General features: G+C 69.0%; 62 protein-coding genes (2 of these 62 running past the window's edge). 38 read left to right on the forward strand and 24 right to left on the reverse strand.

Going from position 1 to position 55,172, the window contains the following annotated elements:
• The 8 genes from RH864_RS13720 to RH864_RS13755 all read left to right on the forward strand — a co-directional run.
• Positions 1-246 carry the final stretch of an extracellular solute-binding protein gene (locus tag RH864_RS13720; protein WP_310518123.1) on the forward strand. Its footprint begins 1,035 nt before the window's first position, so only the last 246 of its 1,281 coding nucleotides appear in the window; its start codon lies off the left edge, out of view; its stop codon occupies positions 244-246.
• A 93-nt stretch (positions 247-339) separates the two neighbouring features.
• Positions 340-1,293, forward strand: coding sequence for a carbohydrate ABC transporter permease (locus tag RH864_RS13725; RefSeq protein ID WP_310518124.1), 954 nt, complete (start codon positions 340-342; stop codon positions 1,291-1,293).
• A complete protein-coding gene (locus RH864_RS13730; RefSeq protein ID WP_310518125.1) occupies positions 1,293-2,237 on the forward strand; it encodes a carbohydrate ABC transporter permease in 945 nt (314 codons plus the stop codon). The genes RH864_RS13725 and RH864_RS13730 overlap by 1 nt, the downstream gene beginning before the upstream one ends.
• A 4-nt stretch (positions 2,238-2,241) precedes the next feature.
• On the forward strand, positions 2,242-3,021 hold the full coding sequence (locus tag RH864_RS13735; protein ID WP_310518126.1) for an alpha/beta fold hydrolase: 780 nt from the start codon (positions 2,242-2,244) through the stop codon (positions 3,019-3,021).
• Positions 3,018-3,836 (forward strand): sugar phosphate isomerase/epimerase family protein, encoded by an 819-nt coding sequence (locus RH864_RS13740; RefSeq protein WP_310518127.1) that lies wholly within the window; start codon positions 3,018-3,020, stop codon positions 3,834-3,836. Before RH864_RS13735 ends, RH864_RS13740 begins: the two co-directional genes overlap by 4 nt.
• Before the next feature lie 37 nt (positions 3,837-3,873).
• Positions 3,874-5,019: a Gfo/Idh/MocA family protein gene (locus RH864_RS13745; protein ID WP_310518128.1), complete on the forward strand. Its 1,146-nt coding sequence runs from the start codon at positions 3,874-3,876 to the stop codon at positions 5,017-5,019.
• Positions 5,020-5,255: 236 nt separating this feature from the next.
• Entirely contained in the window at positions 5,256-5,795 is a 540-nt protein-coding gene (locus tag RH864_RS13750; protein WP_310518129.1) for an NADPH-dependent FMN reductase, read from the forward strand.
• Positions 5,796-5,814: 19 nt separating this feature from the next.
• Complete coding sequence (locus RH864_RS13755; RefSeq protein ID WP_310518130.1) at positions 5,815-6,663, forward strand: GNAT family N-acetyltransferase; 849 nt, start codon at positions 5,815-5,817, stop codon at positions 6,661-6,663.
• A 24-nt stretch (positions 6,664-6,687) separates the two neighbouring features.
• Here RH864_RS13755 and RH864_RS13760 read toward each other — a convergent pair whose 3' ends face one another.
• The gene (locus tag RH864_RS13760) at positions 6,688-8,721 is read right to left on the reverse strand and encodes an amidase (protein WP_310518131.1); all 2,034 of its coding nucleotides are present in this window, start codon (positions 8,719-8,721) and stop codon (positions 6,688-6,690) included.
• A 40-nt stretch (positions 8,722-8,761) separates the two neighbouring features.
• On the reverse strand, positions 8,762-9,562 hold the full coding sequence (locus RH864_RS13765; protein ID WP_310518132.1) for a GntR family transcriptional regulator: 801 nt from the start codon (positions 9,560-9,562) through the stop codon (positions 8,762-8,764).
• A gap of 137 nt (positions 9,563-9,699) precedes the next feature.
• Here RH864_RS13765 and RH864_RS13770 point away from each other — a divergent pair, with 137 nt between their 5' ends.
• Genes RH864_RS13770 through betC form a run of 5 tightly spaced genes read left to right on the forward strand, consistent with a single transcriptional unit; the run spans position 9,700 to position 14,758 of the window.
• On the forward strand, positions 9,700-10,560 hold the full coding sequence (locus RH864_RS13770) for an ABC transporter permease (protein WP_310518133.1): 861 nt from the start codon (positions 9,700-9,702) through the stop codon (positions 10,558-10,560).
• Positions 10,557-11,363: an ABC transporter ATP-binding protein gene (locus RH864_RS13775; RefSeq protein WP_310518134.1), complete on the forward strand. Its 807-nt coding sequence runs from the start codon at positions 10,557-10,559 to the stop codon at positions 11,361-11,363. The genes RH864_RS13770 and RH864_RS13775 overlap by 4 nt, the downstream gene beginning before the upstream one ends.
• Positions 11,360-12,376, forward strand: coding sequence for an aliphatic sulfonate ABC transporter substrate-binding protein (locus RH864_RS13780; RefSeq protein WP_310518135.1), 1,017 nt, complete (start codon positions 11,360-11,362; stop codon positions 12,374-12,376). Before RH864_RS13775 ends, RH864_RS13780 begins: the two co-directional genes overlap by 4 nt.
• Before the next feature lie 47 nt (positions 12,377-12,423).
• Positions 12,424-13,248 carry a sugar phosphate isomerase/epimerase family protein gene (locus RH864_RS13785; RefSeq protein WP_310518136.1) on the forward strand — a complete coding sequence of 275 codons (825 nt, stop codon included), beginning with the start codon at positions 12,424-12,426 and terminating at the stop codon, positions 13,246-13,248.
• Complete coding sequence (betC, locus tag RH864_RS13790; protein ID WP_310518137.1) at positions 13,241-14,758, forward strand: choline-sulfatase; 1,518 nt, start codon at positions 13,241-13,243, stop codon at positions 14,756-14,758. Before RH864_RS13785 ends, betC begins: the two co-directional genes overlap by 8 nt.
• A gap of 28 nt (positions 14,759-14,786) precedes the next feature.
• Here betC and RH864_RS13795 read toward each other — a convergent pair whose 3' ends face one another.
• The 8 genes from RH864_RS13795 to RH864_RS13830 all read right to left on the reverse strand — a co-directional run bounded on the left by RH864_RS13795 (position 14,787) and on the right by RH864_RS13830 (position 21,134).
• The gene (locus tag RH864_RS13795) at positions 14,787-15,125 is read right to left on the reverse strand and encodes a DUF202 domain-containing protein (protein WP_310518138.1); all 339 of its coding nucleotides are present in this window, start codon (positions 15,123-15,125) and stop codon (positions 14,787-14,789) included.
• Positions 15,122-15,487: a YidH family protein gene (locus tag RH864_RS13800; RefSeq protein WP_310518139.1), complete on the reverse strand. Its 366-nt coding sequence runs from the start codon at positions 15,485-15,487 to the stop codon at positions 15,122-15,124. The genes RH864_RS13795 and RH864_RS13800 overlap by 4 nt, the downstream gene beginning before the upstream one ends.
• On the reverse strand, positions 15,484-16,446 hold the full coding sequence (locus tag RH864_RS13805) for a formylglycine-generating enzyme family protein (RefSeq protein ID WP_310518140.1): 963 nt from the start codon (positions 16,444-16,446) through the stop codon (positions 15,484-15,486). Before RH864_RS13805 ends, RH864_RS13800 begins: the two co-directional genes overlap by 4 nt.
• 57 nt (positions 16,447-16,503) lie before the next feature.
• Positions 16,504-17,490: a D-2-hydroxyacid dehydrogenase family protein gene (locus RH864_RS13810; RefSeq protein WP_310518141.1), complete on the reverse strand. Its 987-nt coding sequence runs from the start codon at positions 17,488-17,490 to the stop codon at positions 16,504-16,506.
• Positions 17,491-17,534: 44 nt separating this feature from the next.
• On the reverse strand, positions 17,535-18,242 hold the full coding sequence (locus RH864_RS13815) for a GntR family transcriptional regulator (RefSeq protein WP_310518142.1): 708 nt from the start codon (positions 18,240-18,242) through the stop codon (positions 17,535-17,537).
• Between the two features lie 127 nt (positions 18,243-18,369).
• Complete coding sequence (locus tag RH864_RS13820; protein WP_310518143.1) at positions 18,370-19,455, reverse strand: zinc-dependent alcohol dehydrogenase family protein; 1,086 nt, start codon at positions 19,453-19,455, stop codon at positions 18,370-18,372.
• Between the two features lie 189 nt (positions 19,456-19,644).
• Positions 19,645-20,406 (reverse strand): ABC transporter permease, encoded by a 762-nt coding sequence (locus RH864_RS13825; RefSeq protein ID WP_310518144.1) that lies wholly within the window; start codon positions 20,404-20,406, stop codon positions 19,645-19,647.
• Positions 20,403-21,134, reverse strand: coding sequence for an ABC transporter ATP-binding protein (locus RH864_RS13830; protein WP_310518145.1), 732 nt, complete (start codon positions 21,132-21,134; stop codon positions 20,403-20,405). The genes RH864_RS13825 and RH864_RS13830 overlap by 4 nt, the downstream gene beginning before the upstream one ends.
• Positions 21,135-21,254: 120 nt before the next feature.
• Here RH864_RS13830 and RH864_RS13835 point away from each other — a divergent pair, with 120 nt between their 5' ends.
• Positions 21,255-21,506 (forward strand): hypothetical protein, encoded by a 252-nt coding sequence (locus tag RH864_RS13835; RefSeq protein WP_310518146.1) that lies wholly within the window; start codon positions 21,255-21,257, stop codon positions 21,504-21,506.
• Between the two features lie 46 nt (positions 21,507-21,552).
• Here RH864_RS13835 and RH864_RS13840 read toward each other — a convergent pair whose 3' ends face one another.
• The 4 genes from RH864_RS13840 to RH864_RS13855 all read right to left on the reverse strand — a co-directional run bounded on the left by RH864_RS13840 (position 21,553) and on the right by RH864_RS13855 (position 24,699).
• The gene (locus RH864_RS13840) at positions 21,553-22,740 is read right to left on the reverse strand and encodes a glycosyltransferase (RefSeq protein WP_310518147.1); all 1,188 of its coding nucleotides are present in this window, start codon (positions 22,738-22,740) and stop codon (positions 21,553-21,555) included.
• 2 nt (positions 22,741-22,742) lie between these two features.
• Positions 22,743-23,348, reverse strand: coding sequence for a TetR/AcrR family transcriptional regulator (locus tag RH864_RS13845; protein ID WP_310518148.1), 606 nt, complete (start codon positions 23,346-23,348; stop codon positions 22,743-22,745).
• A gap of 118 nt (positions 23,349-23,466) precedes the next feature.
• Positions 23,467-23,940 (reverse strand): nitroreductase family deazaflavin-dependent oxidoreductase, encoded by a 474-nt coding sequence (locus RH864_RS13850; protein WP_310518149.1) that lies wholly within the window; start codon positions 23,938-23,940, stop codon positions 23,467-23,469.
• Between the two features lie 96 nt (positions 23,941-24,036).
• Positions 24,037-24,699, reverse strand: coding sequence for a TMEM175 family protein (locus tag RH864_RS13855; protein ID WP_310518150.1), 663 nt, complete (start codon positions 24,697-24,699; stop codon positions 24,037-24,039).
• A gap of 136 nt (positions 24,700-24,835) precedes the next feature.
• On the opposite strand from RH864_RS13855, the gene RH864_RS13860 reads away from it, so the two are divergent.
• Genes RH864_RS13860 through RH864_RS13875 form a run of 4 tightly spaced genes read left to right on the forward strand, consistent with a single transcriptional unit; the run spans position 24,836 to position 28,264 of the window.
• Positions 24,836-25,315: a hypothetical protein gene (locus RH864_RS13860; protein ID WP_310518151.1), complete on the forward strand. Its 480-nt coding sequence runs from the start codon at positions 24,836-24,838 to the stop codon at positions 25,313-25,315.
• A 2-nt stretch (positions 25,316-25,317) separates the two neighbouring features.
• Positions 25,318-25,743: a hypothetical protein gene (locus RH864_RS13865; RefSeq protein ID WP_310518152.1), complete on the forward strand. Its 426-nt coding sequence runs from the start codon at positions 25,318-25,320 to the stop codon at positions 25,741-25,743.
• Positions 25,740-27,026, forward strand: coding sequence for a Zn-dependent hydrolase (locus RH864_RS13870; RefSeq protein ID WP_310518153.1), 1,287 nt, complete (start codon positions 25,740-25,742; stop codon positions 27,024-27,026). Before RH864_RS13865 ends, RH864_RS13870 begins: the two co-directional genes overlap by 4 nt.
• Positions 27,023-28,264, forward strand: a complete 1,242-nt coding sequence (locus tag RH864_RS13875) for a dihydroorotase (RefSeq protein WP_310518154.1) — start codon at positions 27,023-27,025, stop codon at positions 28,262-28,264. Before RH864_RS13870 ends, RH864_RS13875 begins: the two co-directional genes overlap by 4 nt.
• On the opposite strand, the gene RH864_RS13880 is transcribed toward RH864_RS13875, so the two are convergent.
• Positions 28,248-28,907, reverse strand: coding sequence for a UbiX family flavin prenyltransferase (locus RH864_RS13880; protein ID WP_310518155.1), 660 nt, complete (start codon positions 28,905-28,907; stop codon positions 28,248-28,250). The genes RH864_RS13875 and RH864_RS13880 overlap by 17 nt on opposite strands.
• On the reverse strand, positions 28,904-29,683 hold the full coding sequence (locus RH864_RS13885) for an IclR family transcriptional regulator (RefSeq protein WP_310518156.1): 780 nt from the start codon (positions 29,681-29,683) through the stop codon (positions 28,904-28,906). Before RH864_RS13885 ends, RH864_RS13880 begins: the two co-directional genes overlap by 4 nt.
• A 151-nt stretch (positions 29,684-29,834) precedes the next feature.
• Here RH864_RS13885 and RH864_RS13890 point away from each other — a divergent pair, with 151 nt between their 5' ends.
• The 10 genes from RH864_RS13890 (at position 29,835) to RH864_RS13935 (ending at position 39,756) form a co-directional block, all read left to right on the forward strand.
• Positions 29,835-31,262, forward strand: coding sequence for a UbiD family decarboxylase (locus RH864_RS13890; RefSeq protein WP_310518157.1), 1,428 nt, complete (start codon positions 29,835-29,837; stop codon positions 31,260-31,262).
• On the forward strand, positions 31,259-32,044 hold the full coding sequence (locus RH864_RS13895; RefSeq protein WP_310518158.1) for a maleate cis-trans isomerase family protein: 786 nt from the start codon (positions 31,259-31,261) through the stop codon (positions 32,042-32,044). The genes RH864_RS13890 and RH864_RS13895 overlap by 4 nt, the downstream gene beginning before the upstream one ends.
• Entirely contained in the window at positions 32,041-32,793 is a 753-nt protein-coding gene (locus RH864_RS13900; RefSeq protein WP_310518159.1) for an SDR family NAD(P)-dependent oxidoreductase, read from the forward strand. The genes RH864_RS13895 and RH864_RS13900 overlap by 4 nt, the downstream gene beginning before the upstream one ends.
• Complete coding sequence (locus RH864_RS13905) at positions 32,790-33,788, forward strand: ornithine cyclodeaminase family protein (protein WP_310518160.1); 999 nt, start codon at positions 32,790-32,792, stop codon at positions 33,786-33,788. Before RH864_RS13900 ends, RH864_RS13905 begins: the two co-directional genes overlap by 4 nt.
• A 176-nt stretch (positions 33,789-33,964) precedes the next feature.
• Complete coding sequence (locus RH864_RS13910; protein WP_310518161.1) at positions 33,965-34,960, forward strand: ABC transporter substrate-binding protein; 996 nt, start codon at positions 33,965-33,967, stop codon at positions 34,958-34,960.
• Positions 34,960-35,793, forward strand: coding sequence for an ABC transporter permease (locus tag RH864_RS13915; protein WP_310518162.1), 834 nt, complete (start codon positions 34,960-34,962; stop codon positions 35,791-35,793). Before RH864_RS13910 ends, RH864_RS13915 begins: the two co-directional genes overlap by 1 nt.
• A 42-nt stretch (positions 35,794-35,835) precedes the next feature.
• On the forward strand, positions 35,836-36,633 hold the full coding sequence (locus tag RH864_RS13920) for an ABC transporter ATP-binding protein (protein WP_310518163.1): 798 nt from the start codon (positions 35,836-35,838) through the stop codon (positions 36,631-36,633).
• 35 nt (positions 36,634-36,668) lie between these two features.
• On the forward strand, positions 36,669-37,418 hold the full coding sequence (locus RH864_RS13925; protein WP_310518164.1) for an ABC transporter permease: 750 nt from the start codon (positions 36,669-36,671) through the stop codon (positions 37,416-37,418).
• A gap of 77 nt (positions 37,419-37,495) precedes the next feature.
• Positions 37,496-39,004 carry an amidohydrolase family protein gene (locus RH864_RS13930; protein ID WP_310518165.1) on the forward strand — a complete coding sequence of 503 codons (1,509 nt, stop codon included), beginning with the start codon at positions 37,496-37,498 and terminating at the stop codon, positions 39,002-39,004.
• Entirely contained in the window at positions 39,001-39,756 is a 756-nt protein-coding gene (locus tag RH864_RS13935; protein ID WP_310518166.1) for a sulfite exporter TauE/SafE family protein, read from the forward strand. Before RH864_RS13930 ends, RH864_RS13935 begins: the two co-directional genes overlap by 4 nt.
• A gap of 162 nt (positions 39,757-39,918) precedes the next feature.
• Here the strand turns inward: RH864_RS13935 and RH864_RS13940 are convergent, their stop codons facing one another.
• Positions 39,919-41,328 (reverse strand): aminotransferase-like domain-containing protein, encoded by a 1,410-nt coding sequence (locus RH864_RS13940; protein WP_310518167.1) that lies wholly within the window; start codon positions 41,326-41,328, stop codon positions 39,919-39,921.
• Here RH864_RS13940 and RH864_RS13945 point away from each other — a divergent pair.
• Together RH864_RS13945 and RH864_RS13950 are read left to right on the forward strand one after the other, a co-directional pair.
• Positions 41,327-42,262 (forward strand): DMT family transporter, encoded by a 936-nt coding sequence (locus RH864_RS13945; protein WP_310518168.1) that lies wholly within the window; start codon positions 41,327-41,329, stop codon positions 42,260-42,262. The genes RH864_RS13940 and RH864_RS13945 overlap by 2 nt on opposite strands.
• Positions 42,263-42,271: 9 nt before the next feature.
• On the forward strand, positions 42,272-42,763 hold the full coding sequence (locus RH864_RS13950) for a hypothetical protein (protein ID WP_310518169.1): 492 nt from the start codon (positions 42,272-42,274) through the stop codon (positions 42,761-42,763).
• Positions 42,764-42,778: 15 nt separating this feature from the next.
• On the opposite strand, the gene RH864_RS13955 is transcribed toward RH864_RS13950, so the two are convergent.
• Positions 42,779-43,411 (reverse strand): MerR family transcriptional regulator, encoded by a 633-nt coding sequence (locus RH864_RS13955; RefSeq protein WP_310518170.1) that lies wholly within the window; start codon positions 43,409-43,411, stop codon positions 42,779-42,781.
• A gap of 93 nt (positions 43,412-43,504) precedes the next feature.
• Between RH864_RS13955 and RH864_RS13960 the strand changes: the two genes are divergently transcribed.
• Positions 43,505-43,921, forward strand: a complete 417-nt coding sequence (locus RH864_RS13960; RefSeq protein WP_310518171.1) for a hypothetical protein — start codon at positions 43,505-43,507, stop codon at positions 43,919-43,921.
• Positions 43,922-44,199: 278 nt separating this feature from the next.
• On the opposite strand, the gene RH864_RS13965 is transcribed toward RH864_RS13960, so the two are convergent.
• Genes RH864_RS13965 through RH864_RS13975 form a run of 3 tightly spaced genes read right to left on the reverse strand, consistent with a single transcriptional unit; the run spans position 44,200 to position 46,081 of the window.
• Entirely contained in the window at positions 44,200-44,994 is a 795-nt protein-coding gene (locus tag RH864_RS13965) for an ABC transporter permease (protein WP_310518172.1), read from the reverse strand.
• Complete coding sequence (locus tag RH864_RS13970; protein WP_310518173.1) at positions 44,991-45,710, reverse strand: ABC transporter ATP-binding protein; 720 nt, start codon at positions 45,708-45,710, stop codon at positions 44,991-44,993. Before RH864_RS13970 ends, RH864_RS13965 begins: the two co-directional genes overlap by 4 nt.
• An 11-nt stretch (positions 45,711-45,721) precedes the next feature.
• Positions 45,722-46,081, reverse strand: a complete 360-nt coding sequence (locus RH864_RS13975) for a hypothetical protein (protein ID WP_310518174.1) — start codon at positions 46,079-46,081, stop codon at positions 45,722-45,724.
• Between the two features lie 116 nt (positions 46,082-46,197).
• On the opposite strand from RH864_RS13975, the gene RH864_RS13980 reads away from it, so the two are divergent.
• The gene (locus RH864_RS13980; protein ID WP_396129981.1) at positions 46,198-46,704 is read left to right on the forward strand and encodes a helix-turn-helix domain-containing protein; all 507 of its coding nucleotides are present in this window, start codon (positions 46,198-46,200) and stop codon (positions 46,702-46,704) included.
• A gap of 76 nt (positions 46,705-46,780) precedes the next feature.
• Here the strand turns inward: RH864_RS13980 and RH864_RS13985 are convergent, their stop codons facing one another.
• Positions 46,781-47,662, reverse strand: coding sequence for a LysR family transcriptional regulator (locus tag RH864_RS13985; RefSeq protein ID WP_310518176.1), 882 nt, complete (start codon positions 47,660-47,662; stop codon positions 46,781-46,783).
• A gap of 97 nt (positions 47,663-47,759) precedes the next feature.
• Here RH864_RS13985 and RH864_RS13990 point away from each other — a divergent pair, with 97 nt between their 5' ends.
• The 5 genes from RH864_RS13990 (at position 47,760) to RH864_RS14010 (ending at position 52,508) form a co-directional block, all read left to right on the forward strand.
• Positions 47,760-48,755: a nitrilase-related carbon-nitrogen hydrolase gene (locus RH864_RS13990; RefSeq protein WP_310518177.1), complete on the forward strand. Its 996-nt coding sequence runs from the start codon at positions 47,760-47,762 to the stop codon at positions 48,753-48,755.
• Between the two features lie 112 nt (positions 48,756-48,867).
• Positions 48,868-50,028: an ROK family protein gene (locus RH864_RS13995; RefSeq protein ID WP_310518178.1), complete on the forward strand. Its 1,161-nt coding sequence runs from the start codon at positions 48,868-48,870 to the stop codon at positions 50,026-50,028.
• Positions 50,029-50,148: 120 nt separating this feature from the next.
• Positions 50,149-51,936: a GMC family oxidoreductase gene (locus tag RH864_RS14000; protein WP_310518179.1), complete on the forward strand. Its 1,788-nt coding sequence runs from the start codon at positions 50,149-50,151 to the stop codon at positions 51,934-51,936.
• Positions 51,861-52,193, forward strand: a complete 333-nt coding sequence (locus RH864_RS14005; protein ID WP_396129982.1) for a VOC family protein — start codon at positions 51,861-51,863, stop codon at positions 52,191-52,193. Before RH864_RS14000 ends, RH864_RS14005 begins: the two co-directional genes overlap by 76 nt.
• A 165-nt stretch (positions 52,194-52,358) precedes the next feature.
• On the forward strand, positions 52,359-52,508 hold the full coding sequence (locus RH864_RS14010; RefSeq protein ID WP_310518181.1) for a hypothetical protein: 150 nt from the start codon (positions 52,359-52,361) through the stop codon (positions 52,506-52,508).
• Here the strand turns inward: RH864_RS14010 and RH864_RS14015 are convergent.
• A complete protein-coding gene (locus RH864_RS14015) occupies positions 52,497-52,979 on the reverse strand; it encodes a hypothetical protein (RefSeq protein WP_310518182.1) in 483 nt (160 codons plus the stop codon). The genes RH864_RS14010 and RH864_RS14015 overlap by 12 nt on opposite strands.
• Before the next feature lie 828 nt (positions 52,980-53,807).
• Between RH864_RS14015 and RH864_RS14020 the strand changes: the two genes are divergently transcribed.
• Positions 53,808-54,662 carry an LLM class F420-dependent oxidoreductase gene (locus RH864_RS14020; RefSeq protein ID WP_310518183.1) on the forward strand — a complete coding sequence of 285 codons (855 nt, stop codon included), beginning with the start codon at positions 53,808-53,810 and terminating at the stop codon, positions 54,660-54,662.
• 99 nt (positions 54,663-54,761) lie between these two features.
• On the opposite strand, the gene RH864_RS14025 is transcribed toward RH864_RS14020, so the two are convergent.
• Positions 54,762-55,172 carry the 3' portion of an IclR family transcriptional regulator gene (locus RH864_RS14025; protein ID WP_310518184.1) on the reverse strand. Its footprint extends 360 nt past the window's final position, so the window shows 411 of its 771 coding nt (coding positions 361-771); its start codon lies off the right edge, out of view — the gene reads right to left on this strand; the stop codon is at positions 54,762-54,764.

The following is a 55,172-nucleotide window of genomic DNA, read 5'->3' on the forward strand; positions in this document are numbered from 1 at the left end:
AACCTGTACCCGGCCAACCCGGACTCCGAGCTCGACGTCACGTCGATGGATGAGAACGGCGCCGCCGCCTACGAGATCTGGAAGTCGGGCACGCCCGTCGACGAGTTCCTCGGCCTTCCTTCCGCCGACGAGCTCCAGCGCACGCTGATCGAGCAGACGCAGCGGATCCTGACCGGCGACGTGGACGCGGCCGCAGGCCTCGAGGCCGCGCAGGAGGAGTGGGACGGGATCATCGGAGCCGGCTGACCCCTCCGGTACGCCCTCGGTGGGGCGGGAGAGCGACGATCTTCCGCCCCACCGCACCGATCCCAGTCCAACGGATGAACTGCGAGTCCTGTCGTGTCAACGTCAACGAAATCCGAGACCAGCGTCCCTCAGCCCGCTCCCGCGCGGCGACGATCGTTCGCCCGATTCGCTCAGGCCGGTGCGCCGTACTTCTTCGTCGCGCCGTCGGTCCTGGTGCTCCTGTGCCTCCTCGGCATCCCGATCATCCTCGTCGTCACCTATTCGCTGATCGAGCGGGCCGTCACGAACCCCGACTTCACGTTCGTCGGCGTGGACAACTACCTCGCGGTGCTCACCGATCCGCGCTTCCATGAGGCGCTGCTGCACACCGCGGTGTTCACGATCGGTTCGGTCGTCGCCCACCTCATCCTGGGCCTCGCCTTCGCGCTCATCCTCAACTCCCGGTACATCCGCCCGGTGCTGCGCACGCTCCTGCGTGCCCTGTTCATCGTCCCGTGGCTGTTCACGATCGCGGCCACCGCGGTGCTCTGGCGGCTCATCCTCCAGCCGAACGGCGTGCTCAACCAGGTGCTCAGCGCCATCGGCATTCCGGCGGAGGGCACCGAATGGCTCGCGGACATGCAGCTGGCGATGCCGACCCTGATCGCGGTGAACATCTGGGCCGGCTACCCCCTGTTCATGATCAGCCTGCTCGCCGGGCTGCAGAGCATCTCGCCCGAGCTGTACGAGGCGGCGTCGATCGACCGCGCCGGGAAGATCTCGCAGTTCTTCAATGTGACGGTCCCGCAGCTGTGGCCCACGATCATCTCTCTCGCACTTCTCGACGCCATCTGGACCTCCCAGCAGTTCCCGCTCGTCTGGCTGCTCACCGGGGGCGGTCCCGTGACGGCGACCGAGGTCGTCCCGACCTACATCTACAAGACCGCCTTCAGCCGATACGAGTTCGCCGAGGCATCCGCCGCGGCCGTGGTCATCCTGCTGATCTCGCTGGTCCTGGTCGCCCTCTACGTCCGCAAGATCAACCGCATGAATCGTGAGGTGGCCTGATGAGCACCGTCGGCGAGATCCGGTCGGCAGACACCGACGCGCAGGTCAGCGCTTCGTCCCCCCGCGGCACCGGCGCACCGGGAGACCGCGGCCGCATCCGCCGCAGCCGGCGCGAGCGCGACGATCGCCGCAAGACGTGGATCATGAGCACGGTCGGCGTCCTGCTCCTCGCCTTCCCGCTCGGGCCGATCGTGTGGATGGTGAGCACGGCCTTCAAACCCAACAGCGAGGTGTTCGCGTCCCCGCCGCGGCTCATCGCCGAGAATCCCACGCTGCAGGCCTTCGCCAACGTGCTCTTCGACCCCGAGAAGCTGCGCATCTTCGGGAACAGCTATCTCGTGGCGACCTGCACCGTGATTCTCACGCTGCTGCTCGCCGTCCACGCCGCATATGCGTTCTCGCGGTTCGAGTTCCCCGGCAAGCGCATCATCAACGTGTGCGTCATCGCCACGCAGGCGGTCCCGCCCATCACGCTGCTGATCCCCTTCCTCGGCCTGATCGTGCTCGCGGGCCTGTTCAACAGCTACGCCGGGCTCATCCTCGTGTACATCGTGTTCACGCTGCCCTACTGCACGATCATGCTCACCGCCTACTTCAACGGCGTCCCTCGTGAGCTCGACGAATCGGTGAAGGTCGACGGCGGCAACGCATTCACGGCGCTCTGGCGTGTGATCATCCCGGTCTCCGGCCCGGGCCTCGTGTCGGTCGGCGTCTACGCGTTCATCATCGCGTGGAACGAGTACCTGTTCGCGCTCTCGCTGACGCGGACGATCGACATGCGCACGGTGCCCATCGGCATCGACCTGCTGATGGGCCAGCACGCCTACGAATGGAACGAGATCATGGCGATGAGCATCCTCGGCTGCCTGCCCGTGATCGTCGTCTTCGCGATCTTCCAGCGATACGTCGTCGCCGGCCTCGCCGCCGGCGCGGTGAAGGGATAGCGTCATGGGTGCTCAGTCAGGGAACGTGGCCGGACTTCCGAGCTTCACGCAGACGGGGACGGGTGAACCCCTCGTCCTGCTCATGGGGCTCGGCGCCGCGGGCGAGAAGTGGGCTCCGCACATCGACGCGTGGTCGGAGCGCTTCCGGTGCATCGCGATCGACAACCGTGGCTTCGGCGGAACCGTGGACGACGGCGGTCCGCTCAGCGTCGAGCTCATGGCCGCCGACGTCGCCCGCGTCGTCGATGCCCTCGATCTCGGCCCCGTCCGCGTGGCCGGGATCTCGATGGGGTCGGCCATCGCGCAGCAGCTCATGATCGACCGGCCCGAGCTGGTGTCGAAGGCCGTGCTCGTCGCGACCTGGTCGGCCACACCGCCGAGCCTCGGGTATTTCTTCCGGAGCGTCGCCGGGATCGCCGGGCATCGCGATCCGCAACTGCTCCGTCTCCTGCTGCAGCAGTTCACCTGGACTCCCGAGTGGAACGACGCGCACGCGGACGAGGCCGAGCGGATGATCGACGATCCCGCGCCGATCCCCTTCTCGACGCTCGAACGTCAGGCGGAGGCCTGCGCGGCGTTCGACGTGTCCGACCGGCTGAGCGGGGTCACCGTTCCGACGCTGGTCACCTACGGCAAGACCGACCTCCTCATCCGGCCGCAGCTGTCGCAGCGCACCGCGGAGCTCATCCCCGGTGCCGAGGCGATCGCCTTCGAGACCGGCCATGTCCACCACTGGGAGGAGCTCGACGTGTTCAACAAGAGGGTATTGGAGTGGCTCGGATGACCGGGATCAAGATCGCATGCCAGACGTACAGCTGGCAGATGAGGCTCGAGGCGTACCAGGGCCGGCTCGCGCACATCGCCGAGGTGGCCAGGGCGGCCGGCTTCGACGCCATCGAACCCGAGATGGTCATCCTCGGCGACGACCGATCGGTGGACGGCGTCAGCGCTGCGGTCGCTCCGTACGGGATCACGATCCCCTCGCTCGTGCTCGCCGAGGAGTGGTCGAGTCCGCAGGAGAGCGCCGAGGAGCGTGAGCGACTCGAGGAGGCGCTCACGCTGGCCCGCGGCCTCGGGGCGGAGCATCTGGTTCTCGTTCAGGCCAGCACCGGACGCGACGACCTGCACGCGCGCCAAGCGACGCTCATGGAGCGGCTGCGCGGTGTCGCCGCGCGGGCGACCGAGTACGGCGTGTCGGTGAGCCTGCACCCGAACTCGGTCGACACCTCGCTCTTCCGTGATGCGCACGACTACGACCGTCTGGAGGAGATCCTTCCGGACGAGGTCGGCTTGACGCCCGACCTGGGACACGTCGCGCGCGGCGGGATGGACGTGCTCGAGACCGTCCGCAGGTTCCGCTCGCGCATCGTCCACGTGCATGCGAAGGACATGGCCGCCGACGGATCCTGGGCCCGTACGGGCGAGGGCGTCGTCGACCTCGTCGGCACCGTGCGCCACCTCCACGAGACCGGGTTCGACGGGTGGATCGCCTTCGAGGACGAGTCCTCGTTCGCGAAGGACCATCCGGACGAGGCCACCCGCAGCGCGGGCGCATGGATCGCGGCGAATCTCGCGCCGTACACGCAGCAGATCGCCTGATCGAACGACCCCCCACCACAGAAAAGAGCATTCACAGATGGCAACTCCCCACGCGCTGAACGTCGCGATCATCGGCGGCGGCGGCTTCATGGGACGGGCGCACAGTCTCGCCTGGTCGCTGGCATCCCAGCAGAACACCAGCGGATCGCGGATCCGCAAGGCGGTCCTCGTCGAGCGCGACCTGGGCATCGCCGAGGAGCTCGCGGGCCAGTACGACTGGGACGAGGCCGCCGACGACTGGAAGCGCGTCATCGACCGCGACGACATCCACATCGTCGACGTCGTGACGCCTCCGCAGCTGCACGCGGAGATCGTCTGCTACGCCCTCGAGCGCGGCAAGCACGTGCTGTGCGAGAAGCCGCTCGCGAACACGAGCGCCGACGTCGAGCGCATGCTCGACGCGGCCCGCACATCGTCGGGTCGCACCGCGATCGGCTTCAACTATCGTCACAACGCCGCGATCCAGTACGCGGCGCACCTCGTCGCGAGCGGTGAGATCGGCGAGGTCCTGCAGGCGAGGTTCGAGTACCACCAGGACGACGCGTTCGGCGACATGGGCTGGCGTCGCCACAAGGCGAGCGGTGGATCCGGCGCGTCGAGCGACATCGGCTCGCACGTCATCGACATGGCCGACTTCATCGTCGGAGACATCATCTCGGTGAACGCGCAGCTGACCACCACCGCGAGCGGCCCTGAGGACGACCACGACGTCGACGATGGCGGGGCGTTCCTCGCCCGGTTCGCCGGCGGCGCGCTCGGCGTGTTCTCGTTCAGCCAGAAGTCGTGGGGCAACTTCGCGCATTTCCGGTTCGAGATCGACGGGACGAAGGGCGGACTCACGTTCGACTGGAACGCACGGGATGTGCTGCGGGTCTACCGTGGCCGCCACGACGAGTTCGGCCAGGGGGGATTCGTCGCGACGCCCGTCGCGGGCGGCGCGCCGGGGGTGTGGTTCGGCAGCACGTCCCTCGGAACCGGCTACCTCGACGCCAGCGCGAACATGATGGCGGCCTTCATCGATGCGGTGGCAGACGGACGCGACCCGTCGGGGAACCTCCTCCACGGCGCGAAGATCCAGTCGATCGTCGACGCCGTGTGGCGTTCGGCGGACGCGAACGCGGACTCGGGCTCGGACTCGGGCTCGACGTGGGAGTCGCCCCGGTATCCGGTGGCGGTCGGCTGATCGCCGATGCCGGCGTGGCATCCCGCCGTCATGTTGTGATCCCGGCACTCGCCGATTAGCGTTGAGCGCAGTGTGACATCAGTCACGATCCCTGCGGGGCCACAGAAACTTCGCAGTGCGATCGCCGGGCCACAACATCTCGGCGGAATGAGACGGCGTCGTCGAACCCCGCCAGAGCGTGCCCGATGGCCGTCCGACGTGCGTCGTCTCCCCTCGACGATCACCAAGGAGCATCCATGACACTCAGCGTTTCCCTCGTGGTGGGCAACCCGAAGGCCAACTCGCGCACCCGGACGGTGGCCGAGAAGCTCATCGCAGCGCTGCTGCGGGACGTGCCGCACCGCGTCGAGGTCATCGACCTCGCCGAGCACACCGATGAGATCTTCCGCTGGCCGAGCGAGACGTTCGACGACCTCAACTCCCGGGTCGCGGCCAGCGACCTGGCGATCTTCGCGACGCCCACCTACAAGGCGACCTACACCGGGCTGCTGAAGGCGTTCCTCGACCGGTATCCGGCGAACGGCCTGTCCGGGGTTCCGGCGATCGCGGTCACCACCGGGGCCGACCTCACGCATTCGATGGGGCCGACCGTGTTCCTCGGGCCCCTGCTCACCGAGCTCGGCGCCATCGTCCTCGGACGGGGCTTCTACTTCGTCATCGAGCAGATGGACCGCGTCGACGAGGTCGTCCAGGAGGCGGCGGACCAGTACGCGGCCAACATCGCCCGCATCGCGAGCCTGGCCGCCCATGCGCGAGACTGGTCGGGTCGTATATGAGCATATGGGAGGGTCGCGCATGGGAGAGGGCTTCGTCATGCGGCGGATGCTCCGCTCGGAGCTCGACCTCGTCGTGCGCTGGGCGGCCGCCGAGGGCTGGAACCCCGGGGTGCACGATGCCGAGGCGTTCTACGCCGCCGACCCCGAGGGCTTCTTCGTCGGCGTCGTCGACGGTGAGGTGGTCGCGAGCATCTCGGTCGTGAGGTACGACCCGTCGTACGCGTTCCTCGGGTTCTACCTCGTGCGGCCCGACCAGCGGGGGAAGGGGTACGGGTTCCGGCTCTGGAGTCATGCGCTCGAGCACACGCGGGCGACCACGATCGGCCTCGACGGCGTGGTCGCACAGATCCCGGCCTACGAACGCGCGGGATTCAGGACCGCCTACCGGAGCGTGCGGTACGTCACGAACTCGTCACCGGGCCGGGTCTCGCCGTCGGTCAGGCCCGTCGAGCACGGTGACGTGGCGCGCGTGCTCGAGTTCGATCGGGACGTGTTCGGGGTGGACCGCGCGGGGTTCGTCCGCGATTGGCTGAGCCGCACCGGGGTGCACGCGGAGCTGACCGAACGTGGAGGCGCCGTCGTCGGATACGGCGCGATCCGGCCCGCGACGACGGGCGTCCGCATCGGGCCGCTCTTCGCCGAGTCTTCCCAGATCGCCGATGAGCTGCTCAGCGCGCTGCTCGCCATGGTGCCGTCGGGAACCCAGGTCGCCATCGACCTCCCGGAGTCGAATCCGCACGCGGCGCCGCTCGCGCTCGTTCGACACATGACGGCCGAGTTCGAGACCGTCCGCATGTACGCCGGCGGCCCACCGCCTCCAGCGCGTACCGATCGCATCTTCGGCGTCACCTCGTTCGAGCTGGGCTGACCGGGGTGGTGCGGACCCGAGGGGTCACGCCGACGCGGCACCCGGCAGCGGCTCGAGGCTGAAGGACGCCGCGGAGCGGCCGGTCGTCGAGACGATCAGCATCTCATCGGTCAGCCGCTTGCGTGCGAGGGAGACGTGACCGCGGAACACCCCCGGCTCGCCGGGAACGCTGCGGAGGATGTGCCCGTCGGCCCACACCCGTGCAGCGTCGGTCGCCTGGTCACCGAGGCGCACCTCGACCGCCCAGACGCGGTCGCGTGCCTCGATCACGACCGAGACGGGTGCGGCGTCGGAGACATCCGCACCCGGCCGGCCCGCCGGCGTGATCTGGTTGCTCGGCAGTGACGGCGTGAGGAACGCGGGCTGCCGGCGCCGCGTCGCGCGCTCGTACGCCGAGGCGTGATCGAGCAGGGCGTCGTCGCTGTAGGCGGGGCCGGCAAACGTGAGGCCGACCGGCATCTGCAGATCGCCCATGAACCCCATCGGGACCGTCACCGTCGGGATGCCGAGGTGCCGGATCACGCGGTTGCCGTTGGAGTAGACGACGCCGTTGCGCGAGGCCGCCTCGAGGCTCTCCGGGCGCGTGAAGAGGTCGACGCGACCCACGTCGCCCGCGGCCGGGAAGACGACGAGGTCGAGTCCCTCGGCACGCATCCAGTCCTCGAAGTCCTCGGTGCGTGCACGCTCGAGTCCGCGCAGCAGCTCCGCGAGCCCCGGAACCCCGTCGAACGTCTCAGGGAGGCCCTGCTTCACGAGCTCGGCCAGCCGCTGCCAGTCGAAGCCGCCGCGGGCGCGCGTGATCCATACGGGGACCGGGGCGTCGTCGACGGGGAAGACCGTGTCGCCGTCGACGTCGGCCCAGCTGTCGAGCCGGGGGTCGCCGTTGTCGCGGAGGAAGCCGTCGAGGGCCATCGCCGTGATCGTGCCGCCCTCGAGGCCGCGCCAGTTCGCGGGCACCAGTCCCCGCGCGACGAGGCCCTCCGCGGTGGGCCGGTCCTCCTCGTAGTTCGACACCACGGGGAAGTCCACCTCGACCACCTCGGCACCGAGCGCACGCAGGTCGTCGGCGGCCCGGTCCCAGAGCGCGCGCACCGACCGGCGGATGACGGGCGGGTCGAGGGGAACGTCGTCCTCGCCGATGTAGAGACGCGGCACGCCGATCCGCAGGCCGTCGAGGCGCTCGGGCCGAGGGCGCGCGACCGGATGTCTCAGCACCTCCTCGGGCGCGGGCAGGGCCACCGCGGTCTGCTGCCGCCAGAAGTCGCCCGAGCGGTCCGGGTCCTCGACCGCGATCACGTCGAGCAGCAGCAGCAGGTCCTCGACCGTGCGCGTGTGCGGCACGACGACGTCGCACGTCGGCCGCAACGGCCAGTTCCCGCGGATCGACAGCACACCCCGCGACGGGGTGTAGGCGACGAGGCTGTTGTTCGATGCCGGCGCGCGGCCGGACGACACCGTCTCCTCGGCCATGCCGAAGGCGCACAGGCTCGCGGCCGTCGCCGTGCCCGACCCGTTCGACGAGCCCGACCCGTACGCGGCCGTGAGGAAGTCCGGATGGTACGGGCTGCGCGCGTAGTCGTAGACGCCGGGCTGCATGCCGCCGGCCGCCATGGGTGGCATGTTCGTCTTGCCGAGGAGCACCGCGCCGGCCGCGCGCAGCTGCGCCACGGTCGCCGCGTCGTCGCCCGCCACGAGCTCGGCCAGGGCGGGGCTTCCCGACGCGACGGTGAGCCCCTTCACCTTGTAACTGTCCTTGACCGTGAACGGGACGCCCTCGAGCGGCCCGGCCCGGCCGGCCCGGCGCCGGGCGTCCGACGCGGCCGCCTGCTCGAGACAGGTCGGGTCGAGCACGGCGATGGCGTGCAGGCACAGGCCGGTCCGGTCGTAGTACCCGATGCGGTTGAGGTACGCGCAGACGAGCTCGACGCTCGTCACCGCTCCGCGTTCCAGGGCCGCGAGCATCTCCGCGATGCTCAGCTCCACGACGTCGTGGAGGTCGGACGTGTGCAGCGGCGCCGCGTCGCGGGAGGTGCCGCGCGACGGTGAGTTCTCGGTCATCCGGTCAATCCTCTCAAACCGACCTTCTCAAACCGACCGCTCAGGCTGGGCGGCTCGTGTGCGCCGGCGCTGCCGAGCCCGTCGCGCGGAGGCTGACGAGGGCCGGATTGAAGATCAGGCGGCCGAGCGCGACGATCCGGAGCTCCGCGCCGTCCCGCGTGCAGAGCTCCGCATCCACGGCGAGCACGGGGGCGCCGATCGGAAGCGCGAGGTCGCGCGCGGTGGCGAAATCTCCCGCGAGGGCGGTGACCTGGTGCCGGACGACGTCGATGTTGATCCGTTCGACGTCGCGGAGAAAGGTGGAGATCCCGTCGGTCAGCGCCTCGATGTGCACGCCGTGCCCGTCCAGCACCGTGGGGAGCAGATGCTCGCCGATCACCGCACCGGTGCCGTCGAGCGCGAAGACCCGGCGTACCCGGTAGAGCGGGCTGCCTTCGGCGACCCCGAGCCGTGCGCCGTCGGCGGCCGAGGCGGGCTCGGTCTCCACGGAGACGGAGCGGATCGCGTACGGGGCCCCGGCGTCCTCGAAGAAGGCCGGCAGCGTGACGATGTCGTCGATGGGATAGGCGAGGGCGCGCGGGTCGAACGTCTCTCCCGACGCCTCGGCCGGGGCGGCGGTGATGAACGTTCCGAGCCGGCGGCGGCGATCGATCAGACCGCGTGCGGCCAGCCGGGCGAGCGCCTCCCGCAGCGTGTTGCGGGAGATGCCCAGTTGCTCGCCGAGCTCGGTCTCACGAGGAAGGCGCAGATCGCCGTCGCGTCGCTGCTGCTCGATCAGCCGTTCGAGTCGCATCGTCGCGAGATCGACCTGGGTGGGCGTGCGCCCGGCGGATTCGGCCATCGTTCCTCCCCTGATAGGTAGAACCTTACATGAAAGTAGGCGGGATGTATTGACCTTATTCGCGGGCTCTGGCAACAATGGACCTCATTGATCGAATCTAAGATCATTCAAAGGTCCAATTGATCGGCGAGAGAACGATGTCACCCACCGCTCCAACGACGGATGCCCCTGAAGCCTCCGCCATCCCGCTCGAGCCCACGGAGCCCGATCACGACGGCTACGGCAAGCGCGCGGGTCGCGTGATCCGCAATGCCGCCCTCGGTCTCCTCGGGTTCGTGATCATCATCGCGTTCTGGTGGGTCGCGTCCGAAGCCGGCTGGATGCGACCGGGCCTGGTGCCCGCACCCGCCACGGTCGCCCAGGTGATGTGGGACGGTCTCGTCTCGGGCAGCCTGCTCAACGACCTGCTCGTGAGTGCCCGCCGGGTGACGATCGGATTGCTCGTCGGCATGGTCCTCGCGATCCCGATCGGATTCCTGCTCGGCTGGTTCCCGGGAGCCCGCGTCACGTTCAATCCGATCGTCAACTTCTTCCGGGCCCTTCCGCCGATCGCCCTGGTGCCCCTCGTGGTCATCTACTTCGGGATCGGCGAGCTCGCCCGCGAAGTGATCCTGATCTACGCCGCATTCTTCGCGACGATCATCATCGTGTACGAGGGCGTCGCCGCCATCGAGGAGAAGTACGTCCGCGCCGGCCAGACGCTCGGCGCCAGCCGGCTCGAGGTGTTCGCCAAGATCGTCTTCCCGCTGTCCCTTCCCCACATCTTCACCGCGGCGCGCGTGAGCCTCGGGATCGCGTGGTCCTCGCTCGTCGCGGCCGAGCTGGTCGCCGCCCAGGACGGCCTGGGCGCGGCCATCCAGAACGCGAGCAACTTCCTCGACGTGCCCCGCATGTACGCAGGCATCATCCTCATCGGCATCGCGGCGCTGGTCATGGATCTCATCATCCGAGTGATCGCAGCGCGCGTGCTGCGCTGGCAGGACAGGGGCGAACGATGACGACGGTGACCCGGCTGGGCGTGCAGATCGAGGGCCTCAGGAAGTCCTTCGGGAAGGGCAGCGCCCGGGTGACGGTGCTCGACGACATCTCGCTCGAGATCGCGGACGGCGAGTTCATCGCCGTCGTCGGGCCGAGCGGATCGGGCAAGAGCACGCTGCTGAACACCATCGCCGGATTCATCCGCCCCGATACCGGCCGTGTGCTCGTGGGCGGCGAGCCGGTCAGCAAGCCGGGCCCGTCCCGGTGCGTGGTGTTCCAGGAGTACGCGATCTTCCCCTGGCTGTCGGTCGCGCGGAACATCGACTTCGGGACACGGCTCCGCGCCTGGAAGGGGTCCCGCGCGGAGCGGGGCGAGATCGTCGACCATTACCTCGCGCTGATGGGCCTGACGCCGTTCCGCGACGCGCTGCCCAAGACGCTCTCGGGAGGGATGCGGCAGCGCGTGGCGATCGCGCGCGCGTACGCGGTCGACCCGGGGATCCTGCTCATGGACGAGCCCTTCGCCGCGCTCGACGCGCAGACGCGGGAGCAGATGCAGGAGGCGCTGCTCGACCTGAACCACACCGAGAAGCGCACCGTGCTCTTCGTCACCCACCAGGTCGAGGAGGCGTTGTACCTCGCGGACCGCGTGGTGGTGCTCACCTCCCGCCCGACGAAAGTGCGAGAGATCGTCGAGGTCCCCTGGGGCAGCGACCGGCCGCACGACCTCAAGCTCTCACCGGAGTTCATCCGACTCCGCAGCCACATCGAGGCACTGCTGCACGGCAGTGCCGTACCCCCCACCACCAAGGAGCACTCATGAACAGGACCCGCACCGTCGCAGTCCTCGCCGTCGGCCTGCTCGCCCTCGCCGGGTGCGCCTCGAACCCGGCGCCGGCGCCGACCGAAGGCGAGGCGCAGGAGGTCGCGACCGTCCGCGTCGGGTACATCCCGGGCGCCCACGACATCGCGCAGCTCTTCGTCGCCGAGGAGAACGGCTACTTCGCCGACGAGGGCATCGAGATCGAGGTGACGCCGTTCCAGACCGGCATCTCCCTGGCGCAGGCGCTCACTGGCGGGAGCCTCGACATGGGGGTCATGGGCGCCGTCGTGGCGAACTTCCCCGCCAAGGGTCAGGGCAAGGTCATCGTGCTCAACAATCAGCAGGTCGACCTGCACCAGATCTGGGCCGCGCCGGGCAGCGGGATCGAGCGCGTCGAAGACCTGCGTGGCAAGACCATCGCCACGACCAGCGGCACGGCCGCGGACCTCGTGCTCCAGGTCGCGCTCGACAACGCCGGACTGACGCGTGAGGACGTGGAGATCGTCAACCTGGACATGCCGGCCGTCACCAACACCTTCGTCACGGGCGGAGTCGACGCGGCGTCGATCTGGGCGCCGTTCGATCAGCAGGTCGAAGAGAATCTGCCCGACGCGACGCTCGTGGCCACCGCGGCGGATCTCGACTCGCCGATCTCGGGCGGCTGGGTCGCCGGCAATGACTACTACGACGCCAACCCCGACGTCATCGACGGGCTGGTCCGGGCCTGGCAGAAGGCGAACGACGACCTCGTCGCCGACCCCGAGGGCTCGCTCGAGATCTTCTGCCCGCGCATCGAGGCGAACATGGACGCCGAGCAGTGCGCGGCGCTCTATGCCAAGACCGACGCGTACTCCAACGACGAATGGGCGACGTACTACGAGGACGGGACCGCCATCGGCTGGCTCACCAACATGCAGGACGTCTTCGCGAAGATCGGCGCGCTCGAGGGCGCATCGCTGACGCCCGAGGACTACCTCGACACGACGACGTTCGTCGAGGTGCTCGCCGAATGAGCGAGCGGTGGTGGCCGCCCGCCCGTCGCACCGAAGGATCCTGACCTGTGAGCAGCACCCGCCGTCTCGGCCTCAACTCGCAGACCACGCCTGCGGCGTCGCTCGAGGAGTTCGCGGGTGCGGCCGCATCCGCCGGATTTCGCGCCGTCGAATGCGCCGCCGAGATCCTCGACGGGCCGGTGGAGCACGTGGCGGAGACCTTCCGCCGGCACGGGCTCGAGGTGCTCGGGGTCTGCCCCTCGGTGGAGCTGCTCGACTGGCATTGGCGGTGGGATGCCGCGATCGAGCGCCGCCTCGACGAGGAGCTCCGGCGCGCACGAGCACTGGAGGCCGACTATTTCGTGCTGCCGTTCATGCGGCCGAGGGGCGATGCGGAGAGCGTCCGGCGCGGCCTCGCGGGTGCGGCCCCGCTCGCGCGTGCCGCCGGGATGAGGCTGGCGGTCGAGCCGATCGGCCACTTCGAGGTGCTGAACCGGGCGCAGGATCTCGTCCCGGTGCTGCGCGACCAGGATCCGGAGGTCGTCGCACTGCTGCTCGACGCCTTCCACTTCTTCCGTGCCGGCCAGGAGCTCGATGCGCTGCACGCCTACAGCGGGCTGCCGGTCGCGGCGATCCAGCTGTCGAACGTCAATGCGCGGGCGCAGCACGAGGCGCTCGGCTACCGGGATCGGGTGTTCCCGCTCGACGGCCGCTGGCCGGTACGCGAGTTCACGTCGCTCGCCTCGTCGCTGTTCCCGGGCGCTCCGCTGGTCGTCGAGATCATCGGCGACGTCGCGCGCGCGACACCGACCGGCGAAGCGGCGGAGCGCGCGCACCGGCAGCTGGCCGAACTCACCCGAACCCTCGACCCACTGGAGCGCAGCCGTGGCTGAAACCCCCAACTTCCTCGTGATCATCGCCGACCAGCTCGTCGCCGACCTGACCGGCGTGTACGGGCATCCGGTGGTCCGTACGCCGAACATGGAGCGCCTGGCGGCGCGCGGGGTGAGGTTCGACTCGGCCTACTGCCCGTACCCGGTGTGCTCGCCGTCGCGCAGCTCGATGCTGAGCGGACGGTACGCATCGACGAACTCGGCGTGGGACAACGCGGCTCCGATCTCCTCCGACCTGCCGATGCTGCCGCACTACCTCTCGATCGCCGGGTACGACACCGCACTGAGCGGCAAGATGCACTTCGTCGGCGCCGACCAGCTGCACGGATTCGAGAAGCGTCTCACGACCGACATGTTCCCGAGCACGCTCGCGTGGACGCCCGATCGGGATGCCGTCGGCCGGTTCGTGCACCCCGGGAACCCCGAGGGCCCGCCGATCGCGATCGACTACGTCGACGCGGGCCCGGTGCAGTGGACCGACCAGCTGCAGTTCGACGAGGAGACGCACTACCGGGCGGTGGAGTACCTTCGCTCGAAGCGCACGCGGCCGAAGGGCTCGCTGCAGGTTCCGCAGCCGCCCGCCGAGTCCCGGCCGTGGCTGCTCGTCGCCTCGTATCATCACCCGCACGAACCGTTCCTCGCTCCGCAGCGGTACTGGGACCTGTACGAGGACGCGGACATCGAGCTCGTCACGCGGCCGGCGTCGCCGGACCTGCCCCGCTCCGCGATGGATGCCTGGGTCGACACGCTGCACGGCGTCGACGGCGTCGACCTCGAGGACGACGACGCCGTCTACCGGATGCGGCGCGCGTACTACGCGCTGGTGACCTACATCGACGACAAGGTCGGCGAGCTCCTGGATGTGCTCGACGAGACGGGCCACGCCGACGACACCGTGATCATCCTCACCAGCGACCACGGCGACATGCTGGGCGAGCGCGGCATGGTGCAGAAGCGGGCGTTCTACGAATGGTCGGCGCGGGTCCCGTTCATCGTCGCCGGCGGACCGGTCTCCGCAGCGGGGACGACCGTGGACGCACCGGTCTCGCTGCTCGACGTCCTCCCCACGGTCTGCGACCTCGTGGGGATCACGCCGGTCGACACCGTGGGGACCTCACTCGCGCCGCGCCTCGAGGGCGAGCACGAGCCCGGCACGGAGGTGCCCGTGTTCGTGGAGTATCACTCCGAGGGGGTCTACGCCCCGTGCTGGCTGCGCCGCGAGGGCACACTCAAGTACGTCTACATCCACGGTCACGGCGAGCAGCTCTTCGATCTCGCGGACGACCCGGGTGAGGAGCGCGACCTCAGCGGCGACCCGGCGTGGGCCGACGAGATCGAGCGGATGCGGGCGGACCTCCTGTCCCGGTTCGATCCGGACGACATCGAAGCGCGCATCCGCCGCAGCATCACCGACCGGAAGCTGGTGCGCCGAGCGATGGCTGCGACGGGCACGATGTGGACGTACGACCCCGATCCGGCGCTGTTCACCCAGTACTGGCGCGAGACCTGACGCCGGTGCCGGGGCGTGCGGCCTCGGTTCAGATGAGGGCGACGCCGACCACGATGGCCAGCCCGGTCACGCCACCGAGCACCACGAAGACGGTGACAGCTGCGAGCATGCGGCCGTCGGGCAACGCGGCGCGGTCGCCGTCGCGGTCGAGCGCGGCGGTGATCGTGCGATACCGGCGCCGTGCGCCGAACCACAGCGCGGTCGCCGCCACGACGCCCGCGATGCCGCCGAGCGCCCAGAGCGGGTCGCCGAACACCTCAGGCAGAATCCGCAGCGCGATCAACGATCCGACGCCGAGCGCCAGCGCCGTACGTCGCCAGGCGAGTTCCGTGCGCTCGGGCTGAAGACCCGGATCGAACACGCTCATCGCAGCAGGACGGCGAGCAGCACGAGGATCCCGGCCACCACGACCGCGATGCCGAGGACCGCACCGAGCGGCGATGCGGGCAGCGGCATCGCCAGGCGCATCGCGCGCTCCGCGCGCGCCCACCCCAGCCACGCGAGCCCAGGCGTCACGATGCCGGCGACGACGAGCACGAGGGAGGCGGCGAGCCGCAGGCCCGCGTGCAGGTCGAGCCCCAGCAGTTCGAGCGCGACGCCTCCGGCGAGGAAGGCCAGGGCCGTCCGGATCCAGGCGAGGAAGGTGCGCTCGTTCGCGAGCGTGAACCGCGCGTCGGGCTCGACGCCCCGGGAGTAGACCCACCGGGGGACGCGGGCGCGCCCGCTCACCGGGCGACCGTCCGGAATCCGGCGTTCCCCATCGACGAGTCCGGTGTGTTCTGCGAGCGCGCCGAGTTGCGGTAGCGGTTGCAGTAGGAGATGTGGCACAGATAGCTGCCGCCGCGCAGTACCCGCGCTCCGCCTCGCTCGGGGCCGTCGGGGGACTCGGCGGGCGAGGCACCGTAATAGCGCGGGTCGAACCAGTCCGCGCACCACTCCCACACATTGCCGACCGGCTGCCAGAGGCCGTATCCGTTCGGGGCGAACGACCGCACGGGTGCGGTCGTCGCCCACCCGTCTTCAGCCGTGTTGCGAGCGGGGAACTCGCCCTGGAAGATGTTGGCACGCCATCCGCCCGCGTCGACCTCGGCGTCGCCCCAGGGATACTTCGCCCCGGCGATGCCGCCGCGAGCGGCGTACTCCCACTCGGCCTCGCGAGGAAGCCGTCGCCCCGCCCACGCGCAATACGCCTGCGCGTCATTCCAGCTGACATGCACCACGGGATGGTCGCCGAGTCCGTCGATCGACGATCCCGCGCCGCCCGGACGACGCCAGTCGGCACCGCGAACACCGCGCCACCACGGAGTCTGCGGAGGGACCCCGACGATGTCGTCGTCGGGCGCGGTCACGGCGAGATGGAACACCGCCGAGAATCCGAAGGTCTCGGCTTCGGTGCGATACCCGGTCGCCTCGACGAACGTGGCGAACGCGTCGTTCGTCACCGTCGTGGCGTCGATCGAGAACGACGGCAGCGTCACCTCGTGGCGCGGGGTCTCGCCGTCGCCGGGATTCTCGTCGCCCGAGGAGTCGCCCATGACGAACGTGCCGGCGGGCACCTCCGCCTGGTCGATGGCATGCGCGCCGGCCCGGCCGGAAGGCGGTGCGGCCTCAGGTGGGCGGCCGATCTGCACCAGGGCGGATCTGGACGGGGATCCGCACCCGCAGCCGCAGCCCTCCGCCGTCGTCATCCGGGCCTCCGTTCGGATCCTCATCGATCCTATCGAGCGCCGCCGCACTCGCCCGCCCTACGCCTCGCCGTCGAGCTCGCGGATCGGCCGGCCGGCGAAGAACGCCGCGATGTCCTCGACGGCGTCGCCGTAGAACGTGCGGTAGTTCCCGCGGGTCACGAATCCCATGTGCGGCGAGCGCAGCACGCGCGCGCCGGTCGAGGCATCCGCTCGGCGAAGCCAATGATCCCGGGGGACCGGCTCGTGGTCGTAGACGTCGAGACCCACGCCGTCGATCCATCGCTCCTCGACCGCCCGGCAGAGCGCGACCTCATCGACGAGCGGGCCCCGGGCCGTGTTCACCAGGATCGCGTGGCGCGACATGCGCCGCAGATCGTCCGCGCCGACGATCCCGCGCGTCGAGTCGGACAACGCCAGATGCAGCGACACGATGTCGGCGCGCGAGAAGAGCTCGGCCTTCTCCACGGCCACCGCGTCCGCCGCCCGCGCACGGTCCTCGGTGAGGTTCGGGCTCCAGGCGATCACGGACATGCCGAACGCCCGGCCCACCGCGGCGACCCTGGCGCCGAGGCGGCCGAGCCCCACGATCCCGAGCGTGCGGCCCTCGAGGTCACCGGGCACGCGCGTCTGCCACGCACCCGCTCGCACGGCCGCGTCATCGGCGGCCACCTCGCGCACCAGCCCGAGGATCAACGCCCAGGTCAACTCGACCGTGGGCCCGGCATGGCCTCTGGTCCCGCACACCGTGATGCCGAGGCGCCGGGCGGCAGCCACATCGATCGCGGCGTTGCGCATACCCGTCGTCACCAGGAGCCTCAGATCGGCGAGCCCGGCGAGGACCTGCTCGGGGAACGCGGTGCGCTCGCGCATCGCCACGACGACGTCGAATCCGCGCAGCGCCGCGACCACCGAAGCCGCGTCCGGAAGCGGGTCGCGGAACGTCACCACGTCGGCGTCGAGACGCGACCAGTCCGCAGCGTCCAGGGCCGCCGACTGGTAGTCGTCGAGGATCGCGACGCGGGTTCGCGCACCGGAGGCATCCATCGGGTTCAATCTCACCCTCCCGCGACCGGTCGCCGAGGGCGCATTCAGCTGACCTGCTGTTCGGCGCGAAGGTGCGAGAGCGCCGTGATCGAGGCCCGGCGGATGTGCGCCGCGCACAGCTCGGCGGCCCGCTCGGACTCACGGTTCGAGATCGCGCCCACGATGCCGCGCAGCTCCTGCACGACCTCGAGCGGCCGGCCGGACTCCGACATGGACGTCGCCCGCAGCACCTGCACCCTGGCCTGGATGCTCTCGAGAAGCTGTTGCAGCGCCGCGCTCCGCGCGCCTTCGATGAGCACGGTATAGAACCGGTCCTTCGCACGCAGCACCTCGGCGATGGACGACGAGGACTTCGTGACGGCCTCGAGATGATCGACGGTCCCGCTCAGACGCTCGACCTGCTCCTCGGTCGCGCGCTCCACGAACCGCTGCACCACGAGCGACTCGAGCGACGCTCTGACCTCGTAGAGGTCGATCGCGTCCTCGAGCGACGGCGCGCTCACGATCGCCCCCTTCTGCGGCACGACCGTCACCAGGCCCTCGGCCGAGAGCTCCCGGATCGCCTCGCGGATCGTCGTCCGCGACACGCCGAGCCGCTCGATGAGCTCGCGCTCGACCAGACGCTGACCGGGTTGCAACGTGAAATCGAGGATCGCCTGCCGGAGCAACGACGTCACCTTCTCGCGAAGGGGCGCGGCGACACGGCCGAGCGGCTCGGAGGCCAACGAGTCGGCGAGCGAGTTCGTCGTCATCACTGTTCCCCTCGAATCGCGGCGTCGTGCTTCGCCCGTAAGCTACACCACCTCGGGCGTCGTGCACTGCGTCAGCCCCGGAACCGCCTCGACATCACCGCGACCACCGCGCTGTACGCGATCTCCCTCAACGTCTCGGGGGTTCAGCGCCCCTGACGTCTCCGGACGGGGCGATCATGGTCATCCCCGCGACCGGGATCCGATCGAACTGCGGCAAGAGCGTGGCCGCCGTCTCGAGGTCGATCGTGCGCTCGATCAGCCGCTGCGGCTGCAGCGCGCCCTGCGCGATGAGCGCGAGCATCTCCGGGTAGTCCGCGGCCGCCATCCCGTGGCTCCCGAGCAGGTCCAGCTCCCAGGCGATCGCCCGGGACATGGGAACTCGCGGATGACCGTCGAGCGGGGGAAGCAGCCCGATCTGCACGTGCCGGCCGCGCCGGCGAAGACTCAGGATGGCGTCCGCCGCGGTCTGCTCGCTCCCCACGGCGTCGACGGACACGTGGCTCCCGCCGCCGGTGATCGCGTCGACCGCGGCGGGAACATCCATGAGGTCTGCGCCGTCCACGCCGTCCGCGAGGATCGTGTGCTCGGCGCCGAGCTCGGCGGCGAGCGCGAGCGCCCCCGGATTCCGGTCGACGGCGATGGGTCGCCCGCCGAGGGCGCGTGCGATCATCACGGCGCTGAGGCCGACCCCTCCGGCCCCGATCACCGTCACCCATTCGCCGGCCTGCACGTGAGCGCGCCCCACGAGGGCGCGGTAGGCGGTCGCGAACCGGCATCCCAGGCTCGCCGCGGTCGCGAAGTCGACGTCCTCGGGGATGGCGACCAGGTTCGTGTCGGCGGCGTGCAGGGCCACATACTCGGCGAACGAACCCCAGTGGGTGAATCCCGGCTGCTGCTGATCGGGGCAGACCTGGGCGTTCCCGCCGAGGCACCACTCGCAGCGACCGCAGCCGCAGACGAAGGGGACCGTGACCCGGTCCCCGACGTTCCAGCGCCGGACGTCCGGGCCGACCGCGGTCACCACGCCGGCCAGCTCATGCCCGGGAACGTGGGGCAGGGCGACGTCATCGTGACCCGACCACGCGTGCCAGTCGCTGCGGCACATGCCCGTGGCCACCACCCGCACGACGACGCCGTCGTGCGGTGCCTCGGGCACGGGGACCTCCCGGACCACAGGCTGAGTTCGAATCGCATCGAAGACGACGGCTCGCATCGGGCAAGTCTCTCAGGACGGCGGGGATCTCCGATCCGGGCCTACCGGGTGGGCCCCGCCGTCGACCAGAGCGCGGCGGCCACGAGCAGCGGCTGGAAGAGCAGCCGGACGGCTCGCGCGCGGTGAGTCGCGGCAGGATGCCTCGCGCAGCACCTGATCGGGCGTCGGCCGCCGCACGCTGCCCGGGGATCAGCGATCCAGCTGCATCCGAGCCCACGCGTACGCCGTCGCGCTGCCGAACACGGCCGGCACCACGAGGACGGCCGACAGTGCGGGCCACGGCACGGTCTCGGGCGCGATGGCCCAGAGCGCGGGTGCCACGAACGGAACCCAGACCCCGACGCCGAGCACGGCCGAGACCTGCGCGGCGATGATGAGCACGATCGTCGCCGCGATGCCGGCGAGCACGCTCCGGGCGATGCTCGCGACCCAGCCGGCCGGCACGGCGAGCAGCGCCGTGAGCATCGTGAGCAGCGGGATGCGGAGCAGCTCGACGCTGCCGGCCGGGTCGGTGGCGAAGAGGCCCGCGATCAGCCCGAGCCCGGCGAGCAGCAGGGTGAGGACGACGGCGACCGCCGCCGCCCACGTCAGATAGACGGCGAGCTTGCCGATGGCGATGCTCGAGCGGCGCACGGGGAGGGCGAAGAGACCGGCGACGGTTCCGTCGGCGAACTCGCGGCCGAACAGCCAGGCGATGAGAATGCCGCACGCGCCGAACCCGCCGGCCGCAAGGATCTGCGCCGCCGTCCCGACGAGCAGCGCCCAGCCGTGCTCGTCAGCGAGCGGGCCGAGCCGCGCGAGGATGCGCGCATCGCCCGCTGCGGCCGCGAAGAGCAGTCCCGCCGTGAGCGCGGCGAGACCGCCGACGAGGATCACCGTCGTCCAGGGCACGACCCGCGAAGCGAACGCCTTGCGCGACTCGACGGCGAACGCGATCCCCACGCCGCTCATGCGCTGCCCCGGTTGAGATCGTCGGCGAGGACGAGTGCGAAGAACGCCCGCTCGAGATCGGGCGCGCCCGGATCGAGTGCGCCGATCAGCCGGCCCTCGTTGAGCACGCTGATGCGATGCGCGACCCGGGCGACCTCATCGAGATGGTGACTCGACACCAGCACGCCGGCCCCGGCCGCCGCGCGGCGCAGGACCGCCTCCCGCACGCGGATCACGCCGGCGGGATCGAGGGCGTTCGTAGGCTCGTCGAGCACGATGAGTGCCGGATCGTGCTGGAGCGCCGCCGCCAGCCCCACCCGCTGGCGGTTGCCGAGCGAGAGCCGACGAACACGCACGTGCGCGTAGCGCCCGAGGTTCAGCTCCTCCATCGAGGCATCCGCCATGGTCGCCGCCTGGGCGCGCCCGGCGCCGTGCAACCGGGCCACCAGGCGGAGATTGTCGCGGACGTCGAGCTCGCCGTAGGCGAGCGCCTGTTCGACGAGGTGCCCGACGCTCGCCCAGGCCGACGCGGGCAGCTCGTCGATGCGTGTACCGTCGATGCGCACGTCGCCCCCGTCGGGGCGGAGCATCCCCAGCATGAGGCGCATCAGCGTGGTCTTCCCCGCGCCGTTCAGCCCGACCAGCGCATGGATCTCACCCGGTGCGACGCTGAGATCGACCCCGTGCACGCCCGCACCGCCGCGGAACGTGCGACGCACACCGCTCAGCTCGATGCGAGGTGGGTGCATCCCGTCACCTCATCCCGGTCGTCATGGTCGATCACCTGCCGACCAGACTTCCCGGCTCACCGGGATCAAGTGTATGGCGGGGTCGTGCGCTGAGTCCTTGGTGGAAATAGTGTGCTCGTGATGTTCCCACTGATCCTTGGACTCATCTCCCTCGCGTACGGGGCGACCTTGGTGAGCGCGCCCGGCGCGGTGAGCCGCGTGAATACCGCGATGAGGACCCGGCTCATGGGTTGGATCGATCCGACCGCGCGAAAGGTGCAGCCGAACTGGGTCTACGTCATGGTCGGATGCGGCGCCATGCTCATGGGCGTCGTCATGGTCATCGCCGGAATCGGGATATTGAGCGGGATCTTCGTCTCCGCCCGATCGTGAACGGGGCGCGGCGGAATGCCCCGAGCGCGGCCGCCGTGTGCGTCGGTCACCTGAGGGCGGTGATGATCGTCAGTGCGGCGGCGGTGCCGTGCTCCTTCCGCATCCGCTGCGCCACCGCGCGGACCGGCTCGCGGTATCGTGGCGCCGCGTCCAGTGCCGCTCCCGCGTGCGCCGCGGTCACCCGGCCGTGCGCTACGGGACGGGGCGCGAGTCCGCGCCGGTGCAGCATCGCGCCCCAGAACGGTTGGTCGGCGATGAATGGGATCACGACGGACACCGCGCCCGCCCGTGTCGCGGCCTGCACGGTGCCGATCCCGCCATGGTGCACGGCGGCGACGGCGTGCGGCAGCACGAGGTCGTGCGGCGCGGAGCGCACCACGAACACGTCGTCGCCGCGCAGTGCAGGGGCGATCTCGATGCCGCCGAGCCCCGTCGCGACGAACAGGCGCTGCCCGCGGGTGCGCGTCGCGTCGACGAGGGCGCGTCCGCGCGCGGCCGGGTCGCCCGACGCCATCGAGCCGAACCCGGCGTAGACGAACGGGCCACCGGCGATGAACGCTGCGGCGTCCGGCTCGAGGTCCGTGGTCGGGCCGGAGTCGACCCAGGGGCCCGTGAGGTGCACGCTGGGCGGCCAGTCATCGGGTCGCTCCAGCAGGGCAGGGCTGATGGGCAGCAGCGTGGCCGCCGGCGGCGGCATCCGGCGGTTGCGCCGCACGCCGAGCAGGTGCGCCGCCTCGTCGAGGGCGGCGCCGAACATCGACGACGCAGCCGAGGCGGCGAAGTAGGTGAACCTGTTGAGCGGCCCGAGATCAGCGGTGACCGTGCCCGCCGCCGGGAACGCCCGCGTCGGCGTGACCGCCGGCACCATCTCGACGAGCACATGCGGGATGCCGAGCGAGACGGCGATGAGCGGCGCCGAGAGGACCTTGGGATGCGCGACGACGATGTCGGGCTCGAACGCGAGCGCTGCACGCGCGGCGCCCACGATGACGCCGCGCATGATCGGCTTCACCACGGTCCGGTAGCTGCGAAACGCTGCGCCGATCGAGACCCCCTGGTCCTCGATCATGGCGGAATAGTCGATACCGAGACTGACGAGGTCGACGCCGTCAGCCGCGACGCCCGAACGGTCGGGAGCGGCGACCCGCACCTCATGCCCTGCCGCATCGGCCGCCCTCGCGAGTGCGATGAACGGCTCGACATCGCCGCGTGATCCGGCGGTGATGAGTAACACCCTCACGAGCGGCCGTCGGCCGCAGGGGACGCCGCGTCGAGGAGCCCGTCGTCGACGAACAGCCCTCGTGTGAAGATCTCGGCGAGCGCCACCGCAAGCCGGCCGGTGCCGTCGTCCGTCCACTCGGCGAGCCGCCGACGCAGCAGGAACGGCGCCACTCCGAGCACGACCAGCGCCACAGCCTGCGCCTCCGGATCGACCGATCGATGCATCCGGCCGGCTGCGACGTTCTCGTCGACGGCCTCGCGTGCGACGTCCAGCATCCGGGCGAACAGCGCCGACGCGGCATCCGTCGGCCCGTCGAGCATCGTCGCGAGATACGGCCCGAACGTCTCGACCGCGTCGCGCAGCGCCTCGGCCGGATCGAGCCGATCGGTGCGTTTGTCGAGCAGAAACCTCTCGACGCGGGAATCGCACTCGGCGCGCAGCTCGGCCTTGCCTCCGAAATGATGAGTGACCAGCGCGGCGCTCACCCCAGCGCGTGCCGCGATCTCGCGCACCGTCGCCCTGGCGTACCCGTGCTCGGCGAAGCACTCGAGCGCGCTCTGCACGATGCGGGCGCGAGCGCTGACGTCGTCTCGAGCGATCGGTGCGCTGACTGTACGCATGTACAGCATGCTATACGTGCGTACAGTTACCAGTCCAAGGAATGGTCAACGGACTCCGCGCGGCGCGAATCGCGCTGCCGGGCGCTCAGCGCGGCGGTGACTCGAGCTGCGCATTTCATCAGGGTGGATCCGGGCGGGCCAGGGTGAGCTCGACCATCGGGAGTGAGGTCACGCGCTGGCCGGTGATCTTCTCGATCGAGTCGCGCAGGATCTTCCAGGCCTTCGGATGGGCGGCGCGGTAGCGGGTGAGGGTCGCATCGCTCTCATCTGCGGCCATCATGCGGGCGTACGCGGGAACTGCGATTCGCCGGCCGATGCTCACACGGCAATTCGGATCCTCCTTCAGGTTGCGGTACCACTGGGCTTGGGTGCCGAATCCGCTGACGACCGCGAGTCGGTCCGGCGATGAGTGTTCGACCACCTCGAGACACACGTACCGCGCGAGTCCCGACTTCCGGCCGGTGTGCTGAAGCATGAGCACACGGTCTCCGAGCAGCCAGCCGAGCCGGTGTCGATAGAGCCAGATGGGCGCTCGAACGAGCGCTCGCGTTCGGAGGATGCCGGCGCCGAGGGCGCTGAGCGCTGAGGGCATGTGGGCAGGCTAGCCGCATCGGCTCGGTAGCGCTCGCGGAGCGGCTCACGCGCCGCCCTCTCCATGACGCCCCCTCCAGGCTGATGAGGCGCGATGTCAGCCGTCCGCCGTTTCCCGCTCGGGGTCGAAGCCCGCCTCCTGCGCGACGCGGCGTACGAACCGCCCGCTGACCGGACCGACGACGAGCAGCAGCAGCCAGGTGAGCTTGCCGGCGGTGCCGCCGAAGAGGATGGCGATCGGGATGGAGATGATGAAGACCGCGGGCTTCAGGAGGGCGTCGATGAACTCGGCACGTGCGACCTCGGCCGGCACGTGTACCCGCCCGAGGCCTCGGCGCATCGCTCCGCGGTACATGAAAGTCTGGACGAGGATCGCGGCGGCGACGTTCACCGCGTAGAGCACGGTGGTCACGGGGAGGTCGTCGACAGCGGGATCGCTGATCCCCTGAGTGGTGAACGGGATGAAGATCACGAGCCCGACCAGTGCGATGTTCCAGATCACCGCCGGAGAGTCGAAGCTGCGGAGTCTGGCGATGAGCTCCTGGTTGGCGCGCCAGAACGCGACGATCACGACGAAGCTGATGAGGAATCCGAGCAGCTGTGTGCCGAACCCGCCGCTGAGCACCGAGCCGAGGTCTTCCCAGGCGGCGGCCGGCGGCATGTCGATGTTGGCGATGAGCAGGGTCAAGGCGAATCCGAATACGGCGTCGAAGAACCCGAGGCTGCGATCGAATTCGGATGTTCCGCGCGCATATCTCATCCGGTCATTGTGGCGCGGAGCCGATGCGTCCCGCGCGAGAGCGCGGAGTCTTCCGAGCTCTCCCGTTCCGGTGTCCACGGGTTCGCCACCGGCGCTGCCCTTCCGCGGACATCGAGAACGCAGTAAGATCCATTCTATGGATGCCACTTCCACAGAATGGAACCTCGGTGCGCTCCCCGACGGACATGGTTCCCTCGAGGAGCTCGCGCGTGATCTGAGCGCGCTCGGCGGCGATGCGCCTGGAGCGGTCTCCCGCTGGATGACGCGTCCCGCGGTGCTTCGTCGAGTCGGTCTCGCCCTCGCCGATGAGGTCCCGGCCACCGCGAACCGCATCATCACCGGCGGTGAAGGCGCACCCACGTTGGGTGCGGCCGTGTCGCTGATCACGGGCCTTCCGTTTGCGGTGATCGACGCCGATCAGATCGTGTTCGGTGAACTGCACCACGGGGAGGACGCCTCGCTCTTCGCGGTCACGAGCACCGAGCTGGAGGCGCTCCGCAGCACGGTCGAGCGATCGACGACCGGTCGGCTCACGACCAGGTGCGTGTTCGGTGCCTCGCGAGAGGCCGTGTTCTTCACCGACGACCAGGGCGTGGTCACGTGGACGGAGAGATGACGATGAACATCGATGAAGCGCTCGGCCGGGTGCGATCCGGCGACCGGATCGACACCGGACGTGATCCACAAGCCGTCGCCGTCGTCGGCGCGGCGCTGGCCGAGCGCCTGCGCGGCCTCTCCCCGGATGCCCTGGTCTGCTGGGAGGGTGACGACGAGAGCGTGATCGCGCACGCGGTGGGCGTGGCGCTGGGTGTGCCCGTCGTGCGCGCGATCGAGGACATGGGCATTCTGACCCTCGATGGCGAGGCCCCCAGCGGCGCCCGGGTCGTGCTCCTCGCCACACAGTGGGGCGGGCGGAACCCCGCAGGCTCCCTGCTCGGCCTCCTGCACAACAACGCGCTCCATCCGGTCGCGCTCGCCGCGGTGCTCGCGGCCTCGCGTGACGCGAGCATCGATCTCCCGACGATCACATTGGAAGACGAGTGACGGCGACAGCGGCGACCCCCGCCGTACGCATCGACGCGAAGGCGATCGACCAGCTCATCGCCGCGTTCGCTGCGCTGACCGAGACGAGCGAGGGGGTCACCCGCCTCGGCTACACGGCGCTCGAACGGCGAGCCCACGCGCTCTTCGCCGAGGAGATGCGTGCCCTCGGGCTCGAGGTGTGGCAGGACACGGCGGGCAACACCATCGCCGAGGCGCCCGGGCGGCGACCAGGTCCCGCCGTCGGCACCGGTTCCCATCTGGATTCCGTCCCGCTCGGCGGCCGCTTCGACGGGATCGCGGGCGTCTGCGCAGGCATGGTCGTCGCCCGGGCGCTCCGCGAACGGGCTGAACCGACGAACCTCCCGTGGCGGTTCGTCGTCTTCGCCGCCGAAGAGGGGGCGCGGTTCGGGCAGGCCTGCAACGGCAGTCGTGCCGCCGCCGGCCTAGTCGGCTCCGGCGATCTCGAGCGATTGGTCGACGCGGACGGGACCACGATGTCCGACGCGATGACCGCCGTCGGTCTCGCTCCCGAACAGATCGCGTCCTCGGCCTGGCGGACCGAGGACTGGGCCGCGTTCATCGAGCTGCACATCGAGCAAGGGACGGTGCTCGAGGCATCCGCAACCCCCATCGGTGTCGTGGATGCGATATCGGGAAGCTCGCGCTTGCAGATCCAGCTCGACGGCGTCGCCTCGCACACGGGCGGAACGCCGATGCACCAACGCCACGACGCCCTCGCGGCCGCGGCGGAATGCGTCATCACATGCGAGCGCGTCTCCAACGACCTGTCGCATCACGGCACTCGCGTGACGGTCGGGCGCATGGACGTCCAGCCCGGATCCATCACGACGATCCCGGGTCGTGTCGTGTTCTCCGTCGACGTGCGCGACTTCGACAGCGAGCGTCAGCGTCGCACGGCGCGGCTGCTGGACCGGGAGTTCCAGGCGATCGCGGCGCGGCGCGGCGTCGACTACCGCAGCTCGGTGATCGGGGACACCTCCCCGGTCGTGCTGCCCATCGGGATCGTCGACACCATCGCCGCCGCGGCGGCCGGTCGCTCGATGTCGTATCGATTGCTGCCGAGCGGTGCGAGTCACGATGCCCAGCAGATCAGTCGAATCACGCCGACCGGGATGATCTTCGTGCCGAGCGTACGAGGTCTGTCGCACGTGCCCGAGGAAGCCACGGATCACGCGGACATCGCGCGCGGAGCCGAGGTCCTGTTCGACAGCATGCTCGCCATCGACGCGCGGCATGCAGTGCCGGCAGGGGAAGCGGCGTGACCTCCCAGTTGATCGAGAACGTCCGTGTGCGCGGAGCCGCTGAGCCCGTGGACGTGACGGTCGACGGTGGGCGCATCGTGCGCATCGCAGCGACGCGTGCGGCTGAGCCGTGCACTCGGGTCCTGCTTCCCGGATTCGTCGACATGCACACGCACCTTCGTGAGCCGGGCGGCGAGCACGCCGAGACCATCCAGACCGGTACGGCTGCCGCGGCCGCCGGCGGGTACACCGACGTGTTCGCCATGGCCAACACGAATCCGGTGACCGACACGCTCGGTCGCGTCCACGCGATGCGCCGCTTGGCGGAGCGCGCGTCGGCTCGTGTGCACGTCGTCGCCGCCGCGACCGTGGGTCAGCAGGGGCGCGAGATCGTCGACGTGCCGACGCTGCGAGGCGCGGGCGTCCGCATGTTCTCCGATGACGGGCGCTGCGTGGACGACGACGGAGTCGCACTGCGCGTGCTGGAGGCCGTCGCCGAGTTCGGGGGAGTCTTCGCACAGCACGCGCAGAGCGCGACCATCGTCGGGTCCGGCGTCGTGAACCTGCCTGTCGCAGAGATCGTCGGATGCGCAGGCTGGCCCGGCGTGGGCGAAGAAGCGATCATCGCCCGCGACATCGCGATCGCACGCGCAACCGGTGGCCGGTTGCACGTGTGCCATGTCTCGACGGCGCGCTCCGTGGACCTCATCAGGTGGGCGAAATCGATCGGCGCCCCGGTGACGGCGGAGGTGACCCCCCATCACTTGACGCTGTTCGACACCGACGCGGCAGAACGAGGTCCGGCGTTGAAGGTGAATCCGCCGCTCCGCTCGGCGGAGGATGTTCGCGCGCTGCGAGCGGCGCTGCTGGACGGAACGATCGATGTCATCGGGACCGACCACGCGCCCCACCCGGCCGAGACGAAAGCCGGGAGCTGGGCGGACGCGGCGTTCGGAATGACGGCGATCGAGACCGCGCTACCCGTCGTGGCCGAGGTGCTCACGGTGGGTGGACGGACGGACTGGACCCGGCTCGTCGAAGTGATGTCGGCTCGCCCGGCGCAGATCACGGGACTCGCCGAGAACTCGGTGGAGATCGGCGCCGCCGCCGACTTCACGGTGATCGAGGATGCGCCGGGCGGCCGGATCGACCTCGACACCCACCTGAGCCGTTCTGCGAACTCGCCGTTCAGCGGGTTCCCGGCGACGCATCGCGTCGCGCTCACCGTGCTCGACGGTCGCGTCACCTACTCGCGCTGACCGGCGTGCCTTCGCTCGGCACCCGGTCGGATGTCCCGTCGAGATCACGGACCGCGCCATCACGGATCCCCACCCACCGGAGGGCGTTCGGGGTGACGACGCCGATCCGCTCCAGCGCGCGGCGCGCGGTGTGGTCGACGATCTCGGCAACGGATGCCGGCTGCGTGTAGAACGCGGGAACGGGCGGATAGATCACTGCGCCGCTCTCCGCCGCCATCGTCATGAGCCGGAGATGCCCGACGTGCAGGGGCGTCTCGCGGACGAGGAGGAGCAGCGGGCGTCCTTCCTTCAACGTGACGTCGGCCGCGCGGACCACGAGATTGTCGTCATAGGCGTTCGCGATGCCCGAGAGGGTCTTCACCGAGCAGGGCGCGACGATCATGCCGTCGGTCCGGAACGAACCACTCGAGATGGCGGCGCCGAGGTCCGCATCGGAGTACACGACGTCGGCGAGCCGGCTCACCTCCGAGATGGTCGACCCGGTCTCGGAGTGGATCGTGCTCCGCGCGCCGCGGCTGATCACGAGATGCGTTTCGACGTCGGGAAGGTCTCGGCACAGCTCGAGGGCGCGAACACCGTACGCCGCGCCGGAGGCTCCGGTGATCGCCACGACGATCCGCCGGACTTCAGCCGGCGTGCTCATGCGATCGCGGTTCCGCTGGCGGGCGGCGCGGGTGTGCCGCCGATCGCCAGTGTGATGTCGTCGGCGGTGCGGGTGACCGCCTGGATGATCTCGAAGCGTCGCTGCTGCGGCTGGCTGCGCTCCTGCGACGACGTCAGGGTGACGGCAGCCACGATCGCTCCGCTCGCATCCCGGACCGGGGCGGCGGAGGCCCAGATGTCGAAGTCGAACTCGTTGTCGCACACGTCGTAGCCGTAGTCGCGGATGTTCCGGACGTGGACGAGCACCTCGTCCGTGTTCGACGGCGTGCCCGGCATCAGGCGTTCGAACGTGTGGTCTCGGAGCAGGTCCTCGATCGCCGAGTCGTCGAAGTCGCTGTACAGCACCCGGGCGCTCGCTGCCGCGTGGAGGGGGACGGCCTGGCCGATCTTGACCGAGAGGTGCAGCGGCCGCCGGCTGTCGACGAGCGCGACGCAGACGGCGCGGCCGTCGATGAGCTGGGTCATCATCACCGTCTCGTTGAACCGTTCGCTCAGTTCGCGGAGATTGTGCTCGGCGGTCGCGGCGAGCGTCTCGCGCCTCGTGACGGAGGACAGGCGGAGCAGGCGGCGCCCTGGATGGTATTCCAGGGTCGCCGGGTCGCGCCGGATGAAGTCCTCGTCGGCCAGCACCTTGAGCAGCCGGTGCGTCGTGGCCAGGGGGTATCCGAGTCGCTCACTCGCCTCCGTGAGCGAGAGGCCTTCGCTGGACTCCCCGATGAGGGTGAGCGCGTTCAACGTTCGGATCACGACGTTCATACAGCATTCCTTGCACTCGTCCGACGAAGAAACATCCTCGACTCCCATTCTACGGAAGCGTACCGACCAGGCCTTGACAACCGTTCGGTGATGATTGTTCCATGGACTTCGATAATACGGAAGCTACTTCCATGAGGCGAACGGAGACGCGATGAAGCGCGCTTGGCGAGATCTGCGAGAGTTCCTCGCGGCACTGGAGGAGCGGGGAGATCTGGTCACCGTGTCCGACGAGGTCGACTGGGAGTACCAGGCCGTCGCGCTGACGCGTCAGTCCTCGGACGTCGACGGGCCGGCGCTCCTCTTCGACCGCATGCGCGACAGCGAGTACCGCTGCCTCAGCGGGCTGTTCGGCTCCGCGCGCCGCGTGGCCCTCGCGCTCGGCCACGACTACGACTACCTGCTTCGGAACTTCGGCGAGCTCGAAGGGCTCATGCTGCCCCCGGAGCTGACCGATCAGCCGGCGCCGTGCCAGGAGGTGGTGGTGCAGGGCGACGACATCGACGTCCTCTCCATGCCCCTCCTCCGGCACTTCGAACTCGACGGCGGCCGCTACCTGACCGCCGGGCTGCAGGTCTCTCACGACCCGGACTCCGACGCGGCCAACGTCTCGATCCACCGGCAGCTGCCCATCGACAAGACGCACCTCACGGTGTTCGCGCCGCAGGGGCGGCATCTTCGGACGATCATCGAGCGGTGGCACGAGCGCGGCGTGGAGGCGCCCATCGCCGTGGTCATCGGCGCCGACCCGGTGACGCAGATCGCGTCGCAGGCCCGCGCGCCGTTCGGCGTCGACGAGTTCTCGATCGCCGGCGGCATGCGAGGCGAGCCGCTCGAGATGGTGAAGTGCCTCACCAACGACATCAGGGTCCCTGCCACGGCGGAGCTCATCGTCGAGGGGTACGTGGAGATGGGGCGGCTCGAGCCCGACGGGCCCTTCGGCGAGTACCCGGGCACCTACAGCGAGGCGAAGCCGGCCCCGGTCATGCGCGTGACGGCGATCACGCACCGGCGCGACGCGATCTACCAGAACACCCTCACCGGCACGCCGATGACGGAGAACCACTGGATGATGCAGCCGTCGGCGACGGCGCTCGCGTACCGGGAGGCGCTCCGGGTGACGCCGGAGATCCGAGGCATCCATGTCACGCCAGGCGGCACGACCCGCCATCACGTGGTGGTCTCGATGAAGAAGCGCCATCCCTCCGAGGCTCGGAACGTCATGCTCGCGCTGCTCGCGAGCACGCTGGGTGCGAAGCTCGTCACGGTCGTCGACGAGGACATCGACCCCTACGACCTGCAGCAGGTGGAGTGGGCGGTGAACACGCGCGTGCAGCCCGACCACGATGTCGTCATCGTGCCGAACCTGCACAGCCCGACCTTGGACCCCTCCGCGCCTGCGGCGCGCACGAGTGCGAAATGGGGCATCGACGCGACCGCACCGATGGGCATCGAACGTCGCATGTACGAAGCCCCGCTGGTCGTCGGCAGCGAGAACTGGCCGCTCGCCGACCTGCTGACTGCGCAGGGCTGGTCGATGCCGGACGAGGGCGGATACCTCGAGGGGAGGAATGCCAGGTGAACCGGGTGTTTCCGAGCGTGGACGCCTACGGGTGGCGCGGCCGGATCGGGCTGATCCTGCCCGCTGACAACGTGCTCATGGAGCCCGAGCTCAATGCGCTGCCCCTCGTGGGCGTGAGTTTCCACGGCCTTCGGCTCACCGCCACGGAGCCGGAGGCGATGCGCCGGCAGGCGGTCGAGCTCGCGCGGGCGGTACGCGAGCTGGGACTCGACGCCGTCGTCTACGCGTGCGCCGAGACGAGCTTCAACGGCGGCGACGGGGTCCGGACCTCGCTCTCCGAGACGATCGAGCAGGAGTGCGGCGTGCCCGTGGTCACGGCCACGAACGCGTTGCTCGCGGCGCTGGAGTTCAGCGGGGCGAAGCGCCTGGCCGTCGCGACGCCCTACTCCGCGGTGTCCGCCGGGATCCTCGAGGGGACGCTCAGGGACCACGGGTACGACATCGCGGCCTCGATCCATCGTGACTTCAGTCTGGAGTCCTCGGACCCGAGGGTGTGGTATCTCACGAACCGGCAGCCCGCGACGCTCTCGTACGAGATCGCGAAATCGATCGAGGATGTCGATGCCGACACCGTGGTGATGGTCTCGACGAACTGGGCGACGCTGCAGATCGTCGAGTTCCTCGAGCGTGACACGGGCAAGCTCGTCCTCACGACGAACCAGAGCATCCTGTGGTGGCTGTTGCGCCGACTGCGGATCCGCCAGGAGGACCTCGGGATCGGCCGGCTCTTCGCGCAGCCCGAGACATCCGCTGCGCTCGAGGGCGCGGGTGAGGCGTCGTGATCGAGCTCGGCGGCCGGCGTGCGCTCGTCACCGGGGCGAGCGGCGGGTTGGGCTCGGCGATCGCCATCGGCCTCGCAGCGGCCGGCGCGTCGGTGGCGGTGCATGCCCGGCGTCACGCCGCGGGCGCGGCCGTCGTCGACCGGATCCGGGCCGAGGGCGGATCGGCGTCGCTGGTCCTCGGCGACGTGGCCCGGTCCGAGGGTGCGGCCGCCGTCGTCGACGGGGCGGTCGCCGCGCTCGGTGGCCTGGACGTGCTGGTCAACAACGCCGGAGTCATGTCCACGACGCCCTTCCTCGACCTCGACGCGGATGAGTGGGAGCGGGTGATCGGCACGAACCTGACCGGGTACTTCCTGGTCGGCCAGGCCGCCGCCCGGCACATGGTCGGGGCCGGTGGGGGGGCCATCGTCAACGTCTCGTCGACGCGGCAGACCCAGGCGTGGCCCGGGAGCACGGCCTACGCGAGCTCGAAGGGCGGCATCGCGATGCTCACGAGATCGATGGCCCTCGAGCTCGCACCGCTGGGTGTGCGCGTGAACAGCATTGCGCCGGGCACGTTCGTCACGGACCTCAACCGGCACTATCTGACCGATCCGGAGTTCAGGTCGAAACGGATCGCGACGATCCCGGCGGGCCGCTACGGCGAGACGGACGAGGTGGTCGCCGCGGTCGCCTATCTGGCGTCGGACTCGGCGTCGTTCGTGATCGGGGCGTCGCTGGCGATCGACGGCGGGCAGACGATCTGGTGAGCCAGGAGAAGGAGAACACGATGCTGGTGCTCGACCGGGCCGAGGTCGAAGGCCTGTACACGATGGCCGACGCCTTCGCGGCGGTCGAGCGGGCCGCCGTCGCCTGGACCTCGGGGCATGCCGACGTCCCGGCGCGCACCGCGCTCCATGCCGAGGAGAGCGGACTCGAGACGCTGGTGATGCCGGGCGCCATGGGCGGCCGGTATACGGGGGCGAAGATCTGGTATGCCGGGCCGCAGGGGCCGAACCTCCCCACCTCGTCGGCGGTGATCGTGCTGATCGATCCGAGCCTCGGGGAGGTCCTCATGGACGGGTCGGTCATCACCGACCTGCGGACCGGCGCGATGACCGGGGTGGCGGCACGCGTCCTGGCCCCGCGCAGGGCGAGCGTCGCCGCGATCGTCGGGGCGGGCATCCAGGCTCGGGCCCAGGCGCTCGCGCTGATCCACGCCCTGCCGGGGCTGCGGGAGATCCGCATCACGTCCCGGCGTCCGGAGGCGCGCGCCGCGTTCGTCGAGCACCTCCGTGCCGAGCTCGGCACGAGAGCGCCCGAGCTGACGATCCTGCCGGCCGAGGACGCGGAGTCGGCGTGCCGCGGCAGTGACGTCATCGTCGCTGCGACGACTTCGAGGACGCCGGTCGTGCTCGACGACTGGGTCGGGCCGGAGACGCTCGTCTGCGGGGTCGGGAGCCATGATCCCGATGCCGCGGAGCTCGATCCGGCGATCGTCCGCCGTGCGACGGTCGTCGCCGTGGACACCAAGCGTGGCGGGATCGACGGTGCCGGCGACCTGGGCCAGGTCATCGCGGCCGGCGACCTCGACCGGGATCAGGTCCTCGAGCTCGGCGACCTGGTCATGGCGCCGCCGGCCGTGCCGAGCGGAGTGCGCGTGCTGAAGACCGTGGGCTTCGCTGCCGCGGATCTCGTGTCGGCGCACGCCGTGGCGGCGGCCGCGGTGAAGACCGGCGTCGGAAGCCGGCTGAGGCTGCACTGACGGGCGACGTGCTCGCCTGAGCGTTGACATGCGTCGTCGCCGAAGCTAGTCTCACCATACCGCAAAACGGAACCACCTTCCAAATTACGGAAGTGCATCGACGTCGATGCGGCGGGAACGAACCAGTTCCCCTTGCACCACCAAGTGATCAGCGAACAGTGATGAGGGGAACCACCATGGGAAAGAAGTCAACTCGATCCGTCGCCGGCGCCGCCGCGTTGCTCGTGGCGATGGCGGTCTCGGGCTGTGCGGCCGACAGCAGCGCCGGCGAGGGGGGAAGCGAAGGGGGCAGCGAGACCACGACCGTGCGCGTCGCGACCAGCGTCTCGAACTCCTTCCCGTTCGTCGTCGTCCAGGCCGGCCAGCAGCTCGGCACGTGGGAGGACAGCGGCATCGAGGTAGAGGTCGTGGAAGGCACCACCCCGACGATCGGCCAGATCATGGCGGGCGGGCAGGCCGACATCGCGCTCGCCGCGGCCAGCACCGAAGCGGCGAGTCGCCAGTCGGGCGTCGAGATGACCATCGTCGCCAGCAACCTGTCCTACTGGGACCAGCGCATCATCGCCCGCCCCGGCACCGCCGACGTCGCAGAGCTCGAGGGCGGCAACTTCGGCATCACCGGCGCGGGTTCGCCCGGCGACTACTCGGTCGTGAAGATGGCCGAGGAGTCCGGATGGGCGGAGTCGGACTACACCGTCACGAGCCTCGGCAATCTGCAGGCGCTCATCGCGGCGCTCACCGCGGGCTCGATCGACGCGTTCGCGTGGAGCAGCCAGGCGGCCTTCCAGATGGAGGAGAGCGGCGAGGGCGTGATCGTCGCGGACGGAGCGGACTTCGTCGGCGAGAACGTCCTGCAGTCGTTCGCCGTCATGGACCAGTTCGCGGCGGACAACCCCGAGACCGTCCAGGCCTTCTTCGAGGCGTACTTCGCGACCGTCGAGCGGATCCAGGCCGACCCGCAGCTGTTCATCGACGTGCTCGTCGACGAGTGGGACGTGAACCCGGCGGTGGCCGAGCGGCTGGCCGAAGAGAGCCTGCCCGAGCTGTCGACGGACGGTGTGATCACCGAAGGGGAGCTCGAAGGCATCCGGGACGCCGTCGCCTTCAGCCTCGAGACGTCCGTGGACGACGTCGAGCCCGTCGCGTACACGTACTGGAAAGACCTGAAGTAATGGCGGCGACGATCACGGAGTCCCACCGGGCCGTCAGCCCGCGGAAGGGCGCCCGTGCCTTGGTGAAGCCCGAGCAGCGGTCGGATGCCAGGAAGGCGATGTGGCTGCGGGTCGCGTTCCTGGTGTTCGCCCTCGCGCTCTGGCAGCTGTTGGTCGTCGTCGGCGTGCTCAACGAGCGGTTCGTCTCGTCACCGCTCGCGGTGCTGCAGGCCATCCCGCAGCTCGCCGTGGACCCGCAGGCGCTCCGGGCGGTGGGCGAGACCCTGGCCGCCTTCGCCGCAGCGTTCGGGATCGGCACGTCGGCGGGCATCCTCGTGGGGGTGGTGTTCGGTCTGAACACCCTCCTGCGGGAGGCGTACTACCCGCTGATCATGCTCCTCATGGTCGTGCCGAAGTCCGTGTTCCTGCCGTTGCTCGTGTTGTTCTTCGGCCTGGGCACCGCGCCGGGGATCGCGTTCGGTGCACTCCTCGCCTTCGTGCACGTCGTGGTGAACGTCGTCGCCGGCCTGGACCTCGTGCCGCAGAAGTACCGTGACGTCGGCCGCGCGTATGACGCGAGCTCCACCCGACTGTTCTTCGACGTCATCCTGCCGGGGGCGGCGCCCGGGATCTTCGCGGGGCTCTGGCACGGGATCAGGAACGGCTTCATCGGCGTGGTCATCGCACAGCTGTTCGTCTCCACGGCGGGCATCGGGTACCTGGTCCGGATCTACAGCAACAACTTCCAGATCGACAACGCCATGGCGCTCACGCTGGTCATGGCCACGCTGGTCATCCTCACCGGCGCCATCTGGTCACGGCTGGAAGCGCGGCTGACGCGCTGGCGTCAGTGACCTCCCCCGAAGTCACCTCGCCCTAGAAAGGAAGCCACCATCGTGTCGCTGCTCACCGTCGAGAACCTCACCGTCACCTACGGAGCGGGTACCAAGGACGAACTCGTCGCCTGCGAGAACATCGATCTCTCCATCCGGCAGGGTGAGTTCGTCACCATCATCGGACCGTCCGGGTGCGGGAAGTCGACCCTCCTGCACACCATGGGCGGTCTCATCCCGCCCACCGCCGGACGCATCGCCTTCGACGGCAGCACCGTGACGAAGCCGAACCCGCACAACGCGGCGTTCGTGTTCCAGGACTACAGCCTGTTCCCCTGGAAGTCCGTCGAGGAGAACGCCGGGATGGGCCTCCGCTTCGCGGGCGGCTCCAAGGCCGAGGCCGCGCGCCAGGCGAAGCAGCAACTCGACTTCGTCGGCCTCCAGGGCTTCGGCGAGCGGTACCCCCGTGAGCTCTCGGGTGGAATGCAGCAGCGCGTGGCGATCGCCCGGGCACTGGCGCTGCAACCGAAAGTGCTCCTGATGGACGAGCCGTTCGGCGCGCTCGACGAGCAGACCCGCCGCAACCTCGGCACGGACCTGACGGGCATCCTCAGCGATGCCGGCCAATCGGTGGTCATGATCACGCACAGCCTCGACGAGGCCATCTTCTGGGCCGACCGGATCATCGTGATGAGCGCCCGGCCGGGCCGCATCGCCGAGGAGATCATCGTCTCCGAGCCGCGCCCGCGCCAGCTGGAGTTCATGACCACGCCGGAGTTCCAGGAGATCCGCGTCCACCTGTTCGAACAGCTCGAGTTCCACCAGGCCGAGGCGGCGGCGCGAGCGGCGGCCGCAGCGTGACCGCCGCCGACACGATCGCGCGCACTGGATGGCGCGTGCATCAACGTCGCATCAGCATCTGGGCGCTGCGGCTCGCGCTCGCGGTCATCTTCTTCGGGGCGTGGATCTTCGCGACCACGGTCGGCAACGTCTCACCGCTGATCCTGCCCTCCATCCCCGCGGTGTTCGACGCGTTCATCTCGCTCGTCATCACCCCGAACATCTGGGTGCAGGCGGGCATCACCGTCTTCGAGATGCTCGCCGGATTCGCACTCGCGGCGGCGACCGGGCTCATCGCCGGCTTTCTGCTCTCGCGGACGCGGATCACGGCGCTCGCTGCGGAGCCCCTGCTGGCGTGGGGCTACATGTTCCCGCTGGCGCTGCTCTACCCGATGTTCCTGCTGTGGGTGGGCGTCGGGCTCGAGTCGAAGATCTACTATGCGGCGGTCGGGGCCTTCTTCCCGATCGCGTACAACACCATCCGAGGCCTCAGCAGCGTCGACCGGAAGTACCTCGAGGTCGGGCGGGCCTTCGGGGCCAGCCGCACGCAGATCGATCTCGCGATCAAGTTCGGTGCGGCCCGGCCGATGATCCTCGCGGGCCTGCGGATCGGCTCGTCCATCGTCACGATCTACGTGGTGCTGGCCGAGCTCCTCGGCTCGAACCAGGGCCTCGGTCACGAGATCGAGGGGGCATCGAGCCGCCTGCAGATCCCGGACTCATACGCCACCGTGATCCTGCTGATCCTCGTCACGGTCGTCCTCCAGCGCATCATGGAGCATTTCCTGCGTGCCAAGCATGAGTAGCCCCGGCGGTCTCGCCGCCGGCGGTCCCGGCATCCGTGCCGTCCCCACGATCAGTGCAGAGAGGAACCGCAGTGTCCGTGTCTCATGACCTCCTCATCGTCGGAGGTTCGGTGCTTCGCGGCGTCGACGTCGACAGCACCCTCGAGCGGCTGGACCTCCGCATTCGGGACGGCGTGATCGTCGACCTCGCGCCGGCGCTCGAACGCACCCCGGACGATCGCGAGGTGCTCGACGCCACCGGCAAGATGCTCGTCCCAGGCATGATCAACTCGCACTACCACTCGCATGACACCCTCGCGAAGGGCACGCTCGAGGAGGAGCCGCTCGAATACTGGCGACTGCTGGCGCTTCCGCCGCAGTTCCCGCCGCGCACGCGGGAGGAGATCAAGGCGAGGACGCTGATCGGCGCGTACGAGAACCTCTGCTCCGGGATGACCACGGTGCAGGACATGGTGACGCTGTTCCCGTTCGACCCTGAACACCTCGACGCGGTCGTCGAGGCGTACGAGGAGATCGGCCTGCGCGCCGCCGTCGGGCTGCAGTACGCCGACCGGAAGGGCATCACCACGATCCCGTACTGGGAAGAGGTGTTCCCCGAAGAACTGCATGGCAGCCTCTCCACGGCCGCCGAACCGGACGCCAAGATCGACCAGCTCGCGCACCTCGAGGACGCCTACCTCAAGGCCGCGCCCCGGCGGCTGGTCAGCTGGGCGCTCGGCCCCTCAGCGCCCGAACGCTGCACCCCGGCGCTGATCGAGCGTACGGTGGCGCTCGCCGAACAGTACGACCTGCAGATCTTCTCGCACATCTACGAGTCGCGAGCGATGGCGTTGCAGGCACGTCTCGAGTATCCGCAGTACGGGGGCTCGCTCATCCGCCGGCTCCACGCCGAAGGGATGCTCGGCCCGCGACTGAACCTCGCCCACAGCGTGTGGCTGCTCCAGGAGGAGATCGACCTGCTCGCCGCGACGGGCACGAACGTCGTGATGAACCCGCTGTCGAACTTCAAACTGAAGAGCGGGATCCCGCCGATCCACGCGATCGAGGAAGCGGGCATCAGCTTCGGGCTGGGGTGCGACAACTCGTCGTGCAGCGACGCGCAGAACATGTTCCAGGCGATGAAGCTGTTCACCTCGATGGCCTCCGTCAGCCGACCGGACCCCGGCCCGAATCAGGCCGACCAGGCCTGGCGAGCCGCGACCCGGGGCGGCGCGCACGCGCTCGGTCGCGACGATCAGCTGGGACGGCTCGAGGTCGGCTTCCTGGGCGATGTCGTGGCGATCGACCTGGACGACCCGTCGTTCGTGCCGTTGAACAGCCCGGTCCGTCAGCTGGTGTACACCGAATCCGGCCGTGCCGTCACCGACGTGGTCGTCGACGGGCGGGTGGTCATCCGTGACCGCACGTTGCAGACGATGGATCCCGGCGAGCTTCTCGAGCGCGTCCGCGAGCTGGCGCCGAAGTACGCGGAGGACTTCGAGGTGGTGCGCGCGCGCACCGAGCACCTGCGTCCCTACCTCCTGGAGGCGCACCGCCGGACCTGGGCGACCGACGTCGGGCTGAACCGGCTGTTCACCGGGATGTGACCGCCGTCGTCGCGTGCATCGCCCTGACGGTCGTCGTCGGCGCGGTGCTGCAGCGGTCCGCCGGTCTCGGGTTCGCCATGATCCTCTCGCCGGTCGCCGTGGGGCTCCTCGGCCCGGTGAGCGGCGTGATGCTCGTCAACTTCCTCGCGATCGGCTCGTCGCTGCTCATCATCCCCGCGGTCTGGCGGCGGATCGATTGGCGGCGCTACCTGCCGATCATCGTCGCGGCGGTTCCCGGCGTGCTGGCCGGCACCTGGTTGACCACCGTGCTGCCCCACGGCTGGCTGGAGATCGTCATCGGCGTCACGCTCGCGGCGGGCCTGCTCATCACGGCGATCCTTCCGCGAGCGGCGGAGCACGGCGAGCGCCCGATCCTGCGGCTGGTGACCGGCGGGGCCGCGGGCGCCATGAGCGCCACCGCCGGGGCTGGTGGTCCGGCGATCGTCATCTACGCGACGATCGCCCAGTGGCCGTTCCCGACCTTGGCCGCGACGATCCAGCCCTTCTTCGCGACGGTGGCGGCGATGGCCGTCGTCGGCAAGGTCGTCGCACAGCCCGATCAGTGGCCGTCGTTCGATGCGGTGGGGTGGGCGGTGATCGCCGGGTCGCTGCTCGCCGGCACGCTGCTCGCCCACGCCGTGTCCTCCCGCATCCCGCTCCGCGTCGCGCGGGCCGCGGCCTACCTCATCGCCTGGTGCGGCGCAGGAGTCGCTGTGCTTCGCGGGGTCTTGATCGTTCTGGGACACCTCTGATGGCGGCCGGATGCACCCAGTTCGACGAGCCTTCAACTGAGGCGATTCGCGACTCCTCGTCACGCCCCGGGCAGCGAGGTGAACTCGGATCGAGTCGTGCCCGAGACATCCGTAACCGACGACCTGAGGGAGTGACCGCATGCGCGCCGTTCCAGGCTGGGATCACGTGAGCATCGCGAGTGATTCGCCGAGCAGCGTGGCGGCGTGTCCGTAGGCCGCCGGGTCGGGGCCGGCGAAGTTGAGGCGCAGGTAGCGACCGGTGGGCTCGGCCGGGAACCACTCATCGCCACCGGCGAGTACGAGTCCCTTGGACTCGGTGTCTTTGGTGAGCCGGTCGAGGTCGACCGCGTCGGGCAGCCGCACCCAGAGATTGAGCCCGCCAGGCGGTATCGCGGAGATCGTGGCGCTGCGAACGTGAGTCGAGATCGCGTCGACGAGGAGATCGCGTCGGGCGCGGAGCAGCTTGCGCAGCGCGCGCCGGTGGGTCTGCCAGCCCGGCTGGGTGACGACGTCGAGCGCAGCCGACTGCAGCAGCCCGCTGACATACATCGACTGCGCTTGCAGGTCTGCAAGGAGGCGGGTGCGGAGCGGGCCTCGCGCGATCACGGCCGCGACCCGGATGCTCGGCGAGATGCTCTTGGTGAGTGAACGTACGTAGACGACGTGCCCGCTGTCATCTCGAGTCGCCAGCGGCGTGGCCTCGGTGGTGATTCCGAAGTCGTGCGCCCAGTCATCCTCGATGAGGAATGCGCGACGATCTCGGACGACCTCCAGCACGCGCGCGCTGGTCGACGGGCTCCACTGTGCGCCCGTCGGGTTCGCGTAGTTCGGCTGCGCATAGAAGGCACGAGCGCCGGTATCGACGAAGGCCTGTTCCAGGGCGACGAGATCGGGACCCTCCGGTCCAGCGGGAACCGGGACCAGTGTCACGCCGACCTGTCGTGCCGCGACGATCGCACCCCAGTAGGTCGGTGACTCGATCAGCAGCGTTCCACCCGGCCCGACGATGCTGCGGAACAGCGAACCGAGTCCGAGCTGGCTGCCGGGGAGCACGATCACGTCCTGCATGGTCGGGGCGGTGAGGTGCGCGGGTGTCTGCGATGCGAGCTCCGAGGCGAACCATGCGCGCAGACCCGTCGTTCCCGCGGGTTCAGGACGCTCCAGAGCGGCCGCGCTCCGAGCGGCGCGCGTGAGCGCGGCGCGCACGAGACGCTCAGGGAGCAGCTCGCGATCGGGGTATCCCGAATGGAGCGAGATCGCATCGGTGCGAACGGTGCGCAGCGCTGCCGACGTCTCCGTGGCGGCAGTGCTGGACGGGCCCAGAACGCCCGTCTGCCATGAATGGTCTCGCGGTCCGACGGCTCGGCCTGCGCTGACGAACGCGCCGACGCCTGGCCGGGTCTCGATGAGCCCGCGCGCGGCGAGCGACCGCAGCGCCGACTGCACCGTGACCGGGCTCGCCGCATGCCGGGCAATCAGCTCTCGCGTCGACGGCAGCCGTGCCCCCGGCGATGCCGACGCCACCCAGGCTTCGAGTACGCGCTCGATTCGCGCACTGCTACTCTGGTCCATGACAGGACATAGTAGCGCTACTGTGGGCGCCGCCTCTCCGCTATCCCGCGCGCGAACCGGACTCGCCTGGGGTCTCCTCGGCGTCCTGGCGTTCTCGCTGACCGTTCCGCTCACCCGCGTCGCGGTCGAATCAGGGCACATGTCGGCGCTCTTCGTCGGCAGCGCTCGCGCCGTCGTCGCGGCCGCGATCGCCGCGCTCGCGTTGCTCGTCACCCGTTCGCGCCGGCCGAAAGGACGCCAATGGATCAGCGTCGGCGTCGTTGCGGCGGGCGCTGTCCTCGGGTTCCCGCTCCTGACGTCGTTCGCGTTGACGCAGACGCATGCGAGCCATGGCGCGTTCGTGATCGCCCTCCTTCCCGCGGCGACCGCCGTCGTCTCCGTGCTGCGCACGCGAGATCGACCATCTGCGATGTTCTGGTGCGCGGCCGCAGCCGGGGCGATCGCCGCCGTCGCCTTCGCGGCCGTGCATGCGGGCGGCCTCGGGCGTCTGCAGCCGGCCGACGGGCTGCTGTTCGCGGCCGTGATCGTCTGCGCCGTCGCCTATGCAGAAGGTGGCGTCCTCGCCCGGAGCCTCGGAGCCTGGCAGACGATCTCGTGGGCGCTCGTGGCGGCAGCTCCGATCATGACGGTCCTCTCCGTGTACGCGGTGGGTTCGCAACCACCGACGGGCACGCCGATCGAATGGGCGAGCTTCGCCTACCTGTGCGTCGTGAGCATGTTCCTCGGCTTCGTCGCCTGGTATCGCGGCCTCGCGATCGGGCCGCTCGCGCAGGTCAGCCAGATCCAACTGCTGCAACCGATCCTGAGCATCGGGTGGGCCGCGATACTCCTCCATGAGCACATCACCGTTCCGACCCTCATCGGCGGCACGGCCGTCGTCGCGTGTGCGCTCATCGCGGTCCGCTCGCGTGTGAGGCGGCCAATGTATGCGTAAGCCCATCTCATGCGGGACGCCTTCGCCGCGATCGCCGCCATCGCCGCCATCGCCGACGAGTATGCGCACAGCCACCGTGAACCCGCCGACGCGATGCGTGTCTCGCAGCAGCATCTCGTCGACCACTTCGTCGACAACCTCGGGTTCTCCCGAGCTGTCGCGGCGCTGCCGGTCTCGAAGGACGGCTACCTCGCAAGCGTCCGCGCGATGGCTGCGCTGATCGAACCCGCCCTGTCGAGGCATCCGGAAGCCGAGGTGCGGGGCCGTGTCGACGCGACCGCGCGGTACATCGCGGGCGCAGCCTACGGGCTGATCGACGCGTGGCTGACCGGTGAGATCGACCTCGAGCCAGCTGAGCTCGTCGAGCGGCTCACCCTGCTTCTGCCGAGCTGCTGGCTCAGGCGCGCTCCGTGGTCGAGCCCGAGGTCATCGCGGGGTGCGGCCACGGAATCCCGCTGCAGGAGCCGGCGTGGCTGGCTCGGCGCGTGCAGCGGTGGCTGACGTAGCGCTGTGCGATCAGGTCGGGTCGGAGGTTCGAGCCGGCAGGCGCTCGAGCGCGACCTGCTGATGGGCGAGGCGCCGGAGCGCGAGTAACACGGGCTCGTGCAGTGCGGTGCCGAGCACGGCGTACTCGATCGCGGCGGCGTCGTCGGCCGGGAGGCGGTCGAGGTCGAAGGCTGCCAGCCGTGCCGTCGTCTCGCCGTAGAGGCGCAGCCGATCGTCGTCGACTGGGACCCCGCCCGCCTCAGCTGCGACGAGTGCCGCCTCGAGCTGCGCGGTTGCGCCGAACGCAGGGTCGACGGCACGGCCGAGCTTCGAGAGCGCGGCACGGGCGCGGGGGTATGGATCGGCGTCGTCGCGCGGTGCCGCGCCGCCGGGCGGCAGGGTGTCCAGGGCGCGCCCAAGTGTGCGATACAGGTCGTCGCCGGGTTGATCCACGAGCTGCAGGATCCGTTTCGTCTGTTCCACCGAGAGCCCGACCGTGCCGATGAGCGCGCGGATCAAGCGGAGCCGCTGCACATGGCCGTCATCGTAGGTCGCCTGGGTCGTCGACGTCGCGACGCCGGCGGGAAGCAGCCGCTCACGCAGGTAATACTTCACCGTGGCGACGGGAAGGCCGGCTGCTGCGGCAAGCACCGATATACGCATGCAGGCTCCTTGTATTAGATAGTGCCACTCCCTAATGTTGGAGTCACACTATCTCATCATGCTCAGGGCGCAGCGCCCGGATTGGATGCACCCATGTCCCCACCCGATGTCATCCTCATCGGAGCCTTGCTGCTCGCTCTGGTCACGGTCGAGAGCGGCGGGTGGTTCCTCACGCGCGTGGTTCGCGGCCTGGCGCCCGCGAACGCGCTCCAGACCGGCTTCTTCCGGGCCGGGCATGCACACGCGGGCGTACTGCTCATCCTCTCCATCGCCGTACTCGGCGTGATTCACGCGGCCGCCCTCGACGGCTTCTGGCTGTGGCTCGCCCGCGTCGGCGTGCCGATCGCGGCCATCCTGATGCCTGCCGGATTCTTCCTCTCGGTGCTTGGCCGGGACCCGAAGCGACCGAACGCGCTCATCGTGCTCGTCTGGATCGGGGCGGGCCTGCTCGCCGCGGCGCTCGTCACGGCGGGCATCGGGCTGATCGCCGGCGGCGTGGCCGACCTCTGACGCGCCGCCTCCGCTCGTGCTGGGCAGTGGTGATGTTCGGGATCGCGGCCGACCGGTGGCGGAACCGATCGAACGCTCCATCGCCCCGACCCACGACTTCATCGACCACCCTTCGTCGGAGCCACTCGCAGCGGTCGATCGCGGCAAGACACTGCCGCTCACCTTCAAGACCCTCGACCCGGAGAACGCCGAACGACTTGCGCACACGATCCGGAACCTCCTCGCATCCTTCCCACCAGGAGCGAGCGTCCGCGCGCCTGGGCACCGGCTTCCGGTGCTCAGCCGAGATCGCGTCGGAGCGGGGCCAGCACAGCGACGGTCGAGGCGATGAGCGCGTAGCCTGCGAGTACGACCGCGCCGAGCAATGGCGGGAGGATCGCGGCGGCCGTGAGCGGCGTCTGCTCGGCGATCGTGTCCGTCAGGAAGGTGAAGTCGGTGAGCGATGCGGTGGCGCCGCCCGGCAGGTAGGGGTAGATGACGTTCAGGCCCGGGATGATCATGAGCACGTGCTCGAGGAAGTAGAAGTACCCGGCCACGATGCCGATGGCGAGCAGCTGGTTGCGGGCCAGGGCGCCGATCGCGACCCCGAGCACCATGTACACGGCGGCAGCGAGCGCGAGTTGCGCGAGCATCGTCGCGAGGTCGCTGAACCCGATGCCGAGCGGGACGCCGCGGAGCGCGGCTGCGCCCACGAGCGCGAGACCGGATGCCACGGACGAGACGATGCCGTAGATCACGCCGAACACGGAGTAGACGACCAGCTTCGCGGTGAGCACCCGCCCGCGACGAGGAACCACGAGAAACGTGGTGCCGATCGTGCGGTGCCGGTACTCACTGGTGATCGCGATCGTGCCGATGAGCGCCGGGATGAACAGCAGCAGACCGCTCAGACCGATCACCAGGCCGACGCCCTCGGGTTCCTGGATGCCGGGCATCGGCGGTGTCGAGTGCTCGGGACCGATCAGCGCGAGGAGACCGGTGAGGCCGGCGCCGGCGCCGACGGCGGCCAGCAGCGCCCAGAGCGGGAGCCGGGTGGAGCAGAGCCTGATCACTTCGCCACGCAGGGGCTTCATCGGGTGGCTCCCTCTCGGGTCCGCTCCAGGAAGGCTTCTTCGAGCGTGAGTCCGTCTGTGGTGAACTCGGTGATCGGGCCGGTCCACGAGATCCGCCCCTGGTCGATGAGCACGAGGTCGTCGATGCCGTGCTGGAGTTCGCTGAGGACGTGGCTCGAGAGCAGGATCGTCCGGCCGGCCGCGGCGACGTCGCGGAGGAAGGCGCGCAGCCAGGCGATGCCCGCGGGGTCCAGCCCGTTGGAGGGTTCGTCGAGGACGAGCACCGCCGGGTCCCCGAGCAGCGCGGTCGCGAGCGAGAGGCGCTGCCGCATGCCCGTCGAGAACCCGCCCACCCTGCGGTCGGCGAATCCGTCGAGTTGTACCTGTGCGATCACGTCCTCGACACGGCCTGCGGGATGACCGCCGAGCGCGCAGTACGTGTGCAGATGCCCACGCGCGGTCGTGGCGGGATGCGCCGCGGCAAGATCGAGCACCGCGCCCACCGTTCCACTCGGATCGAGGAGGTCCAGGTAGGCCGAGCCGCCGAAGTGCGCGGTTCCCTCGTCCGCGCGGACGAGGCCCAGGAGCATCCGCAGGGTCGTGGACTTGCCTGCGCCGTTCGGCCCGAGAAATCCGGTCACGCGCCCCGGCTCCGCCCGGAAGGTGACCCCGTCGACGGCGAGGACGTCCCCGAACCGCTTGCTCATACCCGAGACGTCGATCGTCACGCCACTCATCGCGCCCCGGTTCACCGCGTCACCGCCGCGTGAATCGCCCCGGCGATCGCGTGGGCGTCCGGCGTGCTGATCATGAGCTCGTCGAAACCGGTGGCGTGACGATCGACCGCCACACGCAGGAGCGGAAGACCGCGCTTCATCGAGACGAGCCTTCGCAGCCCGGCTGGATGCGTGAACACGCCGACCTTCCGGAACCCCGAGACCACGAGCCCGGACCGGTACCCGAGGATCTCCGAGCTCCACCCCGCTTCGGCGTTCGCGCCGCGGATCGAGTCTTCGGATGCGGTGAACGTCTCGCGACCGACCATCTGCGTCTCCCAGCCCGGGAACTGCACATGGAGTCCGCCGATGCCATACGTCAGGTGCGTCATTGTTCGGCCCCCTCGAAGTTAGAATCAGAACAACGCTGAGAACATTATCACAATGAGAACAATGGGAGTGCGCTGTGGCCGGATCTGCTTCGATCGCCGACGTCGTCCTGCACCCGGTGCGGCTGCGGATCATCCAGCAGTTCGGCGGGCGCGAGCTGACGACCGCGCAACTGCGGGACGCGCTCCCGGATGTGACGCAGGCGACGTTGTACCGGCATGTCGCAACCCTGGTCGAGGCCGAAATCCTCACGGTCGTCGACGAGCGTCGGATCCGCGGCGCGGTTGAGCGCACGCTCGCGCTGGGAGAGCGCATGGCGCACGTCGATCAGGCCGAGCTTCGAACGATGGACGACGCCCAGCTCAGGACCGCGTTCCTGACCTTCCTCGGCGAAGTGGGCGCGGGTTTCGACCGATTCCTGACGGAGGCCGATGACTCCGCCCGCGATTTCCTCGGCTTCGGCCAATCTCCGCTCTTCGTCTCACCCGAAGATCTCGCCGCCATTCAAGCCGGCCTGATCGAGCTCTTGGCCCCATACCGAGTAGACCGGACCGGTGCGCGCCGAGTCGACCTCGCCACGATCCTCATTCCGCACCCGTCGTTGCGCAGCGAGCGGCCGAGGTGAGCGAAAGCGTCACTACCGCCAGCGCGATCGTTGTGAGCACCCCGCGGCTGACGCCGTGTTCTGATCCCCTCGCACCTCATACCGCGGCGACATTCGCGAGCTCGTCCAGGAATCCGCGCACCGCGGGTGTCTCGTTGTCACTCCGCCACACAGCTCCGACCGTCCACGTCGCGCGACGTCCGGTCAAGGGCGTCATCTTGACACGCCGGGGCGCGATGTGTCGTGCGCTTTCTGGAACGATCCCAACTCCGGCCGCGGCGGCGACCAGGGCGAGCACCGTCTGCAAATCGTCCGTGTCCTGGACGCTCGCCGGCTGGGCACCGACGTCGGCGAGGAACCTTGATACCTGCCCCGCGAGTCCAGGACCTCGTCCTGTGCTCAACCGGATGAGTGGCTGGTCAGCGAGCCAGCGCCGAAGCGCCTGAGATTCTCGCGGCGGTGGCTCCCACTCGGCAGGGAACACGAAGGCGAGGCGATCCGACAGGACCGGCACAGTCCGCAGGTCCGAGGAGACGGGCAAGCGCGTGAACGCGATGTCCAGCCGGCCGCGCTCCACCCCCTCGAGTTGCGCGGATGAAGGCAGATCCTCCAAACGTACGGAGACCCCCGGTGACCGCTTGCGGAACGCCGCCACGATGCGAGGGGCGATGGTAATACTGGACAATCCGAACCCAACGGTGAGATGCCCCTCCTCACCGCGTGCCACGCGCCGGGCTCGCTCTTCGAGACGCACCACGAGGTCCACGATCGTCCGAGCCTCATCGAGCAGCGCGGTGCCGGCGGCAGTGAGCTCCGCGCCGTGACGACCCCGGCGGAACAACGTGAGTCCGACCACCGACTCCAGCGCCTGTATCTGCTTGGTCAGGGCCGGCTGTGTAATCGACAGAAACGCTGCAGCGTTGCTGAACGACGACTCACGCGCGACGTGCACGAACGCTTGCAAGAGCCGAAGTTCCATGCCGCGACGTTATAACAGTCGATCGAGTTTTCATTGGAAGTTATGCGGAGGAAGTCGTTGGCTTTGATCTATCCAATCAATCGAAGGGAACCATACGATGAGTGCTGCCGTTCGTGAGCTCCGGGCATCCGTGGTGCAGTGCCAAGCCATTCCGTCGGACAAGCGGGGGAACCTTGCGATCCTGCGCCGGTTGGCTAGCGCCGCCGCCGCGGAGGGGTCGAAGCTCGTGGTGTTTCCCGAGATGTGTCTTGTGGCGTACTGGCACCTCACCAAGGCCACCACGGAACATCTGCGCAGACTTGCTGAACCCGCGGACGGATTCCTGGTCACGTCGCTGAAACAGATGGCCGCCGACCTCGACATCGCGATCGGCGCCGGGTTCCTCGAGGCGGACGGCGAACAACTCTTCAATTCCTACGCGGTCTGCTTCCCCGATGGAGCCGTGCACGTTCACCGTAAGTTGCACGCGTTCGAACACGAAGCCGTCTCGAGCGGGGGTGCCTACACGGTCTTCGACACTCCATGGGGAGTGCGGATGGCGATCCTGATCTGCTGGGACAACAATCTGATCGAAAACGTTCGAGCGGTCACCCTGCTCGGTGCAAAAGTCTTGATCGCACCGCACCAGACTGGAGGGACCAGCTCCCGCAGCCCCCACGGCATGAAGGTCATTCCCTCCGAACTGTGGCACAACCGCGTTCACGACCCCGCGGCGCTGCTCGACGCGGTCAACGGCCCCGACGGGCGCGGCTGGCTCATGCGCTGGTTGCCCGCTCGCGCGCACGACAACGGAATTTTCCTGCTCTTCAGCAATGGCATCGGCCCTGACGACGACGAGATCCGCACCGGCAACGCCATGGTCCTCGACCCTTACGGCCGGATCGTCGCAGAAACGCCCGTGGCCGACGAAGCGGTCGTCACTGCTGATCTCGACCTGGACCTCCTCCCGCTCTCGACTGGGCGCCGCTGGCTTCTCGGCCGTCGACCCGAGCTATACGGGGTGCTCACGGAACGATCCGGACTCGAACGCGACGCGCGCACCGCGCGGCACTCGGATGTTCCGGTCCCCGACGATTTCCGAATCGGGAGTTGACCTCTTCCCCACGCCTCGCACAGCTCTGCGGGTACGGCGAGCGGGCGACCACGTCACATTCTTCATATGCCCTAAGATTTGTACACTCGAAAACAAAAAAGGGGGCCTTCGTGTGACGACGCCAATCCTCGGCTCGACCGCAACGGGGCGACTGCTCGCGGCCCTGTTCATGCAGGGAGCGATGACGCGTTCCGACGCCACCGCGATCGCGGGCGTGGCGCGGAGTGCAGCTGGTCGAGCCGTTGAGGACCTCGGGCGTCTTGGGCTCCTCGACGCCTCGCCCCCGGTCCCACCGGGAACGCGGGGTCGGCCCTCGTCCTTTCTCGCGCCGCGAAGTTCGGGGGCTGGTGTGGTCGCTGGGGTGCTCGGGCGTGACGGTATCGCCCTCGCCATCATCGACCTCGGGCATGCGACCCGGTTCCGCGCCGAACGGCGGTTCGACGTGGCAGCGGAGACGCCTGCTCGCACGCTCGAGATCCTCGGCGGATTCTTGCGTGAGGCCATCGACGACTCCCCGCTTCCGGTGGTCGGGGTCGGCCTGTCCGTGCCTGGCATCTTCAATCAACAGACCGGCTACGCGCAAGCGCTGCTCCCGATCGGCTGGCGCGACGTGGAGATGATCCACGCCCTCGAGCGGTGGCTTCCAGCTGGCCTTCCCCTGCAGATCGCGCACGACGCCACATTGGCAGCACTCGCCGAATTCCGCTGGGGGGCAGGAAGGGGTGCTCAGCGGCTGTTATTCCTGAGCGGACAGCGCGTCGGCGTGGGTTCCGCCCTCATCGTCGCCGATGAGCAGGCGGGTCGCTCCGACCATTCGCTCCAGGCGGGCCACCTCCTGGTCGAGCCGGATGGGCCAGCGTGCAGCTGCGGTGCCCACGGGTGCCTGGAATTGTTCATCGATGGTCGTGCGATCGCCAGGGCGCTGGGCAGAGAGCCGCATGCAACCGCGGCGGAGCTTCGGCACGCGCTCGAGAGCGAGTGCGACGACACGGTTTTCGCCGATGTGGTGAAGCATCTCCAGACCGGCTTGATCAGCCTCGCGAATACGCTTGCGCCCGACCGCATCATTTTGTCGGGGTTGCTCGCCGGCGTGGTGTCGCGGTTCGAGGGCCCACTTTCGCGAGCCCTCGGCACATCGGTCGTCGCCCAACTGGACCCAATCGAGCTGGCGCCGTCGATCCTCGACGACGACGTGCTGGTCGGCGCGGCTGAACTCGCGTTCGAGCCCCTCCTTCGCGATCCCGAGGCCGTGGTCCTCGGCGTTGGGGCCTGATATTCGCGCTTGCTCGGATGTTCGTCCCGGCGTGCCCGAGTACGTACCTTATTTCTCAGCTTGACGTCAGCGCGATCGCCATTTTATTCTTCCAAGAACAAAACCGTGTTCGGAGGACGAATGAGCGAGAATCTCCAGGCGACTAGGGGACGAACCATCGTCGTGGGCGGTGGAACCGCCGGCTGCATCGTTGCAGCACGACTGAGCGAGGACCCCCGAGCCGAGGTCATCGTGCTCGAGGCCGGGGTCGACTATCCCACCCTCGCCGCGACGCCTGCGGGGGTGCTCGATGCCAAGTACGTGCCCATGCGGGGCCATTCGCCGGAGGTGGACCCGAAGCACGACTGGGGTCTCACGATCGACATGGCTGGCACGACGATCGTCGTGCCGCAGGCCAAGCTGATCGGCGGAGGCTCGGCGATCAATGGAGCGATCGCGCTGCGTGGAGCGTCGGCCGACTATCGCGAGTGGGTTGAGGCCGGCAACCCCGACTGGAACTTCGAAGCGGTGTCGGACACGTTCCGTCGCCTCGAGACCGACACGACGAAGGACGCGGCGAACCACGGCTCCGACGGGCCGTTCCCGATCACGCGTGCCACCGACGATGAGCTCGCACCTCTGCAGCGGGCGTTCATCGAGGCGGCCCGATCGGTCGGCGCTGAGCCTGTCGCTGACTTCAATGCTCCGGACGTGGAAGGTGTCGGGCGCGTCCCGCAGGCGAGGACTGGAGCGATGCGTGTCTCGACCGCGCTTTCGCATCTGAACCCCGTGCGGGATCGCCCGAACCTCGAGGTCCGGGCTCAGACCGAGGTCGCCCGAGTGCTGTTCGATGGCAGTCGCGCATGTGGTGTCGAGCTGCTGGACGGCAGTGTGCTCGAAGCTGACGAGGTGATCCTCAGTGCCGGTGCGATCATGACACCGGCCATCCTGCAGCGCTCTGGCGTCGGACCGCACGACCTCCTCCAGGCCCACGGCATCGAGGTCGTTGCCGACCTCCCCGTTGGAGAGAACCTCGCGGACCACTGTTGCGTGCCGCTGCTCGCACCACCCCTGAACGACGCGTGGCGTCCCTCCGACTTCAGCTTGCAGACGGCCTGGCGCTACTCGACCGATGTGCAGCCGGGCACGCTCGACGCTCAGCTCACCATGTTCAGCTACCTCGACGCCCGCACGAACGACGAGGGCGGACGGGGAATGGCGGGATCGGCGTCCAAGGGAATCGCGAACGTCGCCGGAGTCGGCTGCGTGATCAACAAACCAAGGTCGGTCGGCCGGGTGGCCATCCGGTCGTCGGCGGCGGGAGAAATGCCGAGCGTCGAGCCGCGCTATCTCTCGGCAGAGGTCGACATGGCGGTGATGAAGCAGATCGTGCGCGACGGGTGGAGGGTCGTCACCGCATCCCCACTGGCTGAGATGCTCGGCACGCCGATCGGCGTCGACGAGGGCGTCATCGCCGACGACGAAGCGCTCGAGCGCTTCATCTCCGACACGGTGGCCTCGGGCTACCACTTCACCGGCACGGCGAAGATGGCGGACCCGGAGCACGGGGGCGTCGTCGATCAGCGCGGCAACGTTCACGGCGTATCGAACCTCCGCGTCATCGACGCATCCATCCTGCCGACGCCGAACTGCTCAAGCCGGCGAAGAAGGCGTTGTTCGGCTCGTTCTCCGGGTCGTTCACCGCCCCGGACGGCTCCGTCTGGAAAGTCGCCGCCGCGTCGAACAAGGACGTCAAATCACCGTCAGCCGCCTCGCTCCGGCCGACCGAGTCGACCCTCATCCTCGGAGTCGGCGACCCTATGGCCTCACGCTCGTTCTACACCGCGCTCGGAATGTCGACCGACCGGGACTACGGCAAGAAGTACATCGACTTCGCGCCGGCTCCCGGATGCGCGCGCCTCTGCCTGATGGAGCGGGATGTACTGGCGAAAGACGCCGGAGCCGGCACGGAGGGTGACCGATCAGCCTCCTCCTTGGTGCTGACGCACCGCGCGAGCACACCGAACGAGGTGGACACGATCGTCCACGCCGCCACGCGGGCTGGGGGACGAGTCACGGCGGCGCCGCACGAGTCGGAACAGGGATACACGGCTCACTTCTCCGATCTCGATGGCTTCGTATGGAAACTCACCGCGCAAGCGGGCGCCGAGCACGAACATCAGTGAGGAACGGGCTGAGTGCGTTCCACCCTGCTGCTCGACCGCCAAGCCGTTCACGACGCCGTCGATCTCCCCGAGCTGACGAAGGCTCGGCGAAGCTCTGGCTTCCTACACAGGAGCGGGGAGAGCCCCTCTCGGGTGCATTCTCGTCTCACCGACGATCTGACCGCCATGGTCCTCGTACCCGGGCTGCACGAGGGCATCCCGGCCTATGGGGTGAAGGTGCACGCGAAGAATCCCGCGGCGGCGGGGGAGGCGATCCGAGGGCTGATCCTCACCAAGTGGTGGTTCACGGTGGCTCACGGGGGTTCACATCGTTGAGCTTCCGCGGGAGGGTGAGCTGCGGTGAGCCGCGGTGTGCTCGAATCTGCGGCCATGTAGCAGCCACTCGCCGCTTCCTCTCGCGCAGGGCTCAGACACGATGATTGCGGCGGCATTGATCGCTCCGATGCCGGGTTGCTCGAGCAGCCCGGATGCGTCGCTCGCCGCGACGAGCGCCGTGATCTCGTCGCGCGTTCGTGTCCGAGCTGATATTGAACGAACTTCAAGTTCGTATCGATACTCCGTCAGCAGGTGCGTCGCATAGGCCCGGCGCAGTGAGTGGAGATCAACGCCCCGGGGAAACCCGGGTTCGTGAACGAGCTCATCCATCTTGCGCCACAGATGCGAGGTCGAAACGACAGCGCCTCTATTCGTGGGGAAGAGGTCGGTGACCGGCTCTCCGTACCTCGGCAGCCCGATGTGGAGCCAGTCGTCCGCGACCTCGGCAGACCAGGCGAACACCGTGAGCACGTTCCCCGGTTTGTAGGTCTGGCCGGAGCCGCCCTTGCCGAATCGGACGGGCAGATTGCCGTAGTCACCGAATTGCGAGCCCAGTAGTTGGGGGAGAAGTCAACGATCTGCTGGCGACTCACCTCGTACGCACGAAGCCCCCACCCGTACGCGACCTTGAACGCGGCCGCGTCGCGGAGGGCGGTGAGCGCGCCACTCCGGCCAGACTCGAGCACGCGATCATACTCGAGGTCGCGAAGATCGAACAGCTGCTGCAACCCGCGGCGTGTGGAAGCTCGCTTCTCGGGTCGAGTCTCGTTCCCTGGGAATGCTTGACCCGGTTGAACTCCATGATGACCTGGAAGTACACGGACCCGAACATCGCTGCTGACTGCTCGGGCCAGTCGTAGGCAGGACTCGTGGCATAGGAAAAGAACGCTTCGACCATGCCCTGGTAGGTGCGCACCGTTGAATGCGCCAGCCCCACGAACGCCTCGTAGGTGTTCGAGCTCCGACGCGTCCTGGATGAGCCAGTCCCATGGGTACTTGCCCGAGGAGTCGCATGATTGCATGACTGCGGCACGGCTGGAGTCGACGTACCTTCTTGAGGCCTCTCGCGCGCATCGACGACGCCCAGAGCTGACATAACGATTTTGATCAGCAAAAGCCCGGATCAAGAGATAATTTCAGCTGATCGCTGTCTGACCGATCACCTGCGGGGTCCCGGGCGTGCGAACCGGTGAGTGAGCCGGGACGGACGTCCCGAGCGGGCGACACGTAAGTTTTCGCTGGTAGTCACGAGGAGAGTGCTCGGTTGTCCCATGTAACCCAAATGAAGCGGGGGGCTCGGTGCATGCCGTAGTCGATTCCCGACGCTGGTCGGAGCGCGCACGTATCGGCGTTCAGATCAAGCCGCAGCACGCCACCTATCGTGAGATCCGTCGCGCTCTGGCGATAGTCGAGGGAATCGGCGCCGACGTTGTCTTCAACTGGGACCACTTCTTTCCGCTCTCAGGAGACATGAATGGCCGGCACTTCGAGGCGTGGACGATGCTCTCGGCCTGGGCGGAGAGCACAACCACCATTGACCTGGGTGTGCTTGTGAGTTCGACTGCCTATCGCAACCCACAGCTTCTTGCGGACATGGCGCGCACCGTTGATCACATCAGCGATCGCGGTGATGGTGGCAGACTCATCCTGGGGCTGGGGGCGGGCTGGACGGAACGAGATTTCGTTGACTACGGTTACCAGTTCGGTACGGTCGCGGAGCGGCTGAACCGGCTTGAAGCTGATCTTCCCGTCATTCGAGCCAGATGGGAGTTGCTCAATCCGCCGCCGACGAAGCCTATCCCGATCCTCATCGGCGGCGGCGGCGAGAAGCGAACTCTGAAGATTGCTGCCTGCTACGCCGATATCTGGCATGGCTTCGGGGATGCAGAGACGATGGCTCACAAGCACAGCGTTCTGGATGACTGGTGCCGCCGCGTTGGCCGAGATCCTCGAGAGATTGTGCGGTCGGCGGGAGTCAGCCCCAAGCCGGGACGATTTCCGGAAGACCTCGATGACTATCCTGCCCACGCACAGGCGCTCTACGAAGCTGGCACGCGCCTGTTTACCGTCGGTCTCGAGGCCCCGAAGTGGGACATAGCCCCGGTTCGAGATCTGGTTCAGTGGCGGGATATCCGAAACGCCGCGGCCCACTGACAGCTGCCGCTTCGTCGGACATCAGACCCGTACGGCCGCAGGAATACATGCGCGTGTCTTGTTCAGGTGCTCACAAACTGCGCAGCCCTGCCTGTACGGTCAATTCCGTTCGTGAGTTTGCCGTCGGTCGAGGCTGCGGGTGACAGCCGCGGCGGTGGCTCGCACTGCCATCGCTGCGTTGGCCACCTTGATGCGCTCGGTTGGGCCGGAGAGCGCGACAGCGGCCACCACCTCCGCCTTTTGAAAGACGGGCGCGGATACTGATGTTGTGCCCAGCTGAAACTCCTCGTCGTCGACGGCGTACCCTTGTTGGCGCACGACCGCGAGATGTCTGCGAAGTGCGTCCGGATCGGAGATGGAACGCGGCGTCCGCGTTGTGAGGCCCCGCTCTGCCAAGAGTCTGTCGAGGAATTCAGGTGACGAGAACGCGAGTAGGACCTTCCCGGAGCCGGTGCAGTTGAGAGGCATGCGCGCGCCGATTCGCGTATCGAGGTGGCTGCTGCGCTGCCC

The organism is Agromyces aerolatus (genome assembly GCF_031432255.1).
In the GTDB taxonomy this organism is placed as follows: domain Bacteria; phylum Actinomycetota; class Actinomycetes; order Actinomycetales; family Microbacteriaceae; genus Agromyces.

What these genes read in the sequence shown, in the direction of transcription:
- RH864_RS13880 (WP_310518155.1), bottom strand. Translation starts at nt 28,907, where the DNA reads ATGAGCACGCCGGCTGAAGTCCGGCGGATCGTCGTGGCGATCACCGGA.
- RH864_RS14000 (WP_310518179.1), top strand. Translation starts at nt 50,149, where the DNA reads ATGAGCGAGAATCTCCAGGCGACTAGGGGACGAACCATCGTCGTGGGC.
- RH864_RS13750 (WP_310518129.1), top strand. Translation starts at nt 5,256, where the DNA reads ATGACACTCAGCGTTTCCCTCGTGGTGGGCAACCCGAAGGCCAACTCG.
- RH864_RS13810 (WP_310518141.1), bottom strand. Translation starts at nt 17,490, where the DNA reads ATGGATGCCTCCGGTGCGCGAACCCGCGTCGCGATCCTCGACGACTAC.
- RH864_RS13765 (WP_310518132.1), bottom strand. Translation starts at nt 9,562, where the DNA reads ATGGCCGAATCCGCCGGGCGCACGCCCACCCAGGTCGATCTCGCGACG.
- RH864_RS13835 (WP_310518146.1), top strand. Translation starts at nt 21,255, where the DNA reads ATGTTCCCACTGATCCTTGGACTCATCTCCCTCGCGTACGGGGCGACC.
- RH864_RS13740 (WP_310518127.1), top strand. Translation starts at nt 3,018, where the DNA reads ATGACCGGGATCAAGATCGCATGCCAGACGTACAGCTGGCAGATGAGG.
- RH864_RS13775 (WP_310518134.1), top strand. Translation starts at nt 10,557, where the DNA reads ATGACGACGGTGACCCGGCTGGGCGTGCAGATCGAGGGCCTCAGGAAG.
- RH864_RS13890 (WP_310518157.1), top strand. Translation starts at nt 29,835, where the DNA reads ATGAAGCGCGCTTGGCGAGATCTGCGAGAGTTCCTCGCGGCACTGGAG.
- RH864_RS13940 (WP_310518167.1), bottom strand. Translation starts at nt 41,328, where the DNA reads ATGGACCAGAGTAGCAGTGCGCGAATCGAGCGCGTACTCGAAGCCTGG.
- RH864_RS13825 (WP_310518144.1), bottom strand. Translation starts at nt 20,406, where the DNA reads ATGAGCGGCGTGGGGATCGCGTTCGCCGTCGAGTCGCGCAAGGCGTTC.
- RH864_RS13865 (WP_310518152.1), top strand. Translation starts at nt 25,318, where the DNA reads ATGAACATCGATGAAGCGCTCGGCCGGGTGCGATCCGGCGACCGGATC.
- RH864_RS13830 (WP_310518145.1), bottom strand. Translation starts at nt 21,134, where the DNA reads ATGCACCCACCTCGCATCGAGCTGAGCGGTGTGCGTCGCACGTTCCGC.
- RH864_RS13885 (WP_310518156.1), bottom strand. Translation starts at nt 29,683, where the DNA reads ATGAACGTCGTGATCCGAACGTTGAACGCGCTCACCCTCATCGGGGAG.
- RH864_RS13730 (WP_310518125.1), top strand. Translation starts at nt 1,293, where the DNA reads ATGAGCACCGTCGGCGAGATCCGGTCGGCAGACACCGACGCGCAGGTC.
- RH864_RS13845 (WP_310518148.1), bottom strand. Translation starts at nt 23,348, where the DNA reads ATGCGTACAGTCAGCGCACCGATCGCTCGAGACGACGTCAGCGCTCGC.
- RH864_RS13965 (WP_310518172.1), bottom strand. Translation starts at nt 44,994, where the DNA reads ATGAAGCCCCTGCGTGGCGAAGTGATCAGGCTCTGCTCCACCCGGCTC.
- RH864_RS13915 (WP_310518162.1), top strand. Translation starts at nt 34,960, where the DNA reads ATGGCGGCGACGATCACGGAGTCCCACCGGGCCGTCAGCCCGCGGAAG.
- RH864_RS14005 (WP_396129982.1), top strand. Translation starts at nt 51,861, where the DNA reads ATGTCGACCGACCGGGACTACGGCAAGAAGTACATCGACTTCGCGCCG.
- RH864_RS13855 (WP_310518150.1), bottom strand. Translation starts at nt 24,699, where the DNA reads ATGAGATATGCGCGCGGAACATCCGAATTCGATCGCAGCCTCGGGTTC.
- RH864_RS13985 (WP_310518176.1), bottom strand. Translation starts at nt 47,662, where the DNA reads ATGGAACTTCGGCTCTTGCAAGCGTTCGTGCACGTCGCGCGTGAGTCG.
- RH864_RS13760 (WP_310518131.1), bottom strand. Translation starts at nt 8,721, where the DNA reads ATGACCGAGAACTCACCGTCGCGCGGCACCTCCCGCGACGCGGCGCCG.
- RH864_RS13860 (WP_310518151.1), top strand. Translation starts at nt 24,836, where the DNA reads ATGGATGCCACTTCCACAGAATGGAACCTCGGTGCGCTCCCCGACGGA.
- RH864_RS14010 (WP_310518181.1), top strand. Translation starts at nt 52,359, where the DNA reads ATGGTCCTCGTACCCGGGCTGCACGAGGGCATCCCGGCCTATGGGGTG.
- RH864_RS13910 (WP_310518161.1), top strand. Translation starts at nt 33,965, where the DNA reads ATGGGAAAGAAGTCAACTCGATCCGTCGCCGGCGCCGCCGCGTTGCTC.
- RH864_RS13950 (WP_310518169.1), top strand. Translation starts at nt 42,272, where the DNA reads ATGCGGGACGCCTTCGCCGCGATCGCCGCCATCGCCGCCATCGCCGAC.
- RH864_RS13850 (WP_310518149.1), bottom strand. Translation starts at nt 23,940, where the DNA reads ATGCCCTCAGCGCTCAGCGCCCTCGGCGCCGGCATCCTCCGAACGCGA.
- RH864_RS13755 (WP_310518130.1), top strand. Translation starts at nt 5,815, where the DNA reads ATGGGAGAGGGCTTCGTCATGCGGCGGATGCTCCGCTCGGAGCTCGAC.
- RH864_RS13815 (WP_310518142.1), bottom strand. Translation starts at nt 18,242, where the DNA reads ATGACGACGAACTCGCTCGCCGACTCGTTGGCCTCCGAGCCGCTCGGC.
- RH864_RS13805 (WP_310518140.1), bottom strand. Translation starts at nt 16,446, where the DNA reads ATGACGACGGCGGAGGGCTGCGGCTGCGGGTGCGGATCCCCGTCCAGA.
- RH864_RS13735 (WP_310518126.1), top strand. Translation starts at nt 2,242, where the DNA reads ATGGGTGCTCAGTCAGGGAACGTGGCCGGACTTCCGAGCTTCACGCAG.
- RH864_RS13820 (WP_310518143.1), bottom strand. Translation starts at nt 19,455, where the DNA reads ATGCGAGCCGTCGTCTTCGATGCGATTCGAACTCAGCCTGTGGTCCGG.
- RH864_RS13970 (WP_310518173.1), bottom strand. Translation starts at nt 45,710, where the DNA reads ATGAGTGGCGTGACGATCGACGTCTCGGGTATGAGCAAGCGGTTCGGG.
- RH864_RS13795 (WP_310518138.1), bottom strand. Translation starts at nt 15,125, where the DNA reads ATGAGCGTGTTCGATCCGGGTCTTCAGCCCGAGCGCACGGAACTCGCC.
- RH864_RS13975 (WP_310518174.1), bottom strand. Translation starts at nt 46,081, where the DNA reads ATGACGCACCTGACGTATGGCATCGGCGGACTCCATGTGCAGTTCCCG.
- RH864_RS13990 (WP_310518177.1), top strand. Translation starts at nt 47,760, where the DNA reads ATGAGTGCTGCCGTTCGTGAGCTCCGGGCATCCGTGGTGCAGTGCCAA.
- RH864_RS13960 (WP_310518171.1), top strand. Translation starts at nt 43,505, where the DNA reads ATGTCCCCACCCGATGTCATCCTCATCGGAGCCTTGCTGCTCGCTCTG.
- RH864_RS13770 (WP_310518133.1), top strand. Translation starts at nt 9,700, where the DNA reads ATGTCACCCACCGCTCCAACGACGGATGCCCCTGAAGCCTCCGCCATC.
- RH864_RS13945 (WP_310518168.1), top strand. Translation starts at nt 41,327, where the DNA reads ATGACAGGACATAGTAGCGCTACTGTGGGCGCCGCCTCTCCGCTATCC.
- RH864_RS13780 (WP_310518135.1), top strand. Translation starts at nt 11,360, where the DNA reads ATGAACAGGACCCGCACCGTCGCAGTCCTCGCCGTCGGCCTGCTCGCC.
- RH864_RS13955 (WP_310518170.1), bottom strand. Translation starts at nt 43,411, where the DNA reads ATGCGTATATCGGTGCTTGCCGCAGCAGCCGGCCTTCCCGTCGCCACG.
- RH864_RS13745 (WP_310518128.1), top strand. Translation starts at nt 3,874, where the DNA reads ATGGCAACTCCCCACGCGCTGAACGTCGCGATCATCGGCGGCGGCGGC.